Origin of the sequence: Bittarella massiliensis (ex Durand et al. 2017) (assembly GCF_001486165.1) — a bacterium.
Classification (GTDB): Bacteria; Bacillota; Clostridia; order Oscillospirales; family Ruminococcaceae; genus Bittarella; species Bittarella massiliensis.
On the sequence record NZ_LN908977.1, the window covers coordinates 87,731 to 145,401 of the forward strand.

General features: G+C 63.6%; 51 protein-coding genes and 1 pseudogene (1 of these 52 cut by a window edge). 41 read left to right on the top strand and 11 right to left on the bottom strand.

The features are described 5' to 3' along the window. The first annotated feature begins 179 nt into the window (after positions 1-179). The 7 genes from BN3266_RS13575 (at position 180) to BN3266_RS07455 (ending at position 6,506) form a co-directional block, all read left to right on the top strand. The gene (locus tag BN3266_RS13575) at positions 180-356 is read left to right on the top strand and encodes a 4Fe-4S binding protein (RefSeq protein ID WP_278275384.1); all 177 of its coding nucleotides are present in this window, start codon (positions 180-182) and stop codon (positions 354-356) included. Between the two features lie 439 nt (positions 357-795). After that, the gene (locus BN3266_RS07425; protein WP_059004652.1) at positions 796-1,260 is read left to right on the top strand and encodes a helix-turn-helix domain-containing protein; all 465 of its coding nucleotides are present in this window, start codon (positions 796-798) and stop codon (positions 1,258-1,260) included. Beyond that, the gene (locus BN3266_RS07430) at positions 1,257-1,991 is read left to right on the top strand and encodes an ABC transporter ATP-binding protein (RefSeq protein WP_059004653.1); all 735 of its coding nucleotides are present in this window, start codon (positions 1,257-1,259) and stop codon (positions 1,989-1,991) included. Before BN3266_RS07425 ends, BN3266_RS07430 begins: the two co-directional genes overlap by 4 nt. Then, on the top strand, positions 1,988-2,719 hold the full coding sequence (locus BN3266_RS07435; protein WP_059004654.1) for an ABC transporter permease: 732 nt from the start codon (positions 1,988-1,990) through the stop codon (positions 2,717-2,719). The genes BN3266_RS07430 and BN3266_RS07435 overlap by 4 nt, the downstream gene beginning before the upstream one ends. A gap of 491 nt (positions 2,720-3,210) precedes the next feature. Then, entirely contained in the window at positions 3,211-3,873 is a 663-nt protein-coding gene (locus BN3266_RS07445; protein ID WP_154669017.1) for a hypothetical protein, read from the top strand. Between the two features lie 92 nt (positions 3,874-3,965). Beyond that, positions 3,966-4,601, top strand: a complete 636-nt coding sequence (locus BN3266_RS07450) for a GyrI-like domain-containing protein (RefSeq protein ID WP_059004657.1) — start codon at positions 3,966-3,968, stop codon at positions 4,599-4,601. Between the two features lie 279 nt (positions 4,602-4,880). Beyond that, positions 4,881-6,506: a PASTA domain-containing protein gene (locus tag BN3266_RS07455; RefSeq protein WP_059004658.1), complete on the top strand. Its 1,626-nt coding sequence runs from the start codon at positions 4,881-4,883 to the stop codon at positions 6,504-6,506. Between the two features lie 429 nt (positions 6,507-6,935). Here BN3266_RS07455 and BN3266_RS07460 read toward each other — a convergent pair whose 3' ends face one another. The 6 genes from BN3266_RS07460 to BN3266_RS07485 form a co-directional block, all read right to left on the bottom strand. Next, positions 6,936-9,107, bottom strand: coding sequence for a bifunctional metallophosphatase/5'-nucleotidase (locus tag BN3266_RS07460; protein WP_059004659.1), 2,172 nt, complete (start codon positions 9,105-9,107; stop codon positions 6,936-6,938). A gap of 1,735 nt (positions 9,108-10,842) precedes the next feature. Then, complete coding sequence (gene rpsR / locus BN3266_RS13580; protein WP_021660838.1) at positions 10,843-11,181, bottom strand: 30S ribosomal protein S18; 339 nt, start codon at positions 11,179-11,181, stop codon at positions 10,843-10,845. An 18-nt stretch (positions 11,182-11,199) separates the two neighbouring features. Beyond that, positions 11,200-11,652 (bottom strand): single-stranded DNA-binding protein, encoded by a 453-nt coding sequence (locus BN3266_RS07470; RefSeq protein WP_021660837.1) that lies wholly within the window; start codon positions 11,650-11,652, stop codon positions 11,200-11,202. Positions 11,653-11,671: 19 nt separating this feature from the next. Then, entirely contained in the window at positions 11,672-11,962 is a 291-nt protein-coding gene (rpsF, locus tag BN3266_RS07475; protein ID WP_021660836.1) for a 30S ribosomal protein S6, read from the bottom strand. Positions 11,963-12,131: 169 nt separating this feature from the next. After that, a complete protein-coding gene (gene galU / locus BN3266_RS07480) occupies positions 12,132-13,007 on the bottom strand; it encodes a UTP--glucose-1-phosphate uridylyltransferase GalU (RefSeq protein WP_059004660.1) in 876 nt (291 codons plus the stop codon). Positions 13,008-13,057: 50 nt separating this feature from the next. Continuing rightward, positions 13,058-13,999: an RING finger protein gene (locus BN3266_RS07485; protein WP_059004661.1), complete on the bottom strand. Its 942-nt coding sequence runs from the start codon at positions 13,997-13,999 to the stop codon at positions 13,058-13,060. Positions 14,000-14,296: 297 nt separating this feature from the next. Here BN3266_RS07485 and prfB point away from each other — a divergent pair, with 297 nt between their 5' ends. After that, positions 14,297-15,418 (top strand): peptide chain release factor 2, encoded by a 1,122-nt coding sequence (gene prfB / locus BN3266_RS07490; RefSeq protein WP_021660832.1) that lies wholly within the window; start codon positions 14,297-14,299, stop codon positions 15,416-15,418. Positions 15,419-15,496: 78 nt separating this feature from the next. On the opposite strand, the gene BN3266_RS07495 is transcribed toward prfB, so the two are convergent. Then, the gene (locus tag BN3266_RS07495; protein WP_195891610.1) at positions 15,497-16,195 is read right to left on the bottom strand and encodes a 5'-methylthioadenosine/S-adenosylhomocysteine nucleosidase; all 699 of its coding nucleotides are present in this window, start codon (positions 16,193-16,195) and stop codon (positions 15,497-15,499) included. A gap of 536 nt (positions 16,196-16,731) precedes the next feature. On the opposite strand from BN3266_RS07495, the gene BN3266_RS07500 reads away from it, so the two are divergent. Next, positions 16,732-18,165, top strand: coding sequence for a hypothetical protein (locus BN3266_RS07500; protein WP_059004663.1), 1,434 nt, complete (start codon positions 16,732-16,734; stop codon positions 18,163-18,165). 66 nt (positions 18,166-18,231) lie between these two features. After that, complete coding sequence (locus tag BN3266_RS07505; RefSeq protein WP_059004664.1) at positions 18,232-18,732, top strand: phosphatase PAP2 family protein; 501 nt, start codon at positions 18,232-18,234, stop codon at positions 18,730-18,732. Positions 18,733-18,846: 114 nt separating this feature from the next. On the opposite strand, the gene BN3266_RS07510 is transcribed toward BN3266_RS07505, so the two are convergent. Continuing rightward, the gene (locus BN3266_RS07510) at positions 18,847-20,643 is read right to left on the bottom strand and encodes a DUF885 domain-containing protein (protein ID WP_059004665.1); all 1,797 of its coding nucleotides are present in this window, start codon (positions 20,641-20,643) and stop codon (positions 18,847-18,849) included. A 251-nt stretch (positions 20,644-20,894) separates the two neighbouring features. Between BN3266_RS07510 and BN3266_RS07515 the strand changes: the two genes are divergently transcribed. The 3 genes from BN3266_RS07515 (at position 20,895) to BN3266_RS07525 (ending at position 25,537) form a co-directional block, all read left to right on the top strand. Next, complete coding sequence (locus BN3266_RS07515; RefSeq protein WP_059004666.1) at positions 20,895-22,967, top strand: PTS sugar transporter subunit IIC/EAL domain-containing protein; 2,073 nt, start codon at positions 20,895-20,897, stop codon at positions 22,965-22,967. Between the two features lie 149 nt (positions 22,968-23,116). Then, on the top strand, positions 23,117-25,045 hold the full coding sequence (locus BN3266_RS07520) for an NAD(+) synthase (RefSeq protein ID WP_059004667.1): 1,929 nt from the start codon (positions 23,117-23,119) through the stop codon (positions 25,043-25,045). A gap of 60 nt (positions 25,046-25,105) precedes the next feature. Then, positions 25,106-25,537 (top strand): PH domain-containing protein, encoded by a 432-nt coding sequence (locus tag BN3266_RS07525; protein WP_059004668.1) that lies wholly within the window; start codon positions 25,106-25,108, stop codon positions 25,535-25,537. A gap of 244 nt (positions 25,538-25,781) precedes the next feature. Here the strand turns inward: BN3266_RS07525 and BN3266_RS07530 are convergent, their stop codons facing one another. After that, positions 25,782-26,843: a LacI family DNA-binding transcriptional regulator gene (locus BN3266_RS07530; protein WP_059004669.1), complete on the bottom strand. Its 1,062-nt coding sequence runs from the start codon at positions 26,841-26,843 to the stop codon at positions 25,782-25,784. Between the two features lie 330 nt (positions 26,844-27,173). Between BN3266_RS07530 and BN3266_RS07535 the strand changes: the two genes are divergently transcribed. From BN3266_RS07535 to BN3266_RS07605, 18 genes and pseudogenes are all read left to right on the top strand, one after another. Next, entirely contained in the window at positions 27,174-28,010 is an 837-nt protein-coding gene (locus BN3266_RS07535) for a triose-phosphate isomerase (protein ID WP_059004670.1), read from the top strand. Beyond that, positions 28,007-29,446, top strand: coding sequence for a lactate racemase domain-containing protein (locus BN3266_RS07540; protein ID WP_059004671.1), 1,440 nt, complete (start codon positions 28,007-28,009; stop codon positions 29,444-29,446). The genes BN3266_RS07535 and BN3266_RS07540 overlap by 4 nt, the downstream gene beginning before the upstream one ends. A 91-nt stretch (positions 29,447-29,537) precedes the next feature. Then, the gene (locus tag BN3266_RS07545; RefSeq protein ID WP_059004672.1) at positions 29,538-30,605 is read left to right on the top strand and encodes a BMP family lipoprotein; all 1,068 of its coding nucleotides are present in this window, start codon (positions 29,538-29,540) and stop codon (positions 30,603-30,605) included. A 13-nt stretch (positions 30,606-30,618) separates the two neighbouring features. Further along, complete coding sequence (locus BN3266_RS07550; protein WP_075109708.1) at positions 30,619-31,623, top strand: nucleoside hydrolase; 1,005 nt, start codon at positions 30,619-30,621, stop codon at positions 31,621-31,623. A gap of 69 nt (positions 31,624-31,692) precedes the next feature. Next, positions 31,693-32,682: a nucleoside hydrolase gene (locus BN3266_RS07555; protein WP_059004674.1), complete on the top strand. Its 990-nt coding sequence runs from the start codon at positions 31,693-31,695 to the stop codon at positions 32,680-32,682. A gap of 72 nt (positions 32,683-32,754) precedes the next feature. Further along, positions 32,755-33,819, top strand: a complete 1,065-nt coding sequence (locus BN3266_RS07560; RefSeq protein ID WP_059004675.1) for a BMP family lipoprotein — start codon at positions 32,755-32,757, stop codon at positions 33,817-33,819. Positions 33,820-33,888: 69 nt separating this feature from the next. Next, positions 33,889-35,436 (top strand): ABC transporter ATP-binding protein, encoded by a 1,548-nt coding sequence (locus BN3266_RS07565; RefSeq protein WP_059004676.1) that lies wholly within the window; start codon positions 33,889-33,891, stop codon positions 35,434-35,436. After that, positions 35,417-36,550 carry an ABC transporter permease gene (locus BN3266_RS07570; RefSeq protein ID WP_082671727.1) on the top strand — a complete coding sequence of 378 codons (1,134 nt, stop codon included), beginning with the start codon at positions 35,417-35,419 and terminating at the stop codon, positions 36,548-36,550. The genes BN3266_RS07565 and BN3266_RS07570 overlap by 20 nt, the downstream gene beginning before the upstream one ends. Beyond that, entirely contained in the window at positions 36,543-37,472 is a 930-nt protein-coding gene (locus BN3266_RS07575) for an ABC transporter permease (RefSeq protein WP_059004678.1), read from the top strand. Before BN3266_RS07570 ends, BN3266_RS07575 begins: the two co-directional genes overlap by 8 nt. Before the next feature lie 18 nt (positions 37,473-37,490). Then, a complete protein-coding gene (locus BN3266_RS07580; RefSeq protein ID WP_059004679.1) occupies positions 37,491-38,171 on the top strand; it encodes a ribulose-phosphate 3-epimerase in 681 nt (226 codons plus the stop codon). Between the two features lie 15 nt (positions 38,172-38,186). After that, a complete protein-coding gene (locus tag BN3266_RS13840) occupies positions 38,187-38,345 on the top strand; it encodes a hypothetical protein (protein WP_154669018.1) in 159 nt (52 codons plus the stop codon). A gap of 680 nt (positions 38,346-39,025) precedes the next feature. Next, positions 39,026-39,325, top strand: a pseudogene (locus BN3266_RS14530) (AMP-binding protein); the annotation flags it as partial. A gap of 22 nt (positions 39,326-39,347) precedes the next feature. Then, complete coding sequence (locus BN3266_RS07585; RefSeq protein ID WP_059004680.1) at positions 39,348-40,523, top strand: AMP-binding protein; 1,176 nt, start codon at positions 39,348-39,350, stop codon at positions 40,521-40,523. Continuing rightward, on the top strand, positions 40,520-41,695 hold the full coding sequence (dltB, locus tag BN3266_RS07590) for a D-alanyl-lipoteichoic acid biosynthesis protein DltB (RefSeq protein ID WP_059004681.1): 1,176 nt from the start codon (positions 40,520-40,522) through the stop codon (positions 41,693-41,695). Before BN3266_RS07585 ends, dltB begins: the two co-directional genes overlap by 4 nt. Positions 41,696-41,729: 34 nt before the next feature. Then, positions 41,730-41,963, top strand: a complete 234-nt coding sequence (gene dltC, locus BN3266_RS07595; protein ID WP_059004682.1) for a D-alanine--poly(phosphoribitol) ligase subunit DltC — start codon at positions 41,730-41,732, stop codon at positions 41,961-41,963. A gap of 115 nt (positions 41,964-42,078) precedes the next feature. Next, on the top strand, positions 42,079-43,293 hold the full coding sequence (gene dltD, locus BN3266_RS07600; RefSeq protein ID WP_059004683.1) for a D-alanyl-lipoteichoic acid biosynthesis protein DltD: 1,215 nt from the start codon (positions 42,079-42,081) through the stop codon (positions 43,291-43,293). Then, positions 43,259-43,420, top strand: a complete 162-nt coding sequence (locus tag BN3266_RS13845; protein ID WP_021661028.1) for a hypothetical protein — start codon at positions 43,259-43,261, stop codon at positions 43,418-43,420. The genes dltD and BN3266_RS13845 overlap by 35 nt, the downstream gene beginning before the upstream one ends. A gap of 186 nt (positions 43,421-43,606) precedes the next feature. Then, positions 43,607-44,260, top strand: coding sequence for a hypothetical protein (locus BN3266_RS07605; protein WP_059004684.1), 654 nt, complete (start codon positions 43,607-43,609; stop codon positions 44,258-44,260). Positions 44,261-44,421: 161 nt separating this feature from the next. Here BN3266_RS07605 and BN3266_RS07610 read toward each other — a convergent pair whose 3' ends face one another. Both BN3266_RS07610 and murC read right to left on the bottom strand, forming a co-directional pair. Further along, positions 44,422-44,934: a P-loop nucleotide/nucleoside kinase family protein gene (locus tag BN3266_RS07610; protein WP_059004685.1), complete on the bottom strand. Its 513-nt coding sequence runs from the start codon at positions 44,932-44,934 to the stop codon at positions 44,422-44,424. Positions 44,935-44,993: 59 nt separating this feature from the next. Continuing rightward, a complete protein-coding gene (murC, locus tag BN3266_RS07615) occupies positions 44,994-46,370 on the bottom strand; it encodes a UDP-N-acetylmuramate--L-alanine ligase (protein ID WP_082671728.1) in 1,377 nt (458 codons plus the stop codon). 388 nt (positions 46,371-46,758) lie between these two features. Here murC and BN3266_RS07620 point away from each other — a divergent pair, with 388 nt between their 5' ends. From BN3266_RS07620 to BN3266_RS07665, 10 genes are all read left to right on the top strand, one after another. Next, the gene (locus BN3266_RS07620; RefSeq protein WP_073261153.1) at positions 46,759-47,622 is read left to right on the top strand and encodes a MurR/RpiR family transcriptional regulator; all 864 of its coding nucleotides are present in this window, start codon (positions 46,759-46,761) and stop codon (positions 47,620-47,622) included. Between the two features lie 9 nt (positions 47,623-47,631). Further along, positions 47,632-48,873 carry a BaiN/RdsA family NAD(P)/FAD-dependent oxidoreductase gene (locus BN3266_RS07625; RefSeq protein WP_059005554.1) on the top strand — a complete coding sequence of 414 codons (1,242 nt, stop codon included), beginning with the start codon at positions 47,632-47,634 and terminating at the stop codon, positions 48,871-48,873. A gap of 91 nt (positions 48,874-48,964) precedes the next feature. Beyond that, entirely contained in the window at positions 48,965-49,639 is a 675-nt protein-coding gene (gene cmk, locus BN3266_RS07630) for a (d)CMP kinase (protein WP_059004686.1), read from the top strand. Continuing rightward, positions 49,636-50,241, top strand: a complete 606-nt coding sequence (locus BN3266_RS07635; RefSeq protein WP_059004687.1) for a lysophospholipid acyltransferase family protein — start codon at positions 49,636-49,638, stop codon at positions 50,239-50,241. Before cmk ends, BN3266_RS07635 begins: the two co-directional genes overlap by 4 nt. Continuing rightward, positions 50,232-52,256 carry a bifunctional 4-hydroxy-3-methylbut-2-enyl diphosphate reductase/30S ribosomal protein S1 gene (locus BN3266_RS07640; RefSeq protein ID WP_059004688.1) on the top strand — a complete coding sequence of 675 codons (2,025 nt, stop codon included), beginning with the start codon at positions 50,232-50,234 and terminating at the stop codon, positions 52,254-52,256. The genes BN3266_RS07635 and BN3266_RS07640 overlap by 10 nt, the downstream gene beginning before the upstream one ends. Positions 52,257-53,419: 1,163 nt before the next feature. Continuing rightward, positions 53,420-54,649, top strand: a complete 1,230-nt coding sequence (gene spoIVB, locus BN3266_RS07645) for a SpoIVB peptidase (RefSeq protein ID WP_059004689.1) — start codon at positions 53,420-53,422, stop codon at positions 54,647-54,649. A gap of 163 nt (positions 54,650-54,812) precedes the next feature. Further along, on the top strand, positions 54,813-55,592 hold the full coding sequence (spo0A, locus tag BN3266_RS07650) for a sporulation transcription factor Spo0A (protein ID WP_059004690.1): 780 nt from the start codon (positions 54,813-54,815) through the stop codon (positions 55,590-55,592). Between the two features lie 524 nt (positions 55,593-56,116). Beyond that, positions 56,117-56,791 (top strand): nucleotide-binding protein, encoded by a 675-nt coding sequence (locus tag BN3266_RS07655; protein ID WP_052537665.1) that lies wholly within the window; start codon positions 56,117-56,119, stop codon positions 56,789-56,791. Between the two features lie 53 nt (positions 56,792-56,844). Continuing rightward, positions 56,845-57,051 carry a 4Fe-4S dicluster domain-containing protein gene (locus tag BN3266_RS07660; RefSeq protein ID WP_044992901.1) on the top strand — a complete coding sequence of 69 codons (207 nt, stop codon included), beginning with the start codon at positions 56,845-56,847 and terminating at the stop codon, positions 57,049-57,051. A 12-nt stretch (positions 57,052-57,063) separates the two neighbouring features. Further along, positions 57,064-57,671, top strand: the 5' portion of a protein-coding gene (locus BN3266_RS07665; RefSeq protein WP_021660020.1) for a 3-methyl-2-oxobutanoate dehydrogenase subunit VorB. 457 nt of this gene lie beyond the right edge of the window; 608 of the gene's 1,065 nt are visible here — the first part of the coding sequence; it begins with the start codon at positions 57,064-57,066; its stop codon lies beyond the right edge, outside the window.

The window sequence follows — 57,671 nt, forward strand, 5'->3', positions numbered from 1 at the left end:
GTGGGGGGGCGGGGGGGTGGGCGGTGGGAGGGTGAAGGTGCGTAAGAGGTGTCGGGGAGAGTGGGGAGGTGGGCGGAGGGGGGGGGGTGTGCTGGGCGGCGGCCTGCCGTGCGGGGTATGAGCTGGCTCTTATACACATCTAGAGGTGTATAAGAGGCAGCGTCTGCCGGGCCGGGGCCATCGACCCCGCCGCCCCCAAAAAGACCGACGGGGAGCGGTGTATCGCCTGCGCCGCCTGCATCGCCGTCTGTCCCACCGGGGCCCGCGCCTTTCGGGGCCCTGCTTACCAGTTGGCCCGGAAGGGCTTTGAAAAGAAGTGCGCTGCTCGCCGGGAGCCGGTGGCCTTTTTCGGGTGATTGTTGGCCGGTGCGGGCGGCGGGGACCGATTGCGTTTTTGCCGGGGGAGAGGGACCGAGCCGTCTTTCCCTGCCATCGGCCGCCGTGAGGGCGCTCACTCCGCCCCGCCCCGCATAGAGGGGCACGGCTGCCGCCTTTTCCCCAGCGGCTGTTCTCGAACCCGCTGACTTGGCGCCGGGAAGTTTGAGGCCGGTGACGCGAAACGTCCCCCGGCCGCGCCCGCCCTTCCGGCGGGGGAAGCAATCGGGCGGGGGTCTCACCGCCCGATCGCATGTCCAACATGACCGCCGGCGGGGCCTGTTTCCCGTGAAGACGGCGCGGTTGCCCCCTTTGGGAGCTGGGGGAGGGGCAACCGAAACGAACATCCCCTGTCAGCCGCAATTGGTGGTTTTGGCCGCTGTGGTGGGGTAGAATACAGCCATAGGAGGTGTGAAAAGTATGATCCATGAGAATTTGCAGTTTCTGCGCCGGGCCCACGGCTACTCCCAGGAGGAGGTGGCCGAGCGCATCGGGGTCTCCCGCCAGGCCGTCGCCAAGTGGGAGAGCGGCGAGACCATCCCCGACCTGCCCAACACCCAGGCCCTGGCCGACCTTTACAACATCACCCTGGACGAACTGGTCAACCACCACGACAGCCAGGGCGGGGCGCTGCTCACCCCGAAAGGCAAGCATCTCTTCGGCCTGGTGCGGGTGGGTGAACGGGGGCAGATCGTCATCCCCAAGCGGGCCCGGGAGGTGTTCTCCATCTCCACCGGGGACCAGTTGCTGGTTTTGGGGGACGAGGAGCAGGGGATCGCCATCGTCAAGGCCGACCTGGTGCAGTCCTTCGCCCACGAGCTGATGAAGGCCGCCCAGCGGGAGAAGGCCCCGCCCCGCAGCGAGAGAGGGGGCGAGGGGGAGTGAACGCCATTGAGACCAAGGCCCTCACCAAGCGCTACCGGGACAAACTGGCCCTGGACGGGCTGGACCTGTGCGTCGGGCAGGGAGAGCTGTTTGCCCTGTTGGGGGTCAACGGGGCGGGCAAATCCACCGCCATCAAGCTGCTCTCCTGCCTGATCGCCCCCACCGCGGGGGAGGCCTGGCTGATGGGCCACAGCATCCTCCGGGAGAAGGAGCGGGTCAAGGCGGTCATCAGCCTCTCCCCGCAGGAGACGGCGGTGGCCCCCAACCTCACCGTCCGCGAAAACCTGGAACTGATGGCCGGCATTGGCGGCTGCAGCAGGGAAGAGGCCCGCGCCAAGGCGGCCCAGTCCATTCGGGAGGGGGGCTTTGCCCAGGTGGAGAGGAAACAGGCCCGCACCCTCTCGGGCGGCTGGCAGCGGCGGTTGAGCATCGCCTTGGCTCTCATCACCGACCCCCAGGTCCTCTTTTTAGATGAACCCACCCTGGGCCTGGACGTCCTCTCCCGGCGGGAGCTCTGGCGGGAGATCCAGCGCCTCAAGGGCCGGGTGACGGTGGTGCTGACCACCCACTACCTGGAGGAGGCGCAGGCCCTGTCCGACCGCATCGGCATCCTGGCCGAGGGGCGGCTGCGCACCGTCGGCACCGCCGGGGAGCTGATGGCCCAGGCGGGCGCGTCCAGCTTTGAAGACGCCTTTGTCGCCCTGGCGGGGGAGAGGGGGTCTGCCCTGTGAACCGGACCCTTGCCTTTGCGGGCAGAAACGCCAAGGAGATCGTCCGCGACCGCATCAACCTGCTGTTTGGGATGGGCTTTCCGGTCATTCTCCTGCTGCTGCTCAGCGCCATTCAGAAAAATGTCCCCACCGAGCTCTTTCCCATTGCCCGGCTGGCCCCGGGCATCGCGGTCTTCGGCCTCTCCTTCATCTCCCTCTTCTCGGGGATGCTCATCGCCCGCGACCGCACCAGCGCCTTTGTCCAGCGGCTCTTCACCTCCCCCATGCGGGCGGGCGATTTCCTGCTGGGGTACATCCTCCCCCTCTTTCCCATGGCGCTGGCACAGGGGGCGGTCTGCTACCTGACGGCTCTCTGTCTGGGGCTCCCCGTCACGGCAAACCTGCTGCCGGCGCTGGCGGTGCTGCTGCCGACAGCCCTTTTATTCATCGCCATCGGGCTGCTCTGCGGCAGCCTCTTTACCGACCGGCAGGTGGGTGGGCTCTGCGGGGCCCTCCTCACCAACCTCTCCGCCTGGCTGTCGGACACCTGGTTCGACGTGAGCCTGGTGGGCGGCGCCTTTGAGCGGGTGGCGGATGTCCTCCCCTTCATCCACGCGGTCAAGGCGGGGAGGGCCGCCCTGGCAGGGGATTGGGGCGGCATCTTCCCCCACCTCTGGTGGGTGGTGGGCTACGCGGCGGCGGTGCTGGCGGTGGCCGTCTGGGTCTTTCGCCGCAGGATGCGCGGCTGATGAAAGTGGGCCCTGCTTCTACCAAGAGGAGCAGGGCCCACTTTTTCGGTTGCCGCCGCAAAAAAAGGAGCACAGAGGGGCGGCCCCTTGGCCCGAAAAAGGCGGTGCCCCCCGTGGCCGCCGCGCGGTGGAAAAATGCGGCTTGTCTGTCGGCGGAAGAGGGAAGATCCCCTTCTGCACAAAACGGGCCGTTGAAACCGCCGGACGGCCGATATGGGGGCCGCCCGCGGAGAGGGGGAGAAGAGCTTCCCCCTCCTTTTTGCGGATGGGGAGGAGGGGGCCACCGAGCCGGGCGCATCCCTTGCCTCCGGGGCGGCAGGGGGTTTCCAAAAAGGGAGATACAGCGTCAATTTGGCGCGGCGGGCGCAGGACCGGCAGGATGGGAAAGCTGCCCAAAATTTCTCCGCAAAAGAGGGCAGGTGGACGAATGTGGGCGGTTTTCCTAGGCAGCGCCCTGCCCTTCGGTGTATGATGGCAGTGAGGTGATGGAGATGAAAAAAAGCGCAGAGAGATGGCCCGGTATCCCCCTGGGGATCGCTTCCCTGTCCCTCCTTGTCTGGGGGGGAGAGGTGGCCTACCAAACGGGGATCGCCCGGGACGAATACGCCTTTTGGTACCAGGACAGCCTGCTGCGGGACGGGCGCTTCTACGCCTTTGTCCTCCTGCTGGCGGCAGCGGCCCTGGCCGCCGGCGCGGTGCAGTTTCTGCGCCGCAGGGGACTGGGGCGCGGAGGGGTGGTCGCTTTGGCGGTCCTCTCCGGGGTCGCCCTGGCGGTGGTCGCGCACAGCGCCCACTACAACCACGCCCTCATCCGGGACCACCGGCCCGACGGCCCCTTCTCCCCCATTTCGGCGGAGGAGGTGGAGGCGCGGCTCCTCACCGCCGAGGGGAAGGGGGACCTCCTCCTCTATATTGCGGATGAGGGGGCCGGCGATGCGGCCGTAACGGCGGCCTTGCGCTCCTATTTGGAGGAACGGGACGCCCAGATTTTTCGCTACACCCCGCAGGGGGATGAGAGGGACACGGCCCTGTTGGCCAAACTGGGCGTCGAGGAGACGCCGGTGCTGCTGCGGGGGAGCAGCCTCGAGCAGCAGTACAGGGGAGAGGAGATTTTGCGGGAGTTGATTGCGGGGGACCGGCTCCTGGCCGGGTGATGCGGCGTTTCTTCCATACCTGACAGACTGCTGTCCAGTTCTCCCTGCTATCCTGTAAAAAAAGAGAACACCCTTTACAGGAGGAATGAAACATGGCTGCACTGGACTACAAAAAAGCAGAGAGATCCCTCTATCTCCCCGGCGAGACGCCGTCCCTCATCGAGGTGCCGCCCCTCCCCTTTGTGGCGGTGGAAGGGCGGGGCGACCCCAACGAGGAGGGCGGCGAATTCTCTCGGGCGGTGTCCGTCCTCTACGCCGTCTCCTACACCATCCGCATGAGCGAGAAGGGCGGACACCCCATCGACGGGTTCTTTGCGTACGTCGTTCCCCCGCTGGAGGGCTGGTGGTGGAGCGAGGGGGGCGCAGACGCCGATTTTGGCGACAAGTCCTCCTTCTGCTGGCGGGCGGCCATCCGCCTGCCCGACTTTGTCACCGACCAGGTCTTTGCCTGGGCGAGGAAGGAAGCCGCCCGCAAGAAAAAGCTGGACACCAGCGCCGCTTTCCGGCTGACAGTGGACGAGGGGCTTTGTGTCCAGTGCCTGCACCGGGGCAGCTACGACGACGAGCCCCAGACCCTGGCCAGGATGCACGCCTACCTGGCAAAGGAGGGGTACCGCCCCGACTTGAGCGAGGGGCGCCGCCACCACGAAATCTACTTGGGCGACCCCCGCAAGACCCCGGTGGACAAGCAGAAGACCGTTCTGCGGCTGCCGGTGGCGCCCCTCTGAGCGCACCCCTGTTTTGCCGGGGGCGACCCTTCCCGCGGGGAGGGGCCGCCCCCTTTTCGTGCCCGGAAGGGAGTGGAAAAAATCTCCACCCACTGGGGGGACAAAATGGGGGATCCGGCCCCCTTTGGCGCTTGCAACTGGGCGGGAAAAAGGGTATGATAAGATGAATGGCCGAGGGGAGAAAGCGCCCTGTGGGCCGCCCACCTCGGCAGAATTTGTCGATTTTGATCCATCTGTTTGCGCCCAGCGCCATCACACCACAGTAGGAGAGAACGCCAGATGAACATAGATACCAACCGCTGTATCCACTGCATGACCCCGCTGGAAGAGGGTCGTTGCCCCCGCTGCCACATCGACCAGAACACCCCCAACCCCCACCCGGCCCTGCCGGTCCACACAGTGGTGGCCGGCCGCTTTTTGCTGGGCCAGGTCATCCACATGGACGGCGAGGGGATCGACTACCAGGGCTATGACTGCCAGGAGGAGCGCCGCGTCACCGTGCGGGAGCTGTTCCCCACCGGTTTGGTGGACCGGGAGTTCAACGGTTCCGCCGGGGTGGCCGTGGGGGAGAGCATGCACTTTAAGACGGTGGTCGAGTCCTTTGTCGACCTCTACAAGTCCCTCGCCCACATCGAGGCGGCCGAGGCCCTCTGCCAGGTCTACGGCGTCTGGAAGGACCGGGGCACCGTCTACGCCGTGACCGAGCACTTTGACGGCATCTCCCTCTCGGTGGTGCTCTCCCGCACCATCGGCGAGATCGACAGCGCCGCCACCCTCAACATCCTCAAGCCCTTTTTCAAAACCCTGCGGGAGATCCACAAGCTGGGGATGGTGCACGGCGGCATCTGCCCCGACAACATCCTGGTCAACGGGGAGGGGGAGGTCCGGCTGGTGGGCTTTGCCACCTCTGCCCTGCGCACCAAGGGCTCGGAACTGCAGTGCGAGCTCTTTCCCGGCTACTCGGCGCCCGAGCAGTACAGCGTCACCGGCTGGCAGGGCTCCTGGACCGACATCTACGCCGTGGGGGCCACCATCTACCGCTGCATCACCGGCACCCGGCCCCAGAGCGCGGACGAGCGGCTCACCGCCGACGCCCTGCTCCCCCCGGTAGAGGTCAACCACACGGTGGACAGCCGCCTCTCCCAGGCGGTGGCCGCCGCCCTGGTGCTCCCCTCCAAAGGGCGCATCCGCACCATTGAGGAGTTTGCCACCGCCCTGCTGCCCCGGCAGATCCCCACCCCGTCGGAGGCCCCCACCAAGGAGGCCGTCCGCATCACCGACGAGGAGGAGTCCCGCCCCGCCGCCCAATCGCCCAAGAAGGGCGGGAAGAACTCCGGCGGCAACAAGAAGTTTATCTGGATGATCGCGGGGATCGCCGCTGCCCTGGTGATCATCGGCGCGGCCATTGCCGTCTGGCTCTACACCCGGCCCGCCGAAGACCCGGCGGGTGGCTCCTCGTCACAGACCTCCTCCCAGTCCTCCTCCAGCGAGTCGCAGGCGGGCGAGGTCAAAGTCCCCAGCGTGGTAGGCAAGCCCCTCTCCGACTTCCAGAAGGACCATGCCGACATCCCCTACCGGGTGGTCACCGCCTACAGCAGCGAGTACGACAAGGACGTCATCTGCGACCTCTCCCCCAAGGCGGGCGAGACCCTCAAGGCGGGCGAGGTGCTCACCATCACCGTCAGCAATGGCCCTGAAGATGTGGAGATGCCCAACATCGTCGGCAAGAGCTGGGACAGCGTGAAGGGCGATTTGGACGCAAAGAAAATCAAGTACAATGTGATCCACGTCTACACGGGGGAGGGCGCCGACGGCACCGTTCTCGCCACCGACCCCTCGGCCGGCACCAAGGTCACCCCTGGCGGCAAGGTGGTCACCGTGCGGGTGCTGCAAAAACAGAGCTAGTTGATTTGAAACAGGACTGGTTGCAAAAAGGCGAAGGGAGCCATCCCCTCGCCTTTTTTGGCGCAGAGAGAAGGTGTTTTCGACAGTTTGCCGGGCGCCCCTTCAATCGAGGTGCAGAGGGAGGGAAGAGAGGAGCGGACGGAGGAGTTTCCCTCCGCCCCCTACATGCCGCCCTATCTGGCGGAGGAGGAAAGAGGGGGTCTCACGGGGTACAAGATGCCAATTTCAGTATAATTTGATATAAAATATACAAATTGGAAAGGACAAAAGGGACATCGGTCGAAAAAGATGAAGGTCCAGCCGGTATTTGCCGCTTTGCGGGGGAGCACCTCCTCGAAAAAAGGCAAAAGGGCAGAAAAAAGGGAGCGCAGTCAAGCCGACTGCGCTCCCTTCTCTTTTGGGAAAGGAGAGGTTTTGGTTAGGGGAAAACTAGTGTTTCCGCTTTTTCAGGGACAGGGCCGCCAGGCCGGAGATGGCCAGCGCCGAGAAGGCGATCAGGGAACCGGTGCTGTCGCCGGTGTTGACCGAGTCGCCCTTTTCCTTGCCGTCGTCAGGGGTGGGGGTGTCGGAACCGCCGCCCTGGTTGACCGCGGTGTAGTTGGCCTGCAGGGTGATGGACTTCTGACCGGCGTAGTCGCTGACGTAGTTGGCGGCGCGGCTGCCGTCCTCGGCGATGGCGCAGAGGTCGTGCAGGCCGTTGCCGATGCCGGGCACGGTGATGACGCCGTTTTCATCGGCGGTGTACTCGCCGAAGGCCTTGCCGTCGATCTCCACCTTGGCCCAGGCGCCGGCGGCGGGGTTGCCCTCGCTGTCCAGCAGGCTGACGGTGGCGTCGTACTGGGTGGCGGTGTAGCCGGTGTTGATGGCCTTGATCCGCCCGGTCTCGCTGAGGACACAGAGGCCGTCTTTGTTCTCGGGCAGGGTCATCAGGTACTTGATGTAGTCGGTCAGGAAGACGTCGTTGGAGGTGTCGGCCCCCACCACACTGACCTGGCCGTCGCCGTAGAAGGCGGGGTCGCACATGTAGTAGCCATCGCCGCCGCCCACTTCATAGGAGCCGGTCATGACCAACACGTACTTGTTGGTGGCGTTTTTGTCGATGGCGGTGCCGTCATCCAGGGTGATGCTCTGGACGCGGTTGCCCATGGTCTTGGCCGTCGAGTCCGTCGGGGTCTTGGTGGGGTCGTAGACGTACTTCATGCCGGAGGGGATGAAGAAGCGGCCCTTGTTGCCGAAGATTTCGCCGGTGTTGGCGGTGTCGGCCCCCTCGGCGTTGACGGAAATCAGGCTGACGCCGTTCTCCACCATCTCCCACAGGGCTTTGTGGCTCATCTTCAGGTAGCGGGTCTCACCGCCGAAGGGCAGAACGGTGATGATGTCCTTCTTGGTGATGTCCCCGGCAGGGACGGAAGCGCGCACACCGCCGCCGCCGGTGTAACCGATCACCGGCAGGTTTTTCAGCTCGGCCGGGGCAGTTTGCTGCCACTGCAGGGTCCGCCAGCGGTTGGCGTCGGCCACCAGGTCGGCCATGTTGCTCTCGGCGCGGCGGCAGATGGGGGTGCCGGCGTAGAGGCCGATCTTGGTCTTGCCGATGACCTCGGCGTACTTCTCATTGACCTCTTTGGCTACCGCGTCCGCCACTGTCTTGACGGTGGGGTCGGGGGTGTAGCCCTCTTTCATGGCCTTGTTGGTGATGCCCTCGGACTTGATGTCCACGGTGCCGTCTTTTTTGACGGTGATGGTCACCTTGCCCACATAGGCCAGGGCGGTGCCGGTGGAGACGATGGTGGTGCTGCCCACTTTGATGGCGCCTTTGTTGCTCTCGGCGTAATCGCCGGCATTGCCCATCCGCTCCACGTGGTCATGGCCATCGACAATCAAGTTGATGCCGGTGACATTCTCGGCCAGCCATTTGGAGGACCACTTGTTGGAGGACTCGCCCAGGTGGCAGAGGGCGATGACCACGTCGCAGCCCTGGGTGGTTTTCAGGTCGTTGACGGTGTTCTGGGCGACGGTTTTCAGGTCGTTGTTGTGGAAGTTGAGTTTGCCCACCTTGGCGGGCTGGCTCAATTCAAAGGTCTCGGGGGTGTCCAGTGCAAAGACGCCCACCTTGACGTTGCCGTAATCGAAGACCTTGGTCTTTTTCAACTTGTTCAGCCCGTCGATGATGTTCTCGGGGTCGTCGATGTTGGAGTTGAGGATGTCAAATTTGGCCGCCTTGATGTTGGCGGAGATTTCGTCCAGGGAGTAGTCGAACTCGTGGTTGCCCAGGGCGGCGGCGTCATAGCCGACCTCGTTCATGATTTTGATGGCGCTCTGCCCCTTGGAGTCGGCCACAAAGGGCGTCCCCTGGGAGTAGTCGCCGGCATCCACCAGCAGCACCTTCTGGCCGCCGGCTACCATGGACTTTTTCATGCCGGCCAGGTAGTCCAGCCCGGCGTGGGAATCGTCGCTCACCACGGCGCCGTGGACGTCGTTGGTGTGCAGTACGGTGATGACGGTATCCTCTGCGTTGGGGGTTGCAAACGCGGTGGCCGCCATGCTCACCGTCAGGGCCGCTGCCAAAACGGCAGAGAGTCCCTTCTTGAAAAGCGGTTTCATCGTGTGTTTTCCTCCTTCTTTCATTTCCAGAGCCGCGAGATGCGGCCCTCCAATCGGAAGATCGCTCCGCTTCGGCCCCGCTCCCCGCGGCCTTTCCCAATCCGCAGGTCCAGAAGAGCGAGGGGAGATGGACAGTCCGATCTCCAGTCGAAACGGGAAACAATTTCCATATAGGTATTATACAACATTTACATATTTGCACAACAAAAAAAAAAAAAAATGGATGCTTTGACGAATAACCAAAGTTTCTGTAAAAAATATGTAAAGTGTAGTGAAAGACAGAGAAATCGGGAGCAAGTGAGGGGGATTTTTCCGCCTTATTTTGGAAACCGCAGATTTTGACAGATTTTTTACAAGTTGTTTTTCTCCGGAAACGAAGGATTGTTTCTCTTCACGGTCTCCCTTCTTGATAAGGAGGGAGGGCTTGCTCTTTATCCGGGTGGCTGGCCGTTTCCGCCCGAAGGAGGAGAGGGGGACAAAACGCAAAGATGATTGCCTGCCAAACCATCCCGCCGATGGGGCTTGGAGGGGGGAGTAGGCATTGGGGGAGGGCGGGCGGTGTCGGCGCGGAGAGTGCGCTTTTTCGCCCTTTCTTTTGAGAGCTGTTGCCGGGCAGCCCTTATAAAGGAGGGGAGGCCGCCCTCTGTGCCTGGCGCCGTCGGGTCCGTCGGCGCGGTGAAGGCCTTTTTTTGCAGTGAAGCACCTCTGCCGCGTCGAGATGCAGGAGAGCCCGGCCCAAAAGCGCCATCGGCAGCGGTCGCAGATGGGTTTTATCGGCCGTCCCTTTTGGGGCGACGAACCGGTTGGCCAGAGGGGAGAGGGCACTGCCGCCTTTTGATTGGCTCTACCCATTTGATTGGCGGGGCTGCCGTGGCGGAAGGGGAGACGGTCATGCCCCCGGCAGAGCCGTTGAATCGACTCGGCCCCATCGGGCCCGGCACCGGCAGGTGTTTTAAGACGCACTTCCGTTTTTGGCCTGCTTTTGGCCTGCATCGGCTGCCCTGTGGCCGCCAACCGGAGCAGTTGCCCTTTTACAGTGCCCCCTCTGATTGGCACCCTGCTGTTGGCAGCTTGTTTTGCCCGGTGCTTTCAGTGAACGTTTTTTTGAGGTGTGCTTCCTCTGGCGGGGCCGGCAGTTTTCGCGAATAGGGACCCGCCGCCAGAGCAGGTGGCCCTGCCGGTGCGGGCGAAGCACGATGCTGCCCAGCCGTGTTTCAAGGTGTTGGCGTGGCCTGCCGCCTGCAGGGGGATGCTCACCTGCCACCAGTAAAGGGGCTGCTCCACCGTCTGGTCTGCGACCTGCTCTTCCCCGCGTTGACGTTGGAAATACGCTGCTGTCCTTTTTCGCATTCTTGCCTGTGGTGTCAACACAGGGTCCCCGACACCAAAACTGCCGGTTGCCCTGTTTGCGCTCGCAATCTATCTGTCGCTCGAAGATGGTCAAGCTGCTCTTTCCATTGCGAAATCCCACAGAGTTGGAGACGTCTATCTGGGGGAGGTATCTCTGCGAGGAGATGGGTGTGGTCGGGCACCCTTCTGCGACGATGTCCCTCCCGCCCAGATCTTTGCGCAAGTTGAGAGACCGCATTTGGATGGTATCGAAGGGGGGCTCTTTTGGTGCATCGCCAAAACCCACCGGGCCCCCCAGCAGAGCGGGGAGGGCTGCAACAAAAAGAGCGCCGACCCCAAAAGGGTCGACGCTCTTGACAGAGACAAGTGAAGTCCGGCTGCCTAATTAGTCGTTGGTGTAGGGCAGCAGGGCCAGATGACGGGCGCGCTTGATGGCGGTCGTCAGGGCGCGCTGGTGGAACGCGCAGGTGCCGGTCACACGGCGGGGGACGATCTTTCCCCGGTCGGACAGGTACCGTCTCAGCTTGCTGATGTCTTTGTAGTCGATGGTCTCGGCCTTGTCGGCGCAGAAAGCGCAGACCTTGCGGCGGCCGCGTTTGCCGCCGCGGAACCCGCCGCCTCTCCGGTCGCGGTTATACTCCCGGGGCTCGCGGTTCTCGCGGGGGGCCGGAGCGGTGCTGGAAGCAGCGGCAGGGGCCGCTGCAGTGGTGGTTTTCTCTTCCACGGTCGTTTCCTCCTTGTGTTAGAATGGGAGATCGTCGTCGCTGGCGATCTCTTCAAAGTCACCGGTGCTGCCCGACGAAAAGCTCATAACGTCGCTTTGGGGGGGCTGCTGCGGCATGGAGAAGGTCGTCCCGCCGCTCTGAGAAGCGGAGGATTTGCTCTCACAAAAATGCACGTTGTCGGCCACGATCTCAAAGGCAGTGCGGTTGTTGCCGTCGCGGTCCTGGTACTTGCGGGTCTGGATCGACCCGTTGACGGCGATCATATTTCCCTTTTTGAAGTAGCGGCAGACAAATTCGGCGGTGCTGCGCCAGGCCACAACGTTGATGAAATCGGTCTCGCGCTCCTGCCCTTGACGGACGAAGGAGCGGGCCACCGCCACCGAAAAGCTGGTGACGGGCACGTTGTTGGGGGTGTGGCGAAGCTCCGGGTCGGCTGTCAATCTGCCCATGATGGCTGCGATGTTCAACATAAGCCGTTCCCCTTTCCGCTTACTGCTCTTTTTTGATGATCAGTGTGCGCAGGATGCCGCTGGTGATCTTGTAGACGCGGTCGAGTTCGGCGGGGAACTCGGGCTCGCAGCTGAAGTTGATCAGCACGTAGTAGCCCTCGTTCTCGTGGTCGATCTCGTAAGCCAGGCGGCGTTTGCCCCACTCGTCCACCGAGTCAACGGTACCGTTTTGAGCGATCAGGGTCTGGAATTTCTCGACGAGGGCTTTGATCCCCTCTTCTCCCTGTTTGGTGCTCAGCACGATCACGGTCTCGTAATTTACCTTTGCCATTTTGAATGCACCTCCTTTTGGACATTAGGTCCCCGCAAAGGGGACAAGGATGTTGCGAAGCGCAACAAAATAATTATACCAGAAAAAACCGCAAAGTCAACGGCGGGCTCGGCAGATCGCGCAAAAAAAGCCGCAGAAAATCGGCGTTTCCACGGCTTTTGGGCGGGCTTTACAGCCGGCCGGCAAAGTCCTTGAGGTAGGCGCGGAAGTCCTCGCCGATCTCGGGGTGGTCGATCCCCACCTCGACGATGGCCTTTAGGACCCCCAGCTTGTTGCCCATGTCGTAGCGGGTGCCCACATAGTCGACCCCCACCATCCCTTCCGAGAGGGCCAGTTCCCGCATGGCGTCGGTCAGCTGGATCTCGCCGCCGGCCCCGGGGGCGGTGTGCTCGAGGATGTCGAAGATGTCGGGGGTGAGGACGCAGCGCCCGAGGATCGAGAAGAGGGAGAGCACCTCCGCCTCGGTCTGGGGCTTCTCCACCATGTTGTCGATGGCGTAGAGGTTCCCCTCCAGCGGCTTCACCGCCAGGGAGGAGTACTTGGAGATGTCGGCTGCCGGCACCTCTTTGATGCCCACGCAGGCCTTGCCGTAGGTCTCATAGGCCCGCATCAACTGGCCGCAGACCGGGTCTTTGGAGACGATGACGTCGTCGCCGTAGAGGACGGCGAAGGGCTCGTCCCCCACAAAGTTTTTGGCCTGCAGGATGGCGTGGCCCAACCCCTTTTGCTCCTTCTGGCGCAGGTAGGTGATGTTGGCGATCTCGGCGATGGAGACCACCTGGTCGTAGAGGGCCTTCTTCCCGCTGTCGAGGAGTTTTTGCTCCAGCACGGGGGAGCGGTCGAAGTGGTCTTCCATCACCCCTTTGCCCCGGGAGGTGATGATGAGGATCTCCTCGATGCCGGCGGCAGCCGCCTCCTCCACAATGTACTGGATGGCGGGCTTGTCCACAATGGGGAGCATCTCTTTGGGCATGGCCTTGGTCGCGGGCAGCACCCGGGTGCCCAGGCCGGCGGCGGGGATGACGGCTTTGCGAATTTTTTGCATCGTCTTTAGCACTCCTATCGTCGGTATGGTTTGGTGTGTGGTCGGTGAAATCAGAACCCGGCGGCGGTCAACAGGGTGCCGACCAGGCTGGAAATCATCAGCAGCAGGCCCACAGTGAGGACCGCCCAGCGGCAGACCCCGCCCTTTTTGTGGTAGAGGCGCAGCGTCTCGGTGCGGTCGAGCCCCATGGCCTGGATCCGCTTGATCTTTTTGACCACCGAGCGCCGGTAGATGGCGTTGGCGAAGAGGCCGAAGAAGATCTGCACGGCCATCATCAGCAGGCTGGTGACGGTGTAGGCCACGGCAAAGGGGCCGGTGAGGAGGGTGTTGATTTGGGATTCAGGGGTCAAAAAGAAGATGATGCCGGGGATGTTGAGGGTGATGTTGAGCAGGATGGAGAGCAGGGCCACCGGCCAGACCTTGCGAAAGAGCATGTAGAGGGGGGTGATGAAGAACCCCGACCAGGAGAAGGAGAGCTTGCGCCCCCGCATGTCCATATTTTTGAACTGATAGAGGTAGTAACCCGAGCTGGGGCCGATGAACTCGGCCATGTCCTCCACCCGGATGCCGTCGATGGTGTCTTCGGGATCGACCCCGCCGTACTTGATGTTTTGCTGGTTCGCGGCCATCGGGCCAAACCCCGGCCCGGCGGCGTATTGCTGCTGCTGGCTCTCCAGCGGCTTGCCGCAGGAGATGCAGAAGAGGGCGCCCGGCGGGTTGGCGGCGTGGCAGTGGGGGCAGGGGCGGGAGAAGCCGTCCCCCTCCTGCCCGGGGGCCGCGCCCCCCTCGATCCCCGGCGCGGCGGCCGGGGCCTTTTTCTCCGGCTGCCAGGCAAAGTCCTCGCCGTGGTGCTCGGCGTTGGCGCAGTGGCCGAGCTGAAAGTAGCAGTCCCGGTGGTGGGGGGTGCCGCACTCCGGGCAGACGACGATCTGGTCGCCGTCTGCAAACGCCTTGTGACAAACCGGGCATAATTCGCCCTTGTATGAAGCCAAGAAAGGTTCACCTCCATAAAAAAGGGGCGGACGGCGACCGTCCGCCCCTCGGCCGCTGCCGGGGGCTGAGGGCCCGCCGGCGCGGCGTCTCTTTGCCCCGAAAGGGCAAAGAGAGATTCTTCTATATTATATCGCACCGCCCTCAAAAATCCAATAGATTGTGTGAAAGAATTGAAAACAGAGGGAAAATGAGGGGGTGCGGCGGTTGAAAAGCCGGGCGACGGGTGGTAGAATACCCAGGGGACAGCGGCGACCGCCGCGTCCGCTTTACACTTGCTTTTTCGGAAGGGGACGCCAATGTTATTGCAGATAGAAGAGCTCAAACAGCGCTTGGAGGGGCTGGAAACCCCGCTGAAAGAACTGGGGGTCTCCCTGGACCTGGAGGGAAAGGCCGCCGAACTGGCTCGGTTGGAAAGCCAGTCCGCCGACCCCGCCTTTTGGGAGGACATGAAGGCCTCCCAAAAGATCCTCAAACAAATCAGCGACATCAAGGACGTGCTGGCCCGCTATCAAAAGCTGCAGGGCGCCTATGAGGACGCCGCCACCCTCATCGAGATCGCCCTGGAAGAGGGCGACGAGTCGATGACCGAGGAGATCACCGCCGCTGTCGCCCAGGTGGAGGAGGAGCTGCAGGACCAGCGGCTGTCCACCCTCCTCTCGGGCGAGTTTGACGGCAACAACGCCATCCTCACCTTTCACGCCGGGGCCGGCGGCACCGAGGCGCAGGACTGGGCCGAGATGCTCTACCGGATGTATGGCCGCTACGCCCAGCGCCACGGCTTCAAGGTCAAGGTGCTGGACTACCTGGACGGGGAGGAGGCCGGTCTCAAATCCGCCTCCATCCTCATTGAAGGGCAGAACGCCTACGGCTATTTGAAGGGGGAGAACGGGGTGCACCGGCTGGTGCGGGTCTCGCCCTTTGACTCCTCCGGCCGCCGCCACACCTCCTTTGCCTCGCTGGAGGTGGTGCCCGAGATCGACGACGACCTGGACGTGCAGATCCGGGACGAGGACCTGCGGGTGGACACCTACCGCTCCAGCGGCGCGGGCGGCCAGCACGTCAACAAGACCGAGTCGGCCATCCGCATCACCCACCTGCCCACCGGCATCGTGGTGGCCTGCCAGAACGAGCGCAGCCAGCACCAGAACCGGGAGGTGGCCATGAAGATGCTCCTCTCCAAACTGATGAAGATCAAGGAGCAGGAGAATTTCGAGCGCATCGAGGACATCAAGGGCGACCAGAAGGAGATCGGCTGGGGCTCCCAGATCCGCTCCTACGTCTTCATGCCCTACACCATGGTCAAGGACCACCGCACCGGCTTTGAGGTGGGCAATGTGGGCGCCGTGATGGACGGGGACCTGGACGGGTTCATCAACGCCTATCTCACCGCCGCCAGCCTGGGCAAACTGGCCAAATAGCGCGTTTTAAAAAGAGAGGGCCGCACGGCAGGGTGCGGCCCTCTCTCTTTTGCGCCCTTGCGGAAGGGCCAGGCGGGGTCAGAGGCAGGCGATCTGCCCGAGCAGCCAGCGCTGCAGGTCGCCGGCCACCAAGTCGGTGAAGGGCTCGCCGGTGAGTTCGTTGTTGGAGATGACGCGCACCCCGATGCAGGGGACCCCGAAGCGGCGGCAGCACTCGTAGCTGCCCACGCTCTCCATCTCCTCGCAGAGTTCGCCCTTTTTCTCCTGCATCCAGCGGATGCGGTCGATCTCCCGGCTGAAGAGGTCGCCGCTCCCCAGCACCCCCGCCACCGCGCGGCCGTGCGGCCAGGGGACCTGGGTGAAGTGGTGCAGCAGCGCCTCGTCCGAGGGGATGGGCACCGAGCGGGGGTCGAAGACCCAGTCGAAGGGGGCGCAGCCCTCGCCCGCGGCCCGGGCGGGGCTCTGCATCCCGTGCAGGGCCACGGTGGCGGTGCCCACCACCAGATCGCCCACCGCCAGCTCCTCCACGTGGGCCCCGGCCAGCCCCTGGTTGATGACGGCCCGGGGGGCGTAGGCGCCAATGCCCACGGCGGTGGACAGGGCGGCGTTGAGGGTGCCGATCTGGGTCTCGCTCACCACCAGGGGGTGGCCCTCCACCGTCCCGGTGGAGAAGGAGAACCCGTGCAGGGTCTGGTCCTCCCGCCCCTCTAGGGCCTCGCGCAGGGCCGCTACCTCCACCGGCATGGCCCCCTGGATCAAAATGGGTTGCTGCTGCATCTCGTCTGCCTCCTTTTTTTGCATTCCTGATTTTCCCTTTCCGCAAAGCGAAAGGAAAAATAGTATACGGCGGCGGCCGTCCGGCTGTCAAGGGCGGCGGGAAACATTGTGCGATCCGGCAAAAAGAGGGGATGGATTTTGTCGAAAAGGCGGGCGATTCCCAGGGAAAAAGGGGTGCGGATCGTGTCGATCGGTGGTATCATAAAAAGCAACCGCAGGCTGTTTTTTCGACCGCGCTGCCGGTCTTTTGGCCACGGCCATGGGAGCGGTGTTTTTCCCCCGCAGCAGCAAAACACAGCGTGCCCCGATTGTAGAGGGCGGCTGCTCTCTGCCACAGGTGGTATATCCTCCGGCGGCACGGCCAAAGCCGTTTTGCCCGCTGGTGGGAAGGGACTTGCCGCTGCGGGGGCAGACGAGCCGCCGCCGTCTTTTGTGATGTAGGGGCGTCCCCCTGCGCTGCCCCGCCCTCCGGCGGGGGACAGAGGGGAGCGGGGGCCTTTGGGGCCCCGCCCCATGAAAAGAGAGGAGTGTGTTCTATGGATGTGGTCACCTGCCGTTACCCCCTGACGCGGGAACTGCTCTGCCGGGCCTCCGACGTCCGCTACCGGGCGCGGGGAAGGTGGGTGCGGCTGGCCTGCGCCGCGGTGGGGGGACTGGCGGGGCTCTATCTGGCCCTCAGCGCCGCCGGATCCTTTCGCACCTACTTCTGGCAGCCCCCGCTGGCGACGGCCCTCCTGATTGGCGGGCTGACGGCTGCCCTCTGGGGCAACCGGCTCTTTCTCTGGCGGGGGATGCGGGGGCTGCGCCGCCCCTGCCGCCGGGGGGCGGAGGCGACCCTCACCCTCTCCCCCCAGGGGCTGGTGTGGCGCGCCCCCGGCCTGCAGGTGGAGGTGGCTCCGGGCGGGTGGCAGGTGCTGGAGACAGGGGAACTGCTGGTCTTTTTGGTCGGCCGCCGCTGTATCCCCCTTCCCAAAAACGCCCTGCCCGCCCCATCGGAAGAGGCGTTGACCCGGCTGCGGCAGTGGAGCGGCGGCCGATGGCGCAGATGCCCGGCCACCCCCTGTCCCGCCCTCTGGCGGCGGTGGGAGGAGGGGTGGAGCCGCCGCTTTCCCGCGGGGGAGACGCCGCCCTGGCGGGCTGCCCAGTTGCGTCCCTACGGCCGGGTATTTCTCTGGGCCGCGCTGGTGCTGGGTGGGGGGCAGCTCTGCTACTATGCCGCCGTGGTGGGGGAGCGGGGGTGCCGCTATCTCTGGCCCTGGCTGGCCCCCCTCCTCAACGGGCTGACCTTGTTGGCGGCTCTGGGGGCCGCTCTCTGCCTGGCGCGGCGCAGTGGCCTCGGCCGGGCGCTGCTGGCCGCCTTTTTGGGGGCCCTGTTGGGGGTCAATGCAGTCTGTGCGGCGGCCGACGCCCTCACCACCCACCGGCTCATCGCCCCTTCGCCCGACTTTCGACAGGTGGCGGTCCTGCGGCGAAACACCGCCTCGGGGCGGATGATTTTTTACCGCTCGGTAGGGGGCGTTTTCATCCGCCCGGAAACCAGTTTGCAGGGCTGGCTGGAGGGGGGAGAGGTCAAGCTTCGGTGGCTGCGGGACGACGTCTGCGCCGTCAGCTACCGGGGGGAGGACCGCCAACCCCACGCGGCCGTCTTCCTCTTTGGAGGGCGGGAGGGCCGCCCCCTCCTGGAGCGGCTGGAGGGCCGCTGGCAGAGCGACTCGGGCAAGTTTCACCTCACCTACGAGCGGGGGATCTTTCAGCTCCGCCGGGGCGGAGGGGTCGAGACCTATTCCATCGCCAGCTGCAAAAAGATCGACCGGACGGCGGTGGCCCTCTTTGACGACAAGGGGGTTCCCCACTGGATCGTTCTCCCCCAAACCCCCGCCGGCGCGGGGGAGGGCCGGGCGGATGCCCTTCTCCTCTACCAGGTGGCCCTGGACGAGACGGAACCGGTGACCCTGCCGCCCCGGCCCTAGGGTTGCGCCCCCGCCCCCTCCTGTGGTAGGATGGAGACGCCGACAGGGAGAAGGGGGGATTTGGTTGTGACAGCGCCGCAGTACGAGCGGGTCCGCCGCTGGTTTTTGGCCCGGCCCGGCCGTCTGGCTGCCCTCAAGGCGGCCAACCGCTGGCTGCCCCGGCTGGTCTACTGCGCCTACCCCCTGGGCCTTTTGGCCCTGGCTTGGCGGCGGGATGTCCGCTTTTGGAAGGTGCTCTGGGTGCCGGCGGCCGGCTTTTTGCTGGTGAGTGTCTTTCGGCGGCTCCACAACGCCCCCCGCCCCTACGAGGCCCTGCCCATCGCCCCCCTCATCGGGCGGGAGAAGGCGGGCCGCTCCTTCCCCAGCCGACATGTGGCCTCGGCCTTTTTGATCGGCTGCGCCTTCTGGTACCTCTCCCCCTGGCTGGGGCTGCCGGTCTTTCTCGCCGGGGCGGGGATGGCGGTGGTCCGCCCCCTGGCGGGGGTCCACTTCCCGCGGGACACCGTCGCCGGGGCGGCCTTCGGGCTCCTCTTTGGCTTTGCCTGTCTCTACGGCCTGCCGCTTTAGGCGGGCCTTTTTTGTTTGCCGCAGAAAAGAGAGGGCCGACCCCCCTATGGGGTCGGCCCTCTCTTTCGCGGGACGGGGAAAAGCGTTCGGGCAGAGGCCGTTCAAAGGAGAGCGTCAGGCCGCCTTCTGCGCCCCGCCCTTGGCGGTTTTGACGTAGCTGTCCACCTGCTGTTGCAGGATATTCAGGCTGGCGGGCCCGGTCTCCAGCAGCACCCGGTTGAATTCCACCGGGGAGAAGCGCTCCCCCAACTGTTCTTCCGCGCCGTCATACAGGTCCTGGTAGGCCATGCCGGTCAGGTAGTATTGCAGGTAGTTGGTGGGGGTCTCCAGGTTGAGGTAGAACTGGGAGCGGAGGACCTCGTCGTCCATCTCGTCGCCGAAATAGGTCTTTAAAAAGGCGGCAAACTGCTCGTAACTCCACCCGTCGTAGTGCAGCCCGATGTCCGCCAGGGCGATGACGCACTGGGTGTAGCGGTTGTTGTAGGCGTAGAGCTCGGCCAGCTCCCGGTCCTCGGTGGCGTATTTGTAGCTGCTGTTTTCCACATAGGTGGCCCACCCCTCGGAGTAGCCGTTGTAGTCGATCATATAGCGGATGGTGGGCAGTTGCAGGTTTTGGAAATAGGTGTTTTGGTACATGTGGCCGGGGTAGCCCTCGTGGGCGACGGTGGAGAAGAGGTCGGTGCTGTATTCGCCGTTGATGTAGATCATCTGGGGGCTGCCCAGGGGCTTGTCGATCCGGCTTTTCAGGTAGGCGGCGGGGGAGAAGTTGTCCTTCATCGACTCGTCCACCCAGCGGATCTGGTAGGTGAGGTTTTCGGTGGCGGGAAAGTCCTGCAACATGGCCTCCCCCAGGTAGTCCAGCGTCTCCTCCACCGACGAGAAGCGGGAGTAGGCAGGGGTGGCCCCCTCCATCAGCTCCCGGTAGACGGCGGGGTCGCTCTTTTGCAGCGCCTGCATCCGCTTGCCCATGTCGGTGGCAGCCTGGGCCATGTGGGTGTGCAGGAAGGTCTTGACCTCGTCCATCTCCCAGTCGATGCCGGTATTCTTTTGCAGCAGCGCCAGGTAGTAGTCCTTGCCGCCGGGCTGGTGGGCGAGGCCCAGCTCCTCCTCGGGGGCGTCGATCTGCGAGAGCTCCTCCGCCAGTTGGCGGTAGGCGGCCATCAGCTCCCCCTCCAGCAGCCGGCGGCTGGTGGCCTTGGCCTCGGCCTTCTCCCCCTCGCTCAAAAAGGCGCAGCCGTCGATCTTCTCGTCCATGATGGGCGCCAGGTAGGGGGTCTCCTGTGCGGCAAAGGTCTCGCACTGCTCGATGACCTTGTCGAGGATGCTCTGGCACATGCCGCAGCCGTTTTCCTGGCGCGCCCGCTCATTTTCGGCGTAGAGGTGGAAGGTCTCCCCGCAGGTGCGCAGGATGTTAAAGTAGCTGTCCAGGTCGTTTTGCCGCTCGAAGTAGAAGTTTTCCAGCAGCATGGGCAGCTGCGCCTGAAAGCCGAGGAAGCTGCCCAGGTAGTTGTTGTCCAGGGAATAGTAGTCCAGGGTGAGGAGGGTGCGCTGAAAGGAGTCCTTGAGGATCTGCAGCGTCAGCCGGGAGGAGGGGTCCAGCGACTGTTCGTCAAAGCCCTTCAGGTTCTTTAAAATCTCCTGGCAGGTGGCCTTGCTCTCCTGGTAGTCCTCGGCGTTGGCGTAGGGGAGCTGCAGCAGTTCCAGGGAGAAGCCGTGGGCCTCCGGGTCCTGAAACAGGTAGTTGATGTCGAGGGAGTCGCTGTCCAGAATGGCGGTGGGCAGGGTGGAGAGGTACTGGTCGAACCGGGCCTGCTCCCCCTTTTTGACGCAGCCGGAAAGGGAGAGGGTCAGGCCCAGGGCCAGCACCCCCGCCACGGCTTTGCGGGCCAGATGGCCCCTTGTTTTTCGCACGGCAAAAGCTCCTTTTTGAATGACTTGTCAGGGCGCCGGCTCCCAGGGGGACCGGTGCCTTTTTTTCAGTATACCACATCCCCTGCCCGGTGAGACCAATTTGCAGGGAAAGGTTGGAAATTTTGGCTTTTTGCGCCCAATGACCCCTTGGCTGTATTGTAAGTGCCTAGGGGGATATGTTACAATAATGACAAATTTCCTTTTTTTGAAGGGAAGAAACGAGGCAATTTGCCGCCATGGGAAAACGCGCAATGCAGGCGCTGTACGCGCTGGAGCAAAATCGGGTGCTCTCGTCCATTAAGAAGGGGTTTATCACCCTTGTCCCCCTGCTGATGGTGGGGGCCTTTGCGCTGCTCCTGCGCAGTTTTCCCCTGCCCGCCTTTCAGGCGGCCCTGCCCACCCTCTGGGGCGGTGCGCTGGACCGGTTCCTCGCCTGCGTGGGGGAGAGCACCTTCGGTCTGCTCTCCATCTTCGTGGCGGGGGCGGTGGGCTTTCACTACGCCGGCGCCTGCCGGGAGGGGGACCTGTTCACCCAGGTGACGGCCATGGCCCTCTCGGTGGCCTGCTTTGTGGCCACCTTCGGCCAGTCCGCCCCGGCGGAGCGGCTGGCGGGCTTTGGCTCCACCGGGGTGTTCACCGCCCTGCTGTGCGCGGTGGCGGGCACCAGGCTCTTTGTGTTTTTGGGCGAGCACGCCCCCCGGCGCTTTCGCTTCTCCACCGCCGGGGCGGACGAGGGCTTTCGCGCCGCCATGGGGGGGATCGCCCCCGCCCTGCTCTGCGTGGCCGTCTTTGCCGCGGGCAACCTGGCGCTGGACTGGCTGGCCGGGGTGGCCAGTCTCAACGAGCTCATCACCGCCGGGGCCAGCGCCCTCTTCTCCCGCGCGGGCAACGACCTGTCCGGCGGCATCCTCTTCACCGCCCTGCAGGGCACCCTCTGGATGTTCGGCATCCACGGCGGCAACGCCCTCGACCAGGTGGCGACCCGGCTCTTCGTCCCCGCCAACGCCGACCCCACCGCCGTCGTCTGCAAGTCCTTCCTCGACAACTTCGCCCTCATCGGCGGCTGCGGCGCCACCATCTGCCTGCTGCTGGCGCTGCTGCTCTTCTCCCGCTCCAAGGACGACCGCCGCCTGGCCGGGGCCTCGCTGCCCTTCGGCCTTTTCGGCATCAACGAGATCTTGGTCTACGGGCTGCCGGTCATCTTGAACCCCATCTACCTCATCCCCTTTATCCTGGTGCCCATCTGCTCGCTGTGCATCGCCTACTTCGCCACCTGGGTGGGCTTTCTGCCGGTGGTGACCAAGACCGTCACCTGGACCACCCCGGTCCTCTTCAGCGGCTACATCGCGGTGGACTCCTGGCGGGGGGCGGCGGTGCAGCTGGTGATCGTGGCGGCGGGCACCGCCATCTACGCCCCCTTTGTCAAGCTCTCCGACCGGGTGCGCTCCGGCCGCGAGCAGGAGATGCTGCGCGCCCTCACCGACGCCTTTCAGGCGGGGGAGCGGACGGGGGAGCGGCCCCGCTTCCTCGACCGGGGCGGGCAGTTGGGGGCGGCGGCCAAGCGGCTGGCCTCCCGCCTGCGGGCGGACCTGCAGACCGGCGCGGTCCCCTTTTGGTACCAGCCTCAGGTGGACGCCGACGGCCGCGCCTTCGGCGCCGAGAGCCTGCTGCGATGGCGCTTTGGCGGGCAGCTGGTCTACCCGCCCCTGGCCATCTCCCTGGCACAGGAGGAGGGGGTCTACGACCAGCTCACCGAGTTGGCGCTGCGGCGGGCCTGCCGCGCCGCCGAGGCCTTTCGGGCGGCGCTGGGACGGCCCTTCTCGGTCTCGGTCAACCTGACGGCCGCCCAGCTGGACGATCCGATTTTGGTCGAGCAGATCATCGCCATGGCCCAGGGCGCAGGGGTACAGCCCGGCGGCCTGGGGCTGGAGGTCACCGAGGAGACCACCCTCATCGACCGCGAGCACGTGTCGGGGAACATCGGCCGCCTCTGGGCGGCGGGGATCCCCGTCTCGGTGGACGATTTCAGCATGGGGCACACCTCCCTGCGCTATCTGCAGGAAAACCCCTTCCGCTACGTCAAACTCGACGGCTCCCTGGTGCGCCAGGTGACCGAGAATGCCCGCAGCCGGGAGATCGTCTCCTCCCTGGTCTCCCTGGGGACGGGACTCTCCTTCGACACAGTGGCCGAACAGGTGGAGACCGCGCAGGTGCGCGACGCCCTCATCGCCCTGGGGTGCACCCGGTTCCAGGGGTATCTCTACAGCCCGGCGGTCCCCCTGGAGGAGTGCCTCGCCTTCTGCCGGGAGGAGCCCTGGCGCTAGGCCTTGCAGACCGCCCCGCCCGGGAGTATACTGAAAAAAAGAGACAAAGGCGTCTCGGAGAAACCCTCTCCGAGACGCCTTTTTTCTCGCCGTTTGGCATCGGCCGGCCGCCCCCGGGGCAGACTGGCAGAGAAGGGGAGTGAGGGGTTTTGAGAGATGGATTTTTAAAGGTGGCGGTGGGCAGCCCCGACCTGCGGGTGGCCGACTGTTCCTACAACGCCGCGGCCAGCATCCGGCTTTTGCGGGAGGCGGCGGCCCAGGGGGTCAAACTGCTGGTGCTGCCCGAACTGGGGCTCACCGGCTACAGCTGCGGCGACCTCTTTTTGCAGCCGACCCTGCTCCAGGGGGGCGAGGCCGCCCTGGAGAGCCTGCTGCGGGCCAGCGGGGAGCTGGGGGAGCTGGTGGCGGTGGCGGGGCTGCCGGTGCGGGCCGGGGGAAAGCGCTACAACTGCGCCGCCGTCCTGCAGGGCGGGCGGCTGCTGGGGGTGGTGCCCAAGCGAAACCTCCCCAACTACGGCGAGTTTTACGAGGGGCGCCAGTTCACCCCCGGCCCGTTCGGCGGGGAGGACATCCTCCTCTGCGGGCAGCGGGTCCCCTTTGGGGCCGACCTGCTCTTTTGTTGCCGGGAACTGCCCGACTGGGTGCTGGGGGTGGAGATCTGCGAGGACCTGTGGGTCCCCCTCCCGCCCTCGGTGGGGCTGGCCCTGGCCGGGGCCACCGTCCTCGCCAACCCCTCGGCCAGCAACGAGACGGCGGGGAAGGCCGCCTGCCGCCGCCGGCTGGTGGCCGGACAGTCCGCCCAGCTGCTGGCGGGTTACCTCTACGCCTCGGCCGGGGCGGGGGAGTCCACTGCCGACCTGGTCTTTGCCGGGCACAGCCTCATCGCCGAGAACGGCGTTCTCCTGGCCGAGAGCCCGCTGCTCCAGGGCGGGCTCACCTGCAGCGAGCTGGACCTGCAGCACCTGGCCTTTGCGCGCAGCCGGATGGGCACCTTCCCCCCACCGGAGAAGGGATACCGGCAGGTCCCCTTTTCCGTTCGAGTGGCGGAGACCGCCCTCACCCGCCCGGTGGAGCGAGAGCCCTTTGTCCCCGCCCCCGGCCCGGGGCGGGAGGCGGGGTGCGGGGAGACCCTCGCCCTGCAGGTGGCGGGGCTGGCGGGGCGGCTGCGCCACACCGGCTGCCGCCCGGTGCTGGGGGTCTCGGGGGGACTGGACTCCGCCCTGGCCCTGCTGGTCTGCGCCGGGGCGGCCGACGCCCTGGGCCGCCCCCGGGGGGACATCCTGGCGGTGGGCATGCCCGGTTTCGGCACCACCCCCCGCACCCGGGAGAACGCCCGCCGACTGGCCCTCTCTCTGGGGGCCTCCTTTCGGGAAATCCCCATCTCCCGGGCGGTGGAGGGGCACCTGGCCGACATCGGCCACCCCCAGGGGCGCACCGACACCACCTACGAAAACGCCCAGGCGAGGGAGCGCACCCAGGTGCTGATGGACCTGGCCAACGCCGAGGGCGGCCTGGTGGTGGGCACCGGCGACCTGTCGGAACTGGCCCTGGGCTGGGCCACCTACGGCGGCGACCAGCTCTCGATGTACGCCGTCAACGCCTCGGTGCCCAAGACCCTGGTGCGCCGCCTCGTCGCCTTTGCCGCCGACCGGGCGGGAGGGGAGAGCGCCGCCGTCCTGCGGGATATACTGGCCACCCCAGTCAGCCCCGAACTGCTCCCCGCCGGGGCCGGGGGCGAGATCGCCCAGCGCACCGAGTCGCTGGTGGGCCCCTACCGGCTGCACGACTTCTTCCTCTACCACACCCTTCTCTGGGGCGAGCCGCCCCGCAAGGTCTACCGGCTGGCCTGTGCCGCCTTTGCCGGGGCCTTTTCGGCAGAAGAGATCCTGCGCTGGCTGCGCCTGTTCTACCGCCGCTTTTTCGCCCAGCAGTTCAAGCGCTCGGCCCTCCCCGACGGGCCCAAGGTGGGCGCGCTCTCCCTCTCCCCCCGGGGGGACTGGCGGATGCCCAGCGATTCCAGCGCCGCCCTCTGGCTGGAGCAGCTGGAGGGGTTGGAGGGCCGGGGCCAGGTCGGGTAGATTGCCTTTTTGGCCCCGCCCTGGTACAATGGAGAAAAGCCAGCCAAGGAGGACTGCCAGATGGTCAGTGAAGTGCCAATCGTTTGGAAAGACCGCAAGCGCATTTTGGGGATGCCCATCACCTTTACCCGCTACTCCATGTCCGAAGACCGCCTCTTTTTGGAGACCGGCCTCCTCAACACCCGGCAGGAAGAGGTGCTCCTCTACCGGGTGCGGGACATCAGCTTGAAGATCACCCTGGGCCAGCGCATCTTTGGGGTGGGCTCGGTGCTGGTCCAGTCCTCAGACAAGACCATGCCGGTGCTGGAACTGAAAAACATCCGCCACCCCCGCGAGGTCAAGGAGACCCTCCACCAGCAGGTGGAGAAGATGAAGCTCTCCCGCAAGATCCGGGTGGGCGAGCTGCTGGACGACGGCGGTCACGCCTGCGACGACGACTTTCACGACGGCGAACAGACAGACGGGGAGGACTGGGAGGACGAGCGCCTCTAGCCCTGTTCCCCTGCCAAAGCCGCGGGGGCCTGTCACCCGCAGCGCGGCCCCATTTCGCGGCACTGCCCTCTCAACCCAGAGGGGAGAGGGGCCCCCGGCGCGCCGGGGGCCTTTTGCCGCCCTTTTTTCACCTGCGCCCTGCCCCAGGGCCTCGCCCCGCCGCCCCACAGCCAAAAGCGCCCCCGGAGACCGCGGTCTCCGGGGGCGCTTTTGGCTGTGGGGCGGCGGGGCGGAAAGGGGGCGGCTACTCCCGCTCCCCCTTTTCCAGGGGGCGGCAGCTCTCCCGCACGATCAGCTTGCAGGGCAGTTCCACCTTTAGGGGAAGGGTGTGGCCCTTTTCGATGCGGTCGAGCAACAGCTTCACCGCCACCTTCCCCAGCTCGTTTTTGGGCACGTCCACGGTGGTGAGGGAGGGGGTGGTGAACTGGCTCATGGCGATGTTGTCGATGGAGATGACCGAGATGTCCCGGGGGATGTGCAGCCCGAACTCCCGAATGGCCTTCACCGCCCCGATGGCGCTGATGTCGTTGGCGCAGAAGACCGCCGTGGGCAGTCGGGGGAAGGCAAACATCCGCTTGATGCCGAAATAGCCGTTTTCCATGGTCAGGGCCGACTCGTAGATGTACTCCTCCGAAAAGGGGAGTTCCCGCTCCAACATGAAGTCCATATAGGCGTCAAAGCGGACCTCGTTTTTCACCTCTCCCAGATAGCCGATGCGCCGGTGCCCCTGCCGGTAGAGGTGTTCGAGCACCTGGATAGCGGCCTTGTACCCGTCGCAGATGACCTGGTCGAAGTCGGCCCCGCCGGAGGCCAGCCCCACCACAATGACGTTGCGCAGCTTTTGCAGCCGCCCCAGCAGCTCCTTGCGGGGGCGACCCAGCACCACCACGCCCCCCTTGTCCAGGTTTTCCAGCATCCGGTCGGTCTTGAAGTCGTCCAGATTGACCGCCGAGAAGGAAAAGCCCAGCGAGCAGCCCTGCACCATGGCCTCCTTCTCCACCGCCCGCAAGATCTCGGCGAAGAACTGGTCCGAGGGCATCATCTGGTCCTGAAACTGGCGGGAGAACATCTCGGTGCGGGCGAACACGCAGGAGATGGTCCGCCCTGCCGGCCGGGGGGCGGGGTTCTGGTCCCGGCTCTTGAGGGCCTTGGCCGCCTCGTTGGGGGTGTAGCCGGTGCGGCGGACGATCTCCCACACCCGCTCGGCGGCCTCGGGGGCCGCGGTGCGGTGGTTGGGGTCGTTGATGATCCGGGAGACGGTGGAGATGGAGACCCCTGCCTCCCGGGCGATTTCTTTGAGTGTCATGGCCGGTCACCTGTTTTGGGGCGTCCTGTGACAAATGAGTGAAAACGATTGCAACATCTTTTTGAAAAACAGCCGCCAAACCTCTCTCGATTTTTTCTAAATTGTACACCGGCGGGACTGCGTTTGCAAGATAAAGCAGAAGAAAAGAGGAATAGTTTTCCTATACCCCGTTTTTATGACAGAATGTACAATGAAATACGGGAATTATAGGCAGGATAACGATATGAGAACGTTTGCAAACATTTTTCTTTACAAACCCCCAAAATCGGCTATGATGTGGGTAGAAATTGGGCGGGATGCCCGAGAAGCAACAAGAGGGGGAGAGGGGATTTGACCCAGTACCTATTCGTCAACCTAAAGCGATTCGACATTCCTCGCGCGCTGGGGGGCATCAACACCCAGTGCCCGCCGGCCCAGTGGGGCGAGGCCCTGGTTCGCCAGAGCCGGGCCGCCCTGGCCGAGCGCCCGGGGGTGGAGACGGTCTTTTTCCTGCCGGAGGCCCACCTCCTCCCCGCGGTGGATGCGGCGGCCGGGCCGGGGCCGGCGGTGGCCGTGGGCTGCCAGGGGGTCTACCGAAAGGACGTGGCCCCCGGGGGGAACTTCGGTGCCTTCACCACCTTTCGCACCGCCACCGCCGCCCGCTCCCTGGGCTGCACCTGGGCCCTCATCGGCCACAGCGAGGAGCGGGCCGACAAGATGGCCCTCACCGGCGACGCCGACGCGGTGGACGCCCTCCTCTGCGACGAGGTGCGCTGCGCCCTGGCGGCCGGGCTCAAGGTGCTCTTCTGCATCGGCGAGACCGCGGAGGAGATCCCGATGCGCGAGGCCGTCCTCCGCCGCCAGCTCCGCCAGGGGCTGCCCGGGGTGGACGGGGCGCCCAATATCGTGCTGGGGTATGAGCCCATCTGGTCCATCGGCCCGGGCAAACCGGTGCCCACCGCCGATGAGGTGGGGCAGATCGCCGCCCTTATCAAGGGGATCGTCCGGCTGCCGGTGGTCTACGGCGGGGGGCTGAAGGCCGAAAATGCCGCCGCCTTCGGGTCCCTGCCCAACCTGGACGGCGGGCTGGTGGGGCTCACCCGCTTTGCTGGGGAGATCGGCTTCTACCCGGACGAGTTCGCCCAGATCGCCGCGGCCTATTTTGATGCCAAGGAGGAAATCGCATGAAACTGGAATTTGAGTACGGGCAGGGGATGATGAGCGCCCAACTGCCCGACGACACCGACGTCTTTATCCCCGGGGAGACGGTCCCCGACCCGCCCTGCATCCCCGAGGAAAAGCTGGTGGAGGCGACCCGGGACTCCATCCTCCACCCCATGGGGATGCCCCCCCTCTCCCAGCTGGCCCACAAGGGCTCCAAGGTGGTCATCGTCTTCCCCGACCGGGTCAAGGGGGGCGAGCAGCCCACCGCCCACCGCAAGGTGTCCATCCCCATCGTCCTGGAGGAGCTCTACAAAGCCGGGGTGGAGAAAAAAGACATCCTGCTGCTGTGCTCCAACGGGCTGCACCGCAAGAACACCGAGGAGGAGATCCGCCGGGTGCTGGGGGAGGAGCTCTTCTCCGATTTCTGGCCCACCGGGCAGATCCGCAACCACGACAGCGAGGACTACGAGCACCTGGTGGACCTGGGCACCACCCCGCGGGGCGACCCGGTGCTGGTGAACAAATACGTCTACGAAGCCGACGTGGCCGTCCTCATCGGCCACACCCAGGGCAACCCCTACGGGGGCTACTCGGGGGGCTACAAGCACTGCGCCACCGGCATCACCCACTGGCGCTCCATCGCCTCCCACCACGTGCCGGCGGTGATGCACCGCCCCGATTTCACCCCGGTGAGCAGCCACTCCCTCATGCGCCAGAAGTTCGACGAGATCGGCCAGTACATGGAGGAGCGGATGGGGAAGAAGTTCTTCTGCTGCGACGCGGTGCTGGACACCCGCTCCCGCCAGATCGAGATCAACAGCGGCTGGGCCAAGGTGATGCAGCCCAAGAGCTGGGAGACCGCCGACCGGCGCACCTACGTCCACTGGGCCGAGAAGAAGTACGACGTGCTGGTCTTTGGCATGCCCCAATTTTTCCACTACGGCGACGGGATGGGCACCAACCCCATCATGATGATGCAGGCCATCTCGGCCGAGATCATCCGCCACAAGCGGGTGCTCAGCGACCGCTGCGTGGTCATCTGCTCCTCCACCTGCAACGGCTACTTCCACGACGAGCTCTTCACCGGCTACCGCGAGATCTACGAGCTCTTTCAGAAAGACCACATGAACACCCTGCGGGACGTCAACCGCTACGGCGAGTACTTCGCCACCAACGAGGAGTACATCCGCCGCTACCGCTACTGCAACGGCTTTCACCCCTTCCACGGCTTCTCGATGATCAGCTGCGGCCACATCGCCGAGATGAACACCGCCGCCATCTACATCGTGGGGGCCGAACAGCCCGGCTACGCCCGGGGGATGGGGATGAAGACCCGGGCCACCTTTGAGGAGGCCCTGGCCGACGCCCAGAAGAAGTACCTGGGAGAGCACCCCGACATCCTCGCCCTCCCCAAGGCGTTCACCACCGCGGCGGTGCACCTGTGCATGAAGGGGGAGTGAGCGACCGAGGGAAATTCGATTTCAACTGAACGGATCGCTGCGCGCCCCTTGGCCGCGCCTACACAGACCAATTTTTAAGGAGGGATTTCACATGTTCACGGGTAAATCGATCAGACGGACCCTGGCCGCCCTTCTCGCGGGCTGCCTCTGCCTCACCGCCTTCGCCGGCTGCGGCGACAAAAAGGAAGGGGGGGACGCAGGCAAAAAGGGGGGCGACATCAAGGCCGCCATCATCATCTCGGGCAGCTTCGGCACCCAGAGTTTTCAGGATGTGGCCCTTGCCGGCTGCCAGAAGGCCGCCGACGAGTTCGGGTTTGAGCTGACCAAGGTCGAGAATGTGAATTCCTCCGACGCCAGCAACACCATTCGCTCCCTCATCGGCCAGGGGGTCAACATGATCATCTCCCCCAACGATTTCTTCAACGACGCCATCGAGGAGCTGGCCCCCGAAAACTCCGACGTCCGCTTCATCAGCGGCGACGCCGCCGTTCCCGACCTGGAAAACGTGGCCTCCGCCTATTACCGGGAACAGGAAGCGGCCTTCCTGCTGGGCGCTCTCGCGGGGATGCTCACCGAGTCGGACAAGGTGGCCTTCATCGGCCACACCTCCAATGTGGTCATGGACCGGTTTGAGTACGGCTATCGGACCGGCGCCAGGTATGTCAACTCCAACGCCAGCGTCATCTCGATGTACACCGGCAGCGTCTCCGACGTCAACAAGGGCAAGGAGATGGCCGACCTGCTCTACAGCCAGGGGGTCGACTACATCGCCCCCGCCGCCGCGGCCTGCAACACCGGCGTCTTCCAGTCCTCCAAAGAGCACGGGGGCAACTGCTGGACCTTCGGCGCCGCCGACGGGCAGTTTCACCTGATGCCCGACCGCATCCTCGCCAGCCAGGTCAAGCGCATCGACAACGTCTGCTACCAGTTCCTCAAGGACGCGGTAGAGGGCAACTGGAAGGGCGGGAAGCCCCAGGAGATGGGCCTCAAAGAGGGGGGCGTCGACCTGCTCTACACCACCAACGAAGAGCTGGCGGCCACCATCCCCCAAAATGTGAAGGATCGGGTAGAGGAGCTGCGCCAGAAGGTCGTCAGCGGGGAGCTCAAAATCCCCGCGACCAAGGACGAGTTCGCGGCCTTCTCCTTCCCCAGCAAATAGGGAGGGCGGCCAGTTGAGACAGATACCTGTGCTGCTGGACGTGGACACCGGCATCGACGACGCCTACGCCCTGATCATGGCCTGTGCCAGCGAGGAGCTGGACATCCGCGCGGTGACCACGGCGGCGGGCAACGCCTCCCTCTACCACACCACCCGCAACACCTGCAACCTCCTGCACCTGCTGGGCCGGGGCGACATCCCGGTTTCCCAGGGGCTGCCGGGCCCCCTCCAGCGCCCGCTGCTGCGGGCCCCCGAGGTGCACGGGGAGAACGGCCTGCGGGGCTACCAGTTCCAGGGGGAGCACCTGGAGGCCCTCTCCCCCCTCACCGCCCAACAGCAGATGGCCCGGGTCCTCACCGAAAGCGAGGAGCCGGTGACCATCGTTGCCCTGGGCCCGGCCACCAATGTGGCGGCCTTTCTCCAGCAGTACCCCGAGCTGAGCTCCCGCATCCGCCGCATCCTCTTCATGGGGGCCTCCTACCGCTGCGGCAACCCGACCATCGTCTCCACCTTCAATGTGCTGGTGGACCCCGAGGCCTTTGACATCCTTTTAAAGAGCGGGGTCGAGCTGCACACCCTCCCCCTGGACACCACCAGAAACGCCACCCTCACCCCCGAGGAGTGCCGGCAGATCGCCGGCATTCCCGGCCCGGTGGCGAAGATGGTCTCCCGCACCCTGGCCGGCTACGGCGACCGCATCGGCCAGAAGGGCGGCTGCCTGGCCCAGAAGGACGGGGAGCGGGACTGGAACCAGGAGGGGCTGGCCCACCTGCCCGACCCGGCGGTGGTGGCCTACCTGCTGCGGCCCGACTACTTCACCCGACAGAAATACTTCTGTCAGGTGGAGTGCAAGGGGGAACTCACCACCGGCTTCACCATCATCGACATGGACGATTACTACGGCAAATCGATGGAGGAGCGCAACCTTTGGTATGTGGACTCCATCGACCGGGCCGGGTTTGCCCGGCTGTTCCTCGAGAGCGTTCGCCACTTTACCCCCGATTTGATAAACAGCTGAGAAGGTGCGAAAGCCCTCTGCAATTTGGATAAGTGCCCCCCTTTTGGTGGGGGAAGATAGGAGGAAAAGATGAAGAAGATCCCCGTACTGATCGATGTAGATACTGGCATCGACGACGCCATGGCCCTCGTGATTGCCTGCGCATCCGACAAACTCGATATTTTAGGGGTCACAACGGTGGCGGGCAACGTGGCCCTCTGCCACACCACCCCCAACACCTGCAATGTGCTGTACCTGCTGGGCAGGGGAGACATCCCGGTGGCCAGGGGAGAGGAAAAGCCTCTGGAGCGCGAATTGGTGGACGCCGCCTATATCCACGGAGACAACGGACTGCGGGGGTGGACCTTTGACCAGTTGCACGACGAGGCCCTTGTGGCCGCACCCGCCTGGGAGTTTTTGCGGGACAAGTTGCTCCAGAGCAAAGAGAAGGTCGCCATTCTGGCCCTGGGCCCGGTGACCAACATCGCCCTGCTGCTGCGCCGCTGTCCGGAGGTCAAGGAGAAAATCGACAAGATCGTCTTCATGGGCACCAGTTACCGCACGGGAAATCCCACCCCCATCACCACCTTCAACGTTCTGGTGGACCCGGAAGGGGTTCGAGAGCTGCTCTTTTCGGGGGTCCCCATCTACGCCTGCCCGCTGGACACCACCAGAGAGGCCTATCTGCTCGCCGAAGAGGTGGAGGAGATCGCCCGCATCGACAACCCGGCGGCCAGAATGACCACCGCCATCCTCGGCGGATACGGCAGAAACGCCAAGTCAGAGGGGCAACCCCAGTCCGCCCAGCAGGAACTCAAGGCCGGCCGCCGCTTCAAGGGGGTGGCACGGCTACACGACCCAGCCACGGTGGCCTACCTGACCGACCCCGAACTCTTCACCGCCACCAAGTACTACTGCGATGTGGAGTGCAAGGGGGAGATCACCACCGGTTTCACCGTCATCGACATGGAAAATTACTACGGCAAGAGCGAGGAGGAGCGCAATCTCTGGTTTGTCGACTCCATTGACAGAGAGGGGTTTGTGCGGCTCTTCCTCGACAGCCTGCGCAGCTATTCTTAAGTTTTGTCCATCTTTTCAGTGACGGAGAGCGTTCAGGCGCGATCTGTCCGCAAAAATAAGGAGGAAATCGAGATGAAAAATTGGAAATTGGGGAAGCGCATTCTCGCAGCTTCTCTGGCGGGACTTCTCTGCTTGGGCAGCCTGACCGGCTGTGGGGGCGGCGAAGAGGCAAAGGGAGACGGGGAGAAGAAGGTCCAAATCAAGGCGGCCATCGTCGTCTCGGGCGGCTTTGGCACCCAGAGCTTCTCCGACGTGGCGCTGGCGGGCTGCCAGAAGGCGGCCGACGAGTTTGGCTTTGAGCTCAACAAGATCGAGAAGGTGTCGGCAGCCGACGCGGCCAACACCGCCCGCTCCCTCATCAGCCAGGGGATCAATGTCATCATCTTCCCGGCCGACACCTATCAGGACACCATCAAGGAACTGGCGCCGGAGTACCCGGATGTCTACTTTGTCAGCCCGGACTGCGCCATCTCCGATCTGGAAAATGTGGCGTCCGCCTTTTACCGGGAGCAGGAGGCGGCCTTCCTGCTGGGCGCCCTGGGGGGCAAGTTGACCAAGAGCAACAAGCTGGCTTTCATCGGCTCCAACTCCAACGTCATCATGAACCGCTTTGACTACGGGTTCCAGGCGGGCGTCAAGTACGTCAATCCCAAGGCCACCGTCACCTCTACCCAGACCGGCAGTTACACCGATGTCAACAAGGGCAAGGAGATCGCCAACATGCTCTATGACCAGGGGGTCGACTACATCGCCCCGGCGGCTGCGGCCTGCAACGTGGGCGTCTTCCAAGCCTCCTCTGAGCGCGGCGGGAACTGCTGGACCTTTGGCGCTGCCGACGGGCAGTTCCACCTGATGCCCGACCGCATCGTTGCCAGCCAGGTCAAACGGGTGGACAACACCTGCTACCGCTTCCTCAAAGAGATTGCCGAGGGCAACTTCAAGGGCGGCACCCCGGTGGAGATGGGCCTGAAAGAAGAGGGCGTGGACCTGCTCTACACCACCAATGAGACCCTGAAGGCGACCATCCCCCAGGAGACCATCGACCAGGTGGAGGCCCTGCGCAAGGATGTCATCGACGGCAAGATCAAAGTTCCGGCCACCAAGGAAGAGTTTGACAGCTTCCAGTTCCCGGCGTAAATAGAACGGCGGACGGCGGCCTCGAAAAAGGGCCGCCGTCCGGCTGCACAGAAAGGGCGTGAACCAGAGGTGCGGGAGAAGATCATCGAGCTAAAGGGAATCACCAAAATCTACCCCGGCGTGATTGCGAACGACCACATTTCGCTCGACATCGAACAGGGGGAGATCCACTCCCTGGCGGGGGAGAACGGGGCGGGCAAATCCACCCTGATGGGCATTCTCTACGGACTCAACCAACCTGACGAGGGGAGCATCTATCTGCGGGGCAAGGAAGTCCGCTTTCACTCCCCCAAAGACTCCATCGCCAGCGGGCTGGGCATGGTGCATCAGCACTTTATGCTCATCCCCAAATTCACCGTCACCCAGAACATCATTCTGGGGATGGAGGTGGGCAGCCGGTTGAAAATCGACTACCCCAAAGCGGAGAGGGAGGTGCGCCAGCTCTCCGAACAGTACGGGCTGGGCATCGACCCCAGCGCAAAGGTCAGTGAACTGTCGGTCACCATGCAGCAGCGGGTGGAAATTTTGAAGATCCTCTACCGCAAGGCGGAGATCCTCATCTTCGACGAGCCCACTGCCGTCCTCACCCCCCAGGAAATCGACGAGTTCTGCGACATCCTCATGCGGCTGCGGGACAGCGGCAAGACCATCATCTTTATCAGTCACAAGTTGGCCGAGGTGGAGAAGATATCCGACCGGGTCACCGTTATCCGCCGCGGCAAGGTGGTCTGCACCAAGCCCATCTCCGAAGTAAACCAGGCGGAGCTGGCGCGGCTGATGGTCGGCCGAGAGGTGATCATGGGGGGTGGCGAGCGCGTCCAAGTGGACAACAGCGAGGTGCTGTTGGACCTGAACAATCTCTCCTACAAGACCCGCCAGGGGGTTCAAAAACTCCATCAAATCGACCTGCAACTGCACCGGGGCGAGATCCTCGGCATTGCGGGGGTGGACGGCAACGGCCAGGAGGAGTTGGAGAACATCATCTGCGGCAAGCTGCACCCCAGCGAGGGGAGCCTCACCTTTAAGGGGGAGGACATCTCCCAGATGGGGGTCAAGGAAATCAAGAAAAAAGGGGTGGGGGTCATCTTTGAGGACCGGCACAAGGACGGCCTGGTGCTGGACTTCTCGGTCAAGGAAAATCTGGTCCTCGGGTTTCAAGACCAGCGCCGCTTCCTCAAGTACGGGGCCTTTTTGGACCGCAAAAAGGTCGACCAGAACGCACAAAAGCTCCAGGAGGATTTCGACATCCGCTGCGGCAGCCTGGACGACCCCGCCGGCAAGCTCTCCGGCGGCAATCAGCAAAAAATCATCATTGCCCGGGAGATGAGCGCCAACCCCGAGATGATCATGGCTATCCAGCCCACCCGCGGCCTGGACATGGGGGCCATCTCCTTTGTGCAGGAAAAACTGGTGGAGGCGCGAAACGCCGGAAAAGGGGTCCTCCTTTTCTCCCTCGAACTCGATGAGATCTTACAGGTCAGCGACCGCATTGCCGTCCTCTTCAAAGGGCGCATCGTCAAGGTGCTGAAAAACGAGGGGATCACCAAAGAGCTTCTGGGGCAGTACATGCTGGGTGTAGACGGAGAGGAGGATATCGATGAAGCAGTCAACCGCTGAGCGGCCCCCTTCGGTGACCGCGAAGGAGAGACCCACCAAAAAATTTAAGAAACCGAGTTCGGAGAAGCTGCGCGCAATGGGGTTGGAGTGCTCCATCTCCCTCATTGCCTTTGCGCTCTCCATCATCACCGGCGGCATCATCCTTGCCATCTTGGGGGTCAATCCCCTCACCGCTTACGCCTCCCTCTTCAAGGGGGCGCTGGGTACCCCCAGCGCCATTGCGGGCACCATCAACCGAATGATCCCCATCATCCTGGCCGGTCTGGCCATCGCCGTGGGCAGAAAGGGCTCGGTCTTCAACATCGGCGTCGAGGGCCAGCTCATCATCGGCGCGCTGCTGGGCTGCCTGGCGGGCATCTACCTCAAGCTGCCGGCGATCATCCACCTGCCGGTCTGCCTGCTCTGCGGCATGCTGGGCGGCATGGCCTGGGCCTTTATCCCCGCTTGGTTGCGGCTGAAAAAGAACGTGGGCGTGGTCTTTACCACCATCATGTTCAACTACATCGCCAAGTTCCTGCTGACCTATCTGGTCATCAGCGTCTTCGTCACCTCGGGGGGCCAGCTCTCGGCCACCGAGAAGATGCAGGACACCGCCCGCCTGCCCGCCCTCATCGGGCGGCCCTACAACATCAATTCGGGCATCCTGATCGCCGTCCTCGCTGTGATCGTGGTCTACATCTTCATCAACAAGACCAAGTGGGGCTATGAGATGCGGGCCACCGGCATCAACAAAAATGCCTCCGGCTCCGCCGGCATCAATGTCGACCGCAACATGTTTTTGGCCCTTCTCATCTCCGGCGCCCTCGCCGGGCTCGGAGGCTGTTTGGAGATCCACGGCTCGGTCTTCCGGATGTTTGCCGACTACTCCCCCGGCTACGGCCCCACCGGCATTGCCGTGGCCCTGCTGGCCAAGAGCAATCCCATCGCCGTTTTGCTCACCGCATTCCTCTTCGGCGCCATGCGCAACGGCGCGGCGCTGATGCAGATGAGCACCGGGGTCTCCTCCGAATTCGTCTCCATCGTCCAGGGGCTGATCATCATCTTTGTCTGCTCCGAAAACTTTATCCGCTACCTCATGAAAAAAGCACAGAAGAGAGGTGTGGCACATGCTTAGCGCCCTGTCTTACATCGTTTTGGCCACCATCCGTCTGGGCACCCCCATCGCCATCACCGCCATGGGGGCCACCATCTCCGAGCGCACGGGCATCCTCAACATCGGCCTCGAGGGCATTATGAGTATGGGCGCTTTCCTGGCGGTGCTGGGCTCCTACTGGACCGGCAACCCCTGGTTCGGCGTTCTCCTGGCCGTCCTCGTCGGCGTGGTCATCTCGGCCGTCCACGGCTTTGTCTCCATCGTCTGCGGCGGGGCACAGGGGGTCTCCTCCCAGGCCCTGGTGCTGCTGGCCACCGGCTTTTGCTCGGTGGGGCTGCAGGCCATCTTCGGGCAAAAGGGGATGTCCCCCACCGTCAACACCATTGCCACCACCGAGTTTTTGCGCCCCATCCCCCTGGTGGGGAACATCCTGGCCGACTTTTCCCCCATCGTCTACATCGCCCTCATCCTGCTGTTTGTCTGCAACTTCGTCCTCTTCAAAACCCCGCTGGGGCTGCGGATGTGCGCCTGCGGCGAACATCCCCGGGCGGCCGAGACCGCCGGCATCAACGTGGGGGCCATGCGGTTTCTGGGCGTTTTGATTTCCGGTTTCCTGGGCGGGCTGGCCGGTGCGTTCCTCTCGGTGGGGCAGATGAACCTGTTCCAGGAGGGGATGGTGGCCGGCCGGGGCTATCTGGCCATGGGCGCCATCATCATGGGCCGCTGGACCCCCACCGGGGCCTTTGCCGCAGCCATGTGTTTTGGCCTCTTTGACGCAGTGCAGCTCTACATTCAAATCATCCCCAATTCGCCCATCCCCCACGAGTTCGTGCAGATGATCCCCTATGTGGCCAGCATCATCGTACTGGCCCTCACCATCAAGGGGGCCACCGGCCCCGCGGCCTCGGGGCAGCCCTACTCGAAGATCTCGGGCACCCGCTAGAAAGGGGAGGCGAATCAAATGGGCATCCTCACCGCGACCCTGGCCTGCGCCGACTGGCTCCACCTGGGCGACGACCTGCGCGCCCTGGAGCGGGGCGGCTGCGACTGGTATCACCTGGACATCATGGACGGCCACTACGTCCCCAACCTCTGCCTCAACTTTGACCTCATCCGGGCGGTCCGCACCGCCTCGCCCCTGCCGGTGGACTGCCACCTGATGGTGGAAAACCCGGGGGACTACCTCCCCCAATTGACCCAGAACCGGGTGGAGCGGGCGGCCTTTCACCTGGGCTGCCCGGTGGACACCGCCGCCCTTTTAAGGGAAATGCGCCGGGCGGGGATCGCCCCCGGCCTGGCCCTGAACCCCGACGAGCCAGTGGAGGCCCTGAGCCCCTATCTGGATCTCTGTGACTGGGTGCTCCTGATGGGGGTAAAGCCCGGGTTTTCGGGACAGGCGTTCCTCCCCGGCACGGTGGAGCGGGTGGGCCGCCTGGCCGCCCTCCGCCGCACCCTGGGCCGGCCCCTCCTCATCGAGGTGGACGGGGGCATCGGCCCGGAAAACGGTCGCGCCTGTACAGACGCCGGGGCAGACGCCCTGGTGGCTGGGGCCTTTGCAGTCTTCTCCCAGCCCGACGGCGTCGAGGCCGCCTGCCGCCGCTTTCGCGCGGCGGTCTTTCCCGACGCATCGCTGCACCGATAGGGCCTTCCCCTCCTCATCGAGGTGGACGGGGGCATCGGCCCGGAAAACGGCCGCGCCTGCGCCGCCGCCGGGGCAGACGCCCTGGTGGCTGGGGCCTTTGCAGTCTTCTCCCAGCCCGACGGCGTCGAGGCCGCCTGTCGCCGCTTTCGCGCGGCGGTCTTTCCCGACGCATAGGCAGCCATACCGATGGGGCGGGGGACGCCACCCCTCTTCCTGTCGGGCATACGATCTCCTCCCCATTTTCAAAAGGGCGCCGGATGTACCGGCGCCCTTTTGGCGGGTGCAGAGCAAAGGGAGGGGAGAGACCCAGCCTTCTCTCGAGCCGGTGCTTTTTGGCAGCCCTGTCCAATGCAGCGGGAAGGGCGGCTGCACAGATTGGCGAGCTGCTCTCTTTGTACTGCGCGCCAAAACGGGTGGGGGCGGCGAAACCACCTGCGCTGCAAAGCGGCTGAAAAAGGGGTGGGGATTGCAAATCGGCGCACCGGACAGAGCGGTGAGGGGGAAAACTGCTCTGCGCTCGGCACAAAAGGGGACACAGGCGGGGCAGTTTCCCCCTTTTTTATGACGTGCAGCCCAAAAACTGCTGAAGATTTTATGAATTTATTGCCGCCCTTTTCGGGCTGAAAAGCCACCGCCTCCCCGCCACACCCCGCCGCGGTGGGGTTTGTCCCCGAAAAGTGGCGCACCCATCCCGTTTTTGCCCCCTCTCTCGCCGGTTGACAGGAAATTATCGCCACCTTATAATGGAAGACAACACCAGTGAAAAACAGTGGCGCCCCCGCTGTTTTTCTGCGTTTTTGGGTTTTGCAATCGTTTGATAGCCGATTGCGGGGCCCGAGGAAGGGGAATCGCCGATGAACTTGTTGGACGCCATCGCCAGCCACGCCGCCGCCCGGCCGGACGCCCTGGCCTACCGCTCTCCCCAGGGGGAGCTGACCTACCGTCAATTGTGGGAGGGGGCGGGCCGTCTGGCCGCTGCGCTGGAGCGCCGCCTGGGGGAAAACCGCGCTCCCCTGGTGGTCTACGGGCACAAGGGCCCCCTGGTGCCCCTGTGCTTTTTGGCCTGCGCCCGCTCGGGTCGGGGCTACTGCCCGGTGGACACCTCCCTTCCCCCCGAGCGGGTGGCCCGCACCGTCGAGGCGGCCGACCCGCCGCTGGTGCTGGCCGCCGAGCCCGGTGCTGGCCGCCGCCGAGTTGACCGCCCTGGCCGAGAGGGGAGGATCCCCTGTCGGCCTCCGCCCGGTGGAGGGGGAGGACCTCTTTTACATCCTCTTTACCTCCGGCAGCACCGGTACCCCCAAGGGGGTGCAGATTACCGCCGACTGCCTCGACCACTTTCTGGACTGGTCCTCCCAGCTGGGGGAGGGCTTCCCGGCGGAGGCGCCCCGGGTCTTTCTCAACCAGGCCCCCTTCTCCTTTGACCTGTCGGTGATGGACCTCTACACCGCCTTTTACACCGGCGGCACCCTATGGACCCTGCCCAAAGAGGTGCAGCAGGACGCGGCGGCCCTCTTTTCCTCTCTGGAGCGGTCGGGGGCCCAGGTCTGGGTCTCCACCCCCTCCTTTGCCGAGGTCTGCCTGGCCGACCGGCGCTTTGACAGCGCCCTGCTGCCCGACATGAGGCTCTTCCTCTTCTGCGGGGAGACGCTGCAAAACGCCACCGCCCAAAAGCTGCACAGCCGCTTTCCCGGGGCCAAGGTCATCAACACCTACGGCCCCACCGAGTCCACCGTGGCCATCACCCAGGTGGAGATCACCCCCGCCCTGGCGGCCGCCGACGAACCCCTGCCGGTGGGGGCCACCAAGCCGGGCACCTGGCTCTTTATTGCCGGCCCGGAAGGGGAGGACCTGCCCGAGGGGGAGCGGGGGGAGATCGTCATCGTGGGAGACACGGTGAGCAGCGGCTACTTCGGCCGCCCCGACCTGACCGCGCGCGCCTTCGGCACCCGGCGGGTGGCGGGGGTCGAGTACCGCCTCTACCGCACCGGGGACAAGGGCTACCTGCGGGGCGGGCAACTGCACTACTGCGGCCGGTTGGACCTGCAGATCAAGCTGCACGGCTACCGCATTGAGCTGGAGGACATCGAGCAGAACATCTGCCGGCTGCCGGGCGTTCGGGGGGCGGTGGTGCTGCCCCAGGAGCGGGACGGCACCATCCGCAGCCTGACGGCCTATGTGGCGGCGGACTGGCCGGGGGAGCGGGGCTTTGCCGCCTCTCAGCGGGCCAGGGGGGAGCTGGCCCAGTTCCTCCCCGCCTACATGATCCCCAAGAAATTCGTCTTTCTGGACGCCCTCCCCATGACCGCCAACGGCAAGGTGGACCGCAAGGCGCTGGGAGGGCTGGCAAGGTGAGTTTTTACAGCGATCTGCGCTTCTTTTTGGTGCTGGCGGCGGCCCTGGTGCCGGCGGCGGTGTTGGGGCTGCGGGAAAGGTCCCTCAAGGGGTACAGCTTCGCCCTCTCGCTGCTCTTTATCTGGCTGGTGTACGGCGGGCAGCCGGCGCAGTTGCTCTGGCTGGCGGGCTTTTATCTGCTGGAACTGCACGCCGTCAAGGGCTACCTGCTGCTGCGCCGCAAGTTCGGCCGCAACAGCGTGATCTACGGCCACTTCGTGGCCCTGGCCCTGGCGCCGCTTCTGCTCTACAAGTTCTCCGGTCTCTTTGGCAAGAGCGTGTTCGGCTTTCTGGGCATCAGCTACTTGAGCTTTAAGGTGCTGCAGGTCATCATCGAGATATACGACGGGGTCATCAAGGAGATGGGCGGACTGGAGCTCTCCAGCTTCCTCCTCTTCTTCCCGGCCATCAGCTCGGGCCCCATCGACCGCAGCCGCCGCTTTCTGGCGGACTGGCACACCGTCTATTCCCGGGAGGAGTACCGCAAACTGCTGGGGACGGGGTTGCAGAAGATCGCCCTGGGGCTCTTTTACAAGTACGCCCTCTCCCAGCTGTTTTACCAGGTGATGGGCCGTTTTGCCCACCGCTACCGCCCCCTGCCGCTGGCGGGGTACGGGTACAGCTACGGCTTCTACCTCTTTTTCGACTTTGCCGGCTACAGCCTGATGGCCATCGGGGTCAGCTACATCCTGGGCATCCATACCCCGGAGAACTTCGACAAGCCCTTTTTGAGCGTGGACATGAAGGACTTCTGGAACCGCTGGCACATCACCCTCTCCCACTGGTTCCGGGACTTTCTCTTCTCCCGCTTTATGATGAACGCCATCCGCAAAAAGTGGTTTTCCAGCCGCCTGAACGGGGCGGCGGCAGGGCTGGTCGTGAACATGCTGGTGATGGGCCTCTGGCATGGGTTGACAGTTGATTACATTCTCTATGGGCTTTATCACGGCGTTCTCCTCGCCGCTACGGAAGTTTATCAAAAGAAGTCCAAGATATATAAAAACAATAAGAAGAAGACATGGTATAAAGTCGTATCCTGGTTTGTCACATTTCACCTGGTGATGTTTGGCTTTTTTGTTTTTTCGGGCAAGTTTACCGAGGTGATTCAGGTTGCCCTGCTGAAGTTGATGTAAACAGATGATCGACAATGAGAAAGGAAGATGGACGATGGAAGATAAGGTGCTTGCAATGCTGGAAGAACTCTGTGACGATGCGATCGTCAGAGAGGATTTGGACACAGAACTCTACGAGACGGGGTTGATCGACTCTCTCGCTTTTACAGAGCTGCTGGTACAGATCGAGGACGATTTTGGCGTGGTGATCTCTCCCTCGGAACTGGAGAGAAGTGAGTTTGATACCCCCCGAAAGATCATTGCGCAAATCCAGTCGAGAATGGCGTAGTATCGGCGCGAGCGACAGAACTGCCAGTGGATGAGGCCTTTCAAACAAGAAGTGGTATGGTCTCTGGATTGTCAAAACGGGAAGAGAACTGCTGCGGCAAAACCGAAGGGGGGAAATGGACAACGTGAAAAAAGGAATGGCATTTCTTTTGGCGGCAGTTTTGGCATTGGGCTGCGTTTGGGGCTCATCAAAAGTTTTGGACACCCGCCTCTTTCACTTGAGAGACAACTTAATTTACAATACCGGCTTGGAAAAGTACAACTGTCCAGACGCATTTGATGACATACTAAATGAAAACAGTGTTTTGCTTTTGGGTTCTTCTGAACTTTCGCTGGGAGAGGAGAACACCCACCCCCAAATTGTATTCAACAATGGAAACGGGGACTTTCAGACAGTTGTCATGGGGGCGCCAAACAACCAGAGCTTGAGCCATGCCATCCATCTGGGGGCCTTGGCTGACAAGTGCAAGTCCAACAAAGTCGTATTGATCTTGTCTCCCCAGTGGTTTACCGCCGACGGTGTCTCTTCAGGCGCTTTTTCCAGCCGCTTTTATCCACAGATGTTTGACGGATTTATGAAAAATAAGCGCATTAGTGACCGGACGAAGAAGAGGGTGGTCAAGCGCTGTAAGAGCCTGTTGGAAAAGGATCCGAAACAGAAAAAGAGGGTCGAGCTCTATGAGAAGATCTATCTGACAGGAGACATCGATCCGTTTGATTACCTCTATTTAAATTTGACAGAGCAATTTTTGGAGATACAGTCAAAGTACAATGTGGTTAGGACCCAGGAAAACCCCAAATTGAGCCGCGAGGGTTGGTATAACCCTCGCGCCCTAACCCTCCCCACCGCACCCGAGAGAGTAAAGACTTCTGAAATCGATTTTCAAGCTCTACTGGAATCGGCCGAGGAGAAGGGGGAGCAGTCCTGTACAAACAACCCATTTTACATTTCTGACACCTCTTTTAATAAGATGTCGAAGGTGCGGGACGCCGGTATTCGCACCTCCAATCGCAATTTGACATCTTCCAATTCGCCGGAATATGAGGACTTAGAGCTGTTTTTACAGGTGTGCAGGGAGACCGGCATAGAAGTCATGCTGGTGAGCGTGCCGGTCAACGGCTATTGGTATGATTACACCGGCTCTTCAAAGACAGACCGGGAAACATACTACCAAAACATCCGCAACATCGCCGAGCAAAACGGGGTGCAGCTGGCCGACTACTCCGACCGGGAATACGAGCCCTATTTTTTGAGAGACATCATGCACCTGGGCTGGAAGGGATGGGCGTATCTAGATGAACAGATTTACCAGTTTTATCAGGCGGATTAAGGGCAACCCCTGGCTCTCCTTCCTGGGGTGGACAGCCTTTTTCTTCCTCCTCTTCATAGGCATCTACATCGGGCTCCTCTGTACCGACTTCTCCACCGCCCCCCAATTCCTCTATAACCAATTTTAGAGGGGCCTTCGCCGTCCACGGCGTTCGCCTTATTTCGACAGGTTTCTCTTGTGCGAAGCGCTGCTTTTTGATCCCTTTTTTCGACAGACAGCACAAGAAGTTTAAAAAAGCACACCGCCCCCTGTTCCTTTTTCCGCCCTTCGACTATACTAGAGGGGGAAATTGGGCGGAAAGGGGGCGGCCTCTGTGAAGCAGATGGGACGGGTATTGGCGATGGTGCTGCTGTGTACCCTTTTGGTGGGCTGTGCCCCCGCTGCCCCCAACCGGGCGGAGAGCAGTTCTGTCCCGGCGGGGGAGAGCTACTTTCCCGCCGATCTCAGCGAGAACCAGGTGATCGACGTCTACCTGGACCGCTGCCGCTGGCTGGCGGCCGAGGCGCCCGACTGGACCAGTGCGGAGCAACTGTCCCCCGACACTCTGGTGGTGCTGGGCTACTATCTCCCCCTTTACCCCGACAACCGGGCGCCGGATCGCCCCTATTACAACTACGGGGCCGCGTCGGCGGACGAGCTCTCCGGCTACCTCTTTCCCCAGGACGAGGTGGAGGGGGTTTGCCAGCGCTACTTTGGGGTGCCGCCCCAGTGGGTGCGGGAGAGCGAGCGCTACCTGCCCGAGCGGGAGAGCTACGCCCTCATCTACCGCCCCGTTCCCCGCGAATACCTGTTTGCGCTGGACGACTGGCAGGTGGGCGGGTCGCTGATGAGCCTTTCGGTGAGTGTCTACGAGCGGACGGTGGACGGCGAGCGGGGGTCCCTCCTGCGACGGCGGCGCATCTCCATCGAGGGGACCGGGGACGGGGGCTTTCACTACGTGGGGGTCACCACCCTGCCCACCCAGTGACGGGGGCCCTTGACCCAGCAAAATGAAATGTCAAAAACAGAGAGAGGCCCGGAAGGCGCTGCAGAGGCTGCTTTCCGGGCGCTTTTTTTGCCCCTCCCGGTGGGGGGAGGCAGCCAGAGAGGAAGGCCCGGCAGATGTTTCTGCCGGGCCTTCCTCTCCCTTTATCCGATGCAGTCGGGCAGCTTGTCGCCGGGGCGGATCACCCAGTCGGCCTCTCCCTCGGCGAGGGGCTCGAAGCGGCTGTCGAAGAGGGCCTGCATCGCGGGGTCGATGCAGTATTCCCGCCCCTGGGCGTCGGCATTTCGCCGCGCCAGCCGCCGGGCGCGCAGGTCGGCGGGGGCGGTGAAGAGGAGCAGCTTGACCGGCACCCCCGCCTCGGCGAACCGGGCCCGGGTCTCGGCCCGCTCCGCCGCGCTCCAAAAGCCAAAGTCCAGCAGCACATCCGCCCCGGCCAGGGCGATCTCCTCCGCCCTCGCCAGCAGGTAGGCGCGGCACCGCTCCCAGACCGCCCGGTGGGCCTCCCCCAGGTATTCGGGGAAGAGGGCGAGCATCAGCTCGTCCGCCGAGAGCAGGGCGGCCCCCCGCTCGGCCTGCCAGGTCCGGGCAAAGGTGCTCTTGCCGCTGCCGGTCTTGCCGCAGAGCAGGTAGACGGTGCCGGTGGGCTTTCTCTCCATCAAAATTCCTCCCTCCCAGCAAAAAAAGGCGCCCGGCAGCTGCTGCCGGGTGCCCTCTGTCAGTTCTTTTTCTCTCCCAGCAGCAACTTGTCGATCTTGTAGACGTCGCCGCAGCCCAGGGTGAGCACCAGGTCGCCCGGCTCCACGTGTGCCAGCAGGTAGTCGGCCACCTCGGGGAAGGTGTCCAACTGCACGCTGCCGGGCACCTTGTCGGCCAGGTCCTTGGCGTGGATGCCGTAGGTGTTGATCTCCCTCGCGCCCATGATGGCGGTGATCACCGCCCGGTCGGCGATCTGCAGGACCCGCGCGAAGTCGTCCAGCAGGATCGAGGTGCGGGAGAAGGTGAAGGGCTGAAAGACCGCCCACACCTTGTTGTAGCCCATCTGGGTGGCCACCTTGAGGGTCGCCTCCAGCTCGGCGGGGTGGTGGGCGTAGTCGTCGGCCACGGTGAAGCCGTTCACCTCCCCCAAAAACTCAAACCGGCGGCCCGCCCCGCCGAAGTGGGGCAGGTGCTCCTCCAGCTGGGCGGGGGTGACCCCGCACTGCAGCGCCGCCACACAGACGGCCAGGGAGTTGAGGACGTTGTGCCGCCCCGGCACCCCCAGTCGGATCCGGCAGAGGGTCTCTTCCCGGTGGCAGAGGTCGTACTGGTAAAAGACCCCCCGCTCCACGGCAATGTTCTCGGCGGTGTAGTCGAGCCCCTCCTTGGTGCCGAAGGTGAGGATGGGCACCGTCACCCCGTCCAGGGATCTCATAGAGTTCTCGTCGTCCCCGTTGACGATGACCATCTTGCTGGCCATCTTGTTGAAGGCGTTGAAGGAGCGGATGATGTTCTCGAGATTTTTGAAGTACTCCAGGTGGTCCCGGTCGATGTTGAGGACCACCGAGACGTCGGGGCTGAGCTTTAAAAAGGTGTCCACGTACTCGCAGGACTCGCAGACGAAGGTCTCGCTCTTCCCCACCCGGCCGTTGCCGCCGATGCTGCGCAGCTTGCCGCCGATGACCGCCGTGGGGTCGGCCCCGCAGTCCAGCAGCAGCTGGGTGAGCATGGCGGTGGAGGTGGTCTTGCCGTGGGTGCCGCAGATGCAGACGGCGTTTGGATACTGGCGGGAGATGACCCCCAGCAGCACCGAGCGCTCGATGACGGTGGCGTTGGAGGCCTTGGCCGCCAGCAGCTCGGGATTGTCCTTCATGATGGCCGCGGTGTAGACCACCAAGTCGGCCCCCTCGATGTTTTTGGGGTCGTGGCCCAGGTGCACCGGGATCCCCAGCCCCCGCACCAGGGCAAGGGTGTCGGTCTCGTTGTTGTCCGAGCCGGTGATGAAATAGCCCTTGTCGTGCAGGATCTGAGCGAGGGGGAACATCCCCGACCCGCCGATGCCGATGAAATGAACGTGCTGTTTGCCCTTGAGCAAGTCCTCGTAGATAACTGCCATGTTGCGCACACCTCGAATATAGTCTCAGGGATGGGGGCGCAGGCCCCCGCGAAATAGGATGGGCGATGAGTTCCCATAGAATATACCACATTTCCCCTGCAAAATCCACGCCTTTGCCGGTTTTGCCGCCATTTTTGGGAGTTCGCCCCGGCACGGACGGCATTTTGCAAGAAGCTGCCATCATTTCCTGCAAAAAAGGGGGAGAAGGGGCAAAAATTCCTTGCAATTTTGGCCCCGCAACGATACACTGATAGTGTTGACAAATTCGGTAAAAAACAGCCGCTTTCCCAGCGGCGTCCATTCCATTATACGCCGAGTGGCAGACGCCCATGCGCGGACGCCCGCCTTTTTTGTGGCCGGCGCGGGGCAGAGAGGCAGGGAGAGGATTTTGAGCAGTTTGCTACACACCATCGAGGAGAAGATGGGCCAGTTTTCCAAGGGGCAGAAGAAGATTGCCCGCTACATCTTTGAAAACTACGACAAGGCCGCCTTTATGACCGCCTCCAAGCTGGGGCGGGAGGTGGGGGTCAGCGAGTCCACCGTGGTCCGCTTTGCCATGGAGGTGGGCTTTGAGGGCTACCCCCAGTTCCAGCGCTCCCTCAAAGAGCTCATCAAGAGAAACCTCAGCGCCGTGCAGCGGATGCGGGTCACCTCCGAACAGATCGGCGACCGGGACGTCCTCTCCCGGGTGCTGGAGCTGGACATCGCCACCGTCCGCAAGACTGAGCAGGCCGTCTCCAGCGAGGACTTCAATCGCGCCGTCGAGACCCTGCTGGAGGCCCGGCGCATCTACATCGTGGGGATGCGGGGGGCCTCCTCCCTCTCCTCCTTCACCGCCTACTACTTCAACATGATCTTTGAAAACGTCCACCTCGTCAGCGAGGACAAGGGCTCCGATGTCTTTGAGCAGATCGTCCGCATCGGCGAGGGGGACGTGATCCTGGGCATCAGCTTCCCCCGCTACTCCAAAAAGACGGTGCGGGCGTTGACCTGTGCGGCCAAGAGTGGGGCCAAGGTCATCTCCATCACCGACAGCGAAAAGTCCCCCATCGCCGCCATGGCCGACACCGTCCTCTACGCCAAGAGCGAGATGATTTCCTTTGTGGACTCGCTGGTGGCCCCTCTCAGCCTCATCAACGCCCTGATCGTGGCCCTGGGCCAGCGCAAGCAGACCGAGGTGTTTGCCACCCTGGGCAAGCTGGAGACCATGTGGAACGAGGACCAGGTCTACGAGAATATCGGCGAGGTGTGAGGAGTGGAGATGGAGAGAGTGTACAGCGCCGCGGTGATCGGCGGCGGCCCTGCGGGGCTGATGGCGGCCGGACTGCTCGGGCAGGGGGGACTGCCGGTCCTCCTGCTGGAAAAGAACGACCAGCCCGGCAAAAAGCTGCGCATCACCGGCAAGGGCCGGTGCAACCTGACCAACAACTGCGAGGTGGAGGACTTTCTGCGAAACGTCCCCCGCAACCCCCGCTTTCTCTACTCGGCCCTCTACGGCTTCACCCCGCAGGACACCATGGCCTTTTTTGAGGGGCTGGGGGTCCCCCTCAAGACCGAGCGGGGGGACCGGGTCTTCCCCCAGAGCGACCGGGCCGGCGACGTGGTGGACGCCCTGACCAACTGGTGCCGGGCCCAGGGGGTGGAATTTCGCCAGGGCGAGGTGGAGGCAGTCGCCCCCGGCGCGCCCTTCTCGCTGTCCCTCAAAGAGGGGGGCGCCGTCTCCGCCCACCGGGTGGTGGTGGCCACCGGCGGCCTCTCCTATCCGCAGACCGGCAGCACCGGCGACGGCTACCGCTTCGCCCGTCAGCTGGGCCACACCGTCACCCCGCCGGGGCCCTCCCTGGTGCCCCTGCGCTGCGGCGAACAGTGGTGCAAAAACTGCCAGGGCCTCTCCCTGAAAAACGTCACCCTCACGGTGGAGGAGGTGGGGAAGAGGCGCCCGGTCTTCAGCGAGCTGGGGGAGATGCTCTTCACCCACTTCGGGGTCTCGGGGCCGCTGGTCCTCTCCGCCTCCTGCCACATGGAGGACGCGCCCGGGCGCTACCGGCTGCACATCGACCTGAAGCCCGGGCTCACCCGCGAGGCGCTGGACCGCCGGCTGCTGCGGGACTTTGAGGAGTACCGGAACAAAAACCTGCAAAACGCCCTGGGCAAACTGCTGCCGCAAAAGCTCATCGGCAGCTATGTGGCCCTCACCGGCATCCCCGGCGAGAAGAAGGTCAACCAGCTCACCCAGGCCGAGCGGGGGGAGATGGTGCGGGTGATGAAGGACCTGCCCCTCACCGTCTCCGGCTTCCGCCCCGCAGCCGAGGGGATCGTCACCCGCGGCGGCGTCTCGGTGCGGGAGGTGGACCCCGGCTCCTGCCAGTCCAAGCGCTGCCCAGGCGCCTATTTTGTGGGCGAGGTGCTGGACGTGGACGGCTACACCGGCGGCTTCAACTTGCAGATCGCCTTTTCCACCGCCGTGGCCGCGGCCCGGGACATCCTGGCCCAGCCCAGGTGACCCTTTCCCTTTTTCTACCGGCCGCCCTCCGGGGCGGCTTTTGCCCCGGAGGGGGCGCCATTACCACCGATTTCGAGGAGGACGAACAGATATGTTATCCATTGCCATTGACGGGCCCGCCGGCGCGGGCAAGAGCACCATCGCCCGCACGGCGGCCGGGGCGCTGCACTTCATCTACGTGGACACCGGGGCCCTCTACCGGGCCATCGGCTATCACGGCCTGCAGGTGGGGGCCGACCTGACCGACACCGCGGCCATCAAGGCCCTGCTGCCGGGGCTGCAGGTGGACCTGCGCTTTGTCGAGGGCCAGCAGCGGGTCTTTGTCGGCGGTGAGGACGTGAGCGACTTCATCCGCTCCCCCCAGGTGAGCAAGGCTGCCTCTCAGGTCTCGGCGGTGCAGGAGGTGCGGGATTTCCTGATGGAGACCCAGCGCTCCCTGGCCCGCAAGAACAGCGTCATCATGGACGGGCGGGACATCGGCACCGTGGTGCTGCCCGACGCCGATTTGAAGATCTTCCTCACCGCCTCCCCCGAGGCCCGGGCCCAGCGCCGCTGCAAGGAGCTGGAGGAGAAGGGGAGCCCCATGCCCTATGAGGAGGTGCTGCGGGACATCCAGCAGCGCGACTACGACGACAGCCACCGGGAGGCCGCCCCCCTCAAACAGGCTGCGGACGCGGTGCTGGTGGACACCAGCGAGCTGAATTTGGCGGAGAGCGTGGACGCGGTCTGCGCCCTCATCCGCCAGCGTCTGGGGGACCGGCTATGAGTTTTTACCGCTTTGCCCACGGGGTGGTCAACGTGATTTTTCGCGCCCTCTACCGGGTGCATTACGAGGGGCGGGAGAACCTGCCCCCCCAGGGCGGCTACGTCTTCTGCTCCAACCACATCAGCGACCTGGACCCCATCTTTGTGGCCCTGCCGGTGCGCCAGCAGATCTGCTACATGGCCAAGATCGAGCTCTTTAAGGGCCGCTTCACCGGCCGGCTGCTGCGGGCCCTGGGGGCCTTCCCGGTGGACCGGGGCAAAGGGGACACCTCCGCCCTGGACCGGGCCAAAGAGGTGGTGAAGGAGGGGAAGATCCTCGGCGTCTTTCCCGAGGGGACCCGCTCCAAGACCGGCAAGCTGCTCAAGCTCAAGTCGGGGGCCATCGTGGTCTCGGCCCAGACCGGGGCCGACATCCTGCCGGTGGCCATCTGCGCCCCCAAGGGGATGCACCCCTTTGCCCCCGTCTATGTGCGTTACGGCGCCCTCATCCACAATGAGGAGCTGGGGCTGACCGACATGAAGGCCGCCTCCCAGCTCAAGGGGGCCAAGGCCCTGCTCACCGAGCGGATGGCGGCCCTGCTGGAGGAATTGTCATGCCGGTGATTTTGGCGAAGACCGCGGGTTTTTGCTTTGGGGTGGACCGGGCGGTCAAACAGGTCTATGACCTGCTGGAACAGGGGAAGCGGGTGTGCACCCTGGGGCCCATCATCCACAACACCCATCTGGTGGCCGACCTGGAGCGCCGCGGGGTGCGCACGGTCACTTCCCCCGCCGAGGTGGGGGAGGGGGAGACCCTGGTCATCCGCTCCCACGGGGTCCCCTCCTCGGTCTATGCGCAGATCGAGGCGGCGGGGATCGACTGGGTGGACGCCACCTGCCCCTTTGTGGCAAAGATCCATCAGATCGTGAGGGAGCGCTCGGAGGCGGGGGACCTGGTCTTGGTCGCCGGGGACCCCGATCACCCCGAGGTGGTGGGGATCGTCGGCCACTGCCCCGGCGAGGTGCGGGTCTTCTCCACCGCCGAGGAGCTGCGCCGCCTGGCAAAGGAGGGGGACTTCTCCGGCCGCCCGGTGTCGATGGTCAGCCAGACCACCTTCAACGTGGCCCTCTGGAAAGAGGCGGTGGCCGAGGCCGAGGCCCTTTTTCCCGGCCTCTCGGTCTTCTCCACCATCTGCTCGGCCACGGCCAGCCGGCAGCAGGAAGCCGAGGCCCTCTCCAAGAAGAGCGGGCTGATGGTGGTGGTGGGGGACCGAAAAAGCTCCAACACCGCCAAATTGCGGGAGGTTTGCGAAAAAAATTGCCCCACAATCCTGGTAGAAACTGCGGATGAACTGTTGCAACAGCGCGGTTTGTATGCTAAAATAATAGGAGTTACCGCTGGTGCTTCGACTCCGGCGTGTATAATCAAGGAGGTACTACATACAATGAGTGAACTGCAAAACGACGTTCAAGGCGAAGACTTCAGCTTTGAAGAAGCACTGGAGGAGAGCCTCAAGCCAATATATACCGGCCAGCGCCTCAAGGGCGTAGTCACCAGCATCGCCCCCAATGAGGTGACCGTCGATATTGGCACCAAGCACACCGGTTTTGTCGCCCTGAGCGAGCTCACCAACGATCCCAACGCGTCGGCGGACGACATCGTCAAAAAAGGCGATGAGATCAACGTGATCGTTTTGCGGGTCAACGATCAGGAAGGCACCGTCCAGCTGTCCAAAAAGCGCTACGACGCCATCGAGGGCTTCGACAAGATCGTCAAGGCCCAGGAGGAGGACGCCATCCTCACCGGCACCGTCACCGACGTCATCAAAGGCGGCGTGCTGGTCAGCTGCTACGGCATCAAGGTGTTCGTCCCCGCCTCCCTGGCGACCCTCCGCCGCAACGACGACCTCAACGCCCTCAAGGGCACCGAGGCCGAATTCAAGGTCATTGAGATCAACGAGCGCCGGGCCCGCGCCATCGGTTCCATCAAAGCCGTTCTGGCCGAGCGCAACAAGGCCGTTGCCGAGGCCTTCTGGCAGTCCGTTGAAATCGGCAAGCACTACACCGGCACCGTCAAGAGCCTGACTTCCTACGGCGCCTTCATCGACCTGGGCGGTGTGGACGGCATGGTCCACATCAGCGAGCTGAGCTGGAAGCGCATCAAGCACCCCAGCGAGGTGGTCAAGGTCGGCGACACCGTCGAGGTCTACGTCAAGGACGTGGACTTTGAGAACAAGAAGATCTCCCTGGGCTACAAGAAGACCGAGGACAACCCCTGGGTCATCTTCCAGAGAGACTACCATGTCGGCGACGTCATCAAGGTACAGATCGTCTCCATCACCTCCTTTGGCGCCTTTGCCCGGATCATCGACGGGGTGGACGGCCTGATCCACATCAGCCAGATCTCCAACGAGCGGGTCGAGAAGGCGGCCGACGCCCTGCAGGTCGGACAGGAGGTCGAGGTGAAGATCACCGAGGCCGACATCGACCGCAAGCGGGTCAGCCTGTCCATCCGCGCCCTGCTGGACAGCCCCAAGCGGGAGGAGCGGGATGACGACTACGGCTTCTCTTCCAGCGAGAACAACGTGGTCTACTCCACCGAAGAGGCCGATGCCCTGAAAGAGAGCGAAGGGGAGTAATCCACCCCTTTTGAAAAAGCGCCCTGGAGCGAGCCTGAACGGCTCCCTCCGGGGCGCTTTTCTCTAGTGTGGAAGGGGGAGGCGGGGGCCGTTCACGCCTTTCCAGTCCGCCATTCCCCGTCTATCGGGGTGGGAAAATGGCAGGTGTTGTGCTGTTGCCTAGTTTTTTGTCTGCACTTGGGAAAGGGAGGGGGAGAAGGTCGTGTTACCCCCCCTTTTCCACCCGCCGCCTCTTATCCCCTGGGGTGCAAAAGCGCAATGGTTGCCCTGCTGCCGTCCCTTGGCCCACCCTATAAAAGGAAGGGGGCGGGTGTGCTGTCCGCCCCTTTCTGCCTGTGCTCCAGTCCATTGCAGTACAAGGACGCGATTGCCGCACGGTTCTCTGTCTTTTTGCTTGCACCGTGAAAGGGAGGCATTCGGGCCCTTCCCCTGTCACGCCTGCCGCTCCCTGTTCATCGGGGTGCAAAAACCTATCGTCCACTCCTTTGCTTGTACCGCAGAGGAGGGAATGTGTATTGCCCGCTCCTTTCGGCCTGACGCTTCCGGTTCATAGAGGCGTAAAAGCGCAATTGCTGCCCTTCGCCTATTCTTTTGTCTGCACAATGAAAAGGGGAAGTGAGTCTAAAGTTTACCCTTCCTGTCCACTGCCCTCTGCCTATTGGGGTGCAAAATGCGAATGCCCCCCTGTTGCTCATTTTTTATCCGCACAGTGGCAGAGAGAGGCAGCATCGTTTGTGGCTTCCCGCTTGTGCGCTCTCCCCATTGGGGTGTAAAAACGCGATTGCCGTCTTATCACTTGCTTTTCTGTCTGTACCATAGAGAGGAGAGCGGCTGTATTTGCCCTCACCATGCAATGGTTGGGCTGTCGCCCATTCCTTTATCCGCTCCCTCTCGCCCGCCGCTCCCCGCCTATTGAGAGGCAAAAATGCGCTTGTCGCTCTGGCGCCCACCCCTATCTCCACCCATCGCCCTCCGCCGGGCAGGTGACAAGTCCCCTGTCTTCCCCTTCTTTTTGACCAGTATTTTACAAAAAAATCGACTGTGCGCCGCTAGACTGATGGGAGGCGGCTTTGCCGCTTCTGCCCCCACCGCCGCGAATTTTTTCCTTTTATAATTGCAGGTGGGCGGGCAAACAGTAAGGAGGTAAAGGCAGGCGATTTGCGTTGAAAAAACAGATTCAAAAAATATGCGGGCTGGCAGCGGCCCTCTGGGCGGCCTTCTCCCTCTCCTCGCTGGGAGCGGTTGCCTACTATCAAAAGACCCTTCCCGACCAGTTCTACGTCTCCTCGGCCGATGCGGTCTCCTTCTCCGGCGCCACCCCCTTCTCCTTTGCCACCGGCACCGACGAGCGGGCACGGGAGGCGGCGGCCTCTGTGGGCGGAAATCAAAACTTCTTCACCGACGTCAACCTCTTTGGCCTTATCCCGGTCAAGGATGTCCATGTCTCGGTGGCGGACAAGCCGGTGGTCACCGTCTCCGGCCGCCCCTTTGGGGTGAAGATGTACACCGACGGGGCGGTGGTGGTGGGCATCTCCCCGGTCAAGACCAAGGACGGCGCCAAAACCCCGGGGGAGGAGGCGGGGCTGCAGGTGGGGGACGTCATCGTCACCCTGGGCGGCCAGCCGATCAAGAGCTACACCGACATCACCGCCCAGGCGAAGGCCGGTCAGCCCCTGATCTGTGAGTACATGCGGGGCGGTTCCCGCTATTCCACCACCGTCACCCCCGCCCTCTCCAGCGAGGGGGGATACAAGTTGGGGGTCTGGGTGCGGGATTCTTCGGCGGGCATCGGCACCATGACCTTTGTGGCCGGCAGCGGGGACAACCTGATTTTTGCCGGGCTGGGGCACGGCATCAGCGATGTGGACACCAAGGACATCATGCCCCTGGCCACCGGCGAGATCGTCTCGGCCAGGATCAGCGGGGTGCAGAAGGGGCAGAGCGGCACCCCGGGCGAACTCAAAGGCCTCTTCACCAGCGAAAAGGCGCTGGGTACCCTCCGCCAGAACGGCGAGACCGGGGTCTACGGCCTCTTTCACCAGGCCCCGCAGGGAACCACCATGCCGGTGGCCTATAAGCAGGAGGTCAAGGAGGGGGCGGCCCAGATCCTCTGCACCCTGGACGGAGACACCCCCAAACTCTACGACATCGACATCGAAAAAATCAACCTCAACGACAGGGAGCGCACCAAGAACCTGCTCATCCGCGTCACCGATAGCGAACTGCTGGAAAAGGCGGGCGGGATCGTCCAGGGGATGAGCGGCAGCCCCATCATCCAGAACAACCAGTTGGTGGGGGCGGTCACCCATGTGCTGGTCAATGACCCCACCCGCGGTTACGGCATTTTCGCGGAAAATATGTGGCAATCCACCAAAACCGTCTCTGTTTCCTGAGGATGTTGCCCCAATTTCCGCTATTTTTGATTGTTTTGATGTTTATTACAAAATTTCCCAGATAAACCCATTGACAATCTTACAGAAACTGGTAAAATATAGATATGTGATGTGAAATTGATAAGGGAAAAGCAAATTTTATTGTATCAGGAGGAGATTGACAATGAACACAAAGGTCAAGGTATTGGTGGCTGACAACAGCGCGGAGTTTGGGGAGCCCTGCGCCGAGGTGCTGAAGAAGCACGGCTATGCAGTCACCACCATCGCCAGCGACGGCAACCTCTGCATGGAGGCCATCTGCAAACAGAAACCGGCGGTGGTGATCCTGAACGCCTTCATGGCGAACCTGGACGCCATTGAGGTGATGACCCAGACCCGCGAAAAGGGGATCACCCCTGTCTATGTGGCCATGCTGGGATTTGACAACTACAATATCGAGTCCGCCCTCATGCAGGCCGGCGCCAGCTACTACGCCATTCAGCCCTTTGATTTTGAGGTGCTGGCCAAGCGGGTGGCGACCCTGCTGGGCAAGGTGGAGGAGCCTGCCGGCGAGACGGTGGTCCCCATGAGCCAGACCGATTTGGAGATCGCCATCACCGAAACGCTGCACCTGATCGGCGTCCCCGCCCACATCAAGGGCTACCACTACATCCGCGACGCCATCTCCCTGTGCATCCAAAACAGCGAGATGCTGGGTTCGGTCACCAAGATGCTCTACCCCACGGTGGCCAGGATGCACGGCACCACTGCCTCCCGGGTGGAGCGGGCCATCCGCCACGCCATCGAGGTGGCCTGGGATCGGGGCGACATCGAGGTGCTCAACAGTTACTTCGGCTACACCGTCAACGCCCTGCGCGGCAAGCCCACCAACTCCGAGTTCATTGCCATGATCGCCGACCGGATGTCCCTCTCCATGAAAAAGAGCGGCGGCGTCCACGCCTAACATCCCCCTTCTCGCGCCCACTGGTACTGTTTGATTTCCCCATCCGCACCGCCAGACTTCCCACTGACGGTGCACGGTATGAAAAAGAAAGAGTGCGCGCCCGGCTACCCCTGCCGGGCGCGCGCTTTTTGTCTATTGGGGCGCGTTCAGGCGGCGGTCGCCCCCCTTCTGTCCCTGCCGAGCAGAGAGGACAAGGGGGTGGGCGTCCAGTAGGGGAGTGGGCGGAAACCTTTCCCAAGGGAGAGAGGGCCCGCTTTCTCCTTTCCCCCTTTTTGCTGTCCAAGGGGGAGGGAAGGTCCCTGCAACTGCCTGCATTTCGACAGTTTGTCCAAATAATTCCTTTCTCTTTTGCCGTTTATGCCCGAAATTACCACGGTTTCGCATTTGTGGTGTACCGGCAAAAATGATATAATAATTCTTACATCCACCTGCTGCGCGTGCGCGGGCTGGATTTATTTTGGAACACGTCATCGCTTTAAAGCGAAGAAAGGCGGTGAGCTGGTATCGAATTTCAGCACAAGAGGATCGCGGTCACCGGCCATTACGGCAGCGGCAAGACAAACTTTGTGGCCAACCTGGCCTTCGCCATGGCCAGAGAGGGCAAAAAGGTGACGGTGGTGGACCTGGATGTGGTCAACCCATATTTCCGCACCACCGACTTCAAGGACGAGTTCGCGCGGGTGGGCATCGACATCATCTCCCCCACCTACGCCAACTCCAACCTGGACATCCCCGCCCTGGGGGCCCAGGTGCAGTCGGTCTTCTGCGACGACGAGGGCTACGCCCTCTTCGACGTGGGGGGGGACGACGCAGGGGCGGCGGCCATGGGCCGCTATTCGGCCCTTTTCAAAGAGGGGGGGTACGAGCACCTGAGTGTCTTCAACTGCTACCGCTACCTGACCCGCTCACCGGAGGAGTCGCTGGCGATCATCCGCGAGATTGAGACGGCTTCCCGGCTGCCGGTCACCGGCCTGGTCAACGCCTCCAACCTGGGCTTTGAGACGGGGGAGGAGACCATTCTCGACAGCCTCCCCTACGCCGGGGAGCTGGCCGCCCAGACCGGCCTGCCGGTGCGCTGCACCCTGGTGCGCGAGGAGCTCTACCCCGCGCTGAAGGGGCGGCTGCCCGCCCCCTTCCCGGTGAAGATCTTGGTTCGTCAGCCCTGGCAAAAAGAGCTGCCCCGCCAGGGGCAGGAGTAGCGGCGGCGAGTACACGCAAACCCAATTGGCAATGAGATATGAGGAGGGAAATCATGCCCAAAATCACAGTGAACGAGGACATCTGCAAGGGCTGCGGTCTCTGCACCGCCAACTGCCCCAAAAAGATTGTCCGGCTGGCCAAAGACCGGCTCAACAAAAAAGGGTATCACCCGGCGGAGTGCTTTGAACCCGAGGCCTGCATCGGCTGCGCCATGTGCGCCACCATGTGCCCCGACTGCGCCATCACGGTAGAAAGGTAGGGATACGGCAATATGACAGACAGAGTGTTAATGAAGGGCAACGAAGCCCTGGCGGAGGCGGCCATCCGCGCCGGCTGCCGCCACTTCTTCGGCTACCCCATCACCCCCCAGACCGAGGTGTCGGCCTACATGGCCAAGAGGATGCCGAAGATCGGCGGCACCTACCTGCAGGCCGAGAGCGAGATCGCGGCCATCAACATGGTGCTGGGCGCCGCCTCCGCCGGGGTGCGGGCCATGACCTCCTCCTCCTCCCCCGGCATCAGCCTCAAGAGCGAGGGGATCTCCTACATAGCCGGCAGCGACCTGCCCTGCCTCATCATCAACGTCATGCGCGGCGGCCCCGGTCTGGGGGGCATCCAGCCCTCTCAGGCGGACTATTGGCAGGCCACCCGCGCCTCCGGCCACGGCGACTTTCAGAACATCGTCTTTGCCCCCTCCACCGTGCAGGAGATGGTGGACCTGACCTTCCAGGCCTTTGACCTGGCCGACAAGTACCGGATGCCCGCCATGATGCTGGCCGACGGGATGCTGGGCCAGATGATGGAGCCGGTGAGCTTCCCCGAGGACTACACCCCCATCCAGGCCGACAAGTCCTGGGCCACAAACGGCCACCAGAACAA

Excerpts from the sequence above, each read along its gene's own strand:
- BN3266_RS07425 (WP_059004652.1), top strand. The coding sequence starts at position 796 with ATGATCCATGAGAATTTGCAGTTTCTGCGCCGGGCCCACGGCTACTCC.
- BN3266_RS07445 (WP_154669017.1), top strand. The coding sequence starts at position 3,211 with ATGAAAAAAAGCGCAGAGAGATGGCCCGGTATCCCCCTGGGGATCGCT.
- BN3266_RS07450 (WP_059004657.1), top strand. The coding sequence starts at position 3,966 with ATGGCTGCACTGGACTACAAAAAAGCAGAGAGATCCCTCTATCTCCCC.
- BN3266_RS07455 (WP_059004658.1), top strand. The coding sequence starts at position 4,881 with ATGAACATAGATACCAACCGCTGTATCCACTGCATGACCCCGCTGGAA.
- BN3266_RS07460 (WP_059004659.1), bottom strand. The coding sequence starts at position 9,107 with ATGAAACCGCTTTTCAAGAAGGGACTCTCTGCCGTTTTGGCAGCGGCC.
- BN3266_RS07470 (WP_021660837.1), bottom strand. The coding sequence starts at position 11,652 with ATGTTGAACATCGCAGCCATCATGGGCAGATTGACAGCCGACCCGGAG.
- rpsF (WP_021660836.1), bottom strand. The coding sequence starts at position 11,962 with ATGGCAAAGGTAAATTACGAGACCGTGATCGTGCTGAGCACCAAACAG.
- galU (WP_059004660.1), bottom strand. The coding sequence starts at position 13,007 with ATGCAAAAAATTCGCAAAGCCGTCATCCCCGCCGCCGGCCTGGGCACC.
- prfB (WP_021660832.1), top strand. The coding sequence starts at position 14,297 with ATGTTATTGCAGATAGAAGAGCTCAAACAGCGCTTGGAGGGGCTGGAA.
- BN3266_RS07495 (WP_195891610.1), bottom strand. The coding sequence starts at position 16,195 with ATGCAGCAGCAACCCATTTTGATCCAGGGGGCCATGCCGGTGGAGGTA.
- BN3266_RS07500 (WP_059004663.1), top strand. The coding sequence starts at position 16,732 with ATGGATGTGGTCACCTGCCGTTACCCCCTGACGCGGGAACTGCTCTGC.
- BN3266_RS07515 (WP_059004666.1), top strand. The coding sequence starts at position 20,895 with ATGCAGGCGCTGTACGCGCTGGAGCAAAATCGGGTGCTCTCGTCCATT.
- BN3266_RS07525 (WP_059004668.1), top strand. The coding sequence starts at position 25,106 with ATGGTCAGTGAAGTGCCAATCGTTTGGAAAGACCGCAAGCGCATTTTG.
- BN3266_RS07530 (WP_059004669.1), bottom strand. The coding sequence starts at position 26,843 with ATGACACTCAAAGAAATCGCCCGGGAGGCAGGGGTCTCCATCTCCACC.
- BN3266_RS07540 (WP_059004671.1), top strand. The coding sequence starts at position 28,007 with ATGAAACTGGAATTTGAGTACGGGCAGGGGATGATGAGCGCCCAACTG.
- BN3266_RS07545 (WP_059004672.1), top strand. The coding sequence starts at position 29,538 with ATGTTCACGGGTAAATCGATCAGACGGACCCTGGCCGCCCTTCTCGCG.
- BN3266_RS07555 (WP_059004674.1), top strand. The coding sequence starts at position 31,693 with ATGAAGAAGATCCCCGTACTGATCGATGTAGATACTGGCATCGACGAC.
- BN3266_RS07560 (WP_059004675.1), top strand. The coding sequence starts at position 32,755 with ATGAAAAATTGGAAATTGGGGAAGCGCATTCTCGCAGCTTCTCTGGCG.
- BN3266_RS07570 (WP_082671727.1), top strand. The coding sequence starts at position 35,417 with ATGAAGCAGTCAACCGCTGAGCGGCCCCCTTCGGTGACCGCGAAGGAG.
- BN3266_RS07575 (WP_059004678.1), top strand. The coding sequence starts at position 36,543 with ATGCTTAGCGCCCTGTCTTACATCGTTTTGGCCACCATCCGTCTGGGC.
- BN3266_RS07580 (WP_059004679.1), top strand. The coding sequence starts at position 37,491 with ATGGGCATCCTCACCGCGACCCTGGCCTGCGCCGACTGGCTCCACCTG.
- dltC (WP_059004682.1), top strand. The coding sequence starts at position 41,730 with ATGGAAGATAAGGTGCTTGCAATGCTGGAAGAACTCTGTGACGATGCG.
- dltD (WP_059004683.1), top strand. The coding sequence starts at position 42,079 with ATGGACAACGTGAAAAAAGGAATGGCATTTCTTTTGGCGGCAGTTTTG.
- BN3266_RS13845 (WP_021661028.1), top strand. The coding sequence starts at position 43,259 with ATGAACAGATTTACCAGTTTTATCAGGCGGATTAAGGGCAACCCCTGG.
- BN3266_RS07610 (WP_059004685.1), bottom strand. The coding sequence starts at position 44,934 with ATGGAGAGAAAGCCCACCGGCACCGTCTACCTGCTCTGCGGCAAGACC.
- murC (WP_082671728.1), bottom strand. The coding sequence starts at position 46,370 with ATGGCAGTTATCTACGAGGACTTGCTCAAGGGCAAACAGCACGTTCAT.
- BN3266_RS07625 (WP_059005554.1), top strand. The coding sequence starts at position 47,632 with ATGGAGAGAGTGTACAGCGCCGCGGTGATCGGCGGCGGCCCTGCGGGG.
- cmk (WP_059004686.1), top strand. The coding sequence starts at position 48,965 with ATGTTATCCATTGCCATTGACGGGCCCGCCGGCGCGGGCAAGAGCACC.
- BN3266_RS07635 (WP_059004687.1), top strand. The coding sequence starts at position 49,636 with ATGAGTTTTTACCGCTTTGCCCACGGGGTGGTCAACGTGATTTTTCGC.
- BN3266_RS07640 (WP_059004688.1), top strand. The coding sequence starts at position 50,232 with ATGCCGGTGATTTTGGCGAAGACCGCGGGTTTTTGCTTTGGGGTGGAC.
- spo0A (WP_059004690.1), top strand. The coding sequence starts at position 54,813 with ATGAACACAAAGGTCAAGGTATTGGTGGCTGACAACAGCGCGGAGTTT.
- BN3266_RS07660 (WP_044992901.1), top strand. The coding sequence starts at position 56,845 with ATGCCCAAAATCACAGTGAACGAGGACATCTGCAAGGGCTGCGGTCTC.